The organism is Nocardioides bruguierae, from assembly GCF_023656415.1.
Classification (GTDB): domain Bacteria; phylum Actinomycetota; class Actinomycetes; order Propionibacteriales; family Nocardioidaceae; genus Nocardioides; species Nocardioides bruguierae.
In genome coordinates this window covers 1-57,135 of the sequence record NZ_JAMOIL010000015.1, presented here as the reverse complement: position 1 = coordinate 57,135, position 57,135 = coordinate 1, and the positions used below count along the sequence as shown (strand labels likewise).

At 73.6% G+C, this 57,135-nt stretch carries 55 protein-coding genes (1 of these 55 only partly in view); 22 read left to right on the top strand and 33 right to left on the bottom strand.

Features of this window, described 5'->3' with window-relative positions; all coding sequences use genetic code 11:
* Positions 1–950, bottom strand: the beginning of a protein-coding gene (locus tag M8330_RS12930; RefSeq protein WP_250827669.1) for a sensor histidine kinase. Its footprint begins 1,315 nt before the window's first position; only the first 950 of its 2,265 coding nucleotides appear in the window; it begins with the start codon at positions 948–950; its stop codon lies beyond the left edge, outside the window.
* Positions 951–1,188: 238 nt separating this feature from the next.
* Positions 1,189–1,503, bottom strand: a complete 315-nt coding sequence (locus M8330_RS12925; RefSeq protein WP_250053613.1) for a chorismate mutase — start codon at positions 1,501–1,503, stop codon at positions 1,189–1,191.
* A 154-nt stretch (positions 1,504–1,657) separates the two neighbouring features.
* Between M8330_RS12925 and M8330_RS12920 the strand changes: the two genes are divergently transcribed.
* Positions 1,658–1,822, top strand: coding sequence for a DUF8730 family Cys-rich protein (locus M8330_RS12920; protein ID WP_250053611.1), 165 nt, complete (start codon positions 1,658–1,660; stop codon positions 1,820–1,822).
* 63 nt (positions 1,823–1,885) lie between these two features.
* Here the strand turns inward: M8330_RS12920 and M8330_RS12915 are convergent, their stop codons facing one another.
* A complete protein-coding gene (locus M8330_RS12915; protein ID WP_250053609.1) occupies positions 1,886–2,398 on the bottom strand; it encodes a hypothetical protein in 513 nt (170 codons plus the stop codon).
* Between the two features lie 179 nt (positions 2,399–2,577).
* Between M8330_RS12915 and M8330_RS12910 the strand changes: the two genes are divergently transcribed.
* Together M8330_RS12910 and M8330_RS12905 are read left to right on the top strand one after the other, a co-directional pair.
* Complete coding sequence (locus tag M8330_RS12910; RefSeq protein ID WP_250827668.1) at positions 2,578–3,381, top strand: siderophore-interacting protein; 804 nt, start codon at positions 2,578–2,580, stop codon at positions 3,379–3,381.
* A gap of 129 nt (positions 3,382–3,510) precedes the next feature.
* Positions 3,511–3,693 carry a hypothetical protein gene (locus M8330_RS12905; protein ID WP_250827667.1) on the top strand — a complete coding sequence of 61 codons (183 nt, stop codon included), beginning with the start codon at positions 3,511–3,513 and terminating at the stop codon, positions 3,691–3,693.
* A gap of 6 nt (positions 3,694–3,699) precedes the next feature.
* Here the strand turns inward: M8330_RS12905 and M8330_RS12900 are convergent, their stop codons facing one another.
* Complete coding sequence (locus M8330_RS12900; protein ID WP_250827666.1) at positions 3,700–4,731, bottom strand: ATP-dependent 6-phosphofructokinase; 1,032 nt, start codon at positions 4,729–4,731, stop codon at positions 3,700–3,702.
* A 176-nt stretch (positions 4,732–4,907) separates the two neighbouring features.
* Here M8330_RS12900 and M8330_RS12895 point away from each other — a divergent pair, with 176 nt between their 5' ends.
* Positions 4,908–5,390 (top strand): MarR family winged helix-turn-helix transcriptional regulator, encoded by a 483-nt coding sequence (locus M8330_RS12895; RefSeq protein ID WP_250827665.1) that lies wholly within the window; start codon positions 4,908–4,910, stop codon positions 5,388–5,390.
* 42 nt (positions 5,391–5,432) lie between these two features.
* On the opposite strand, the gene M8330_RS12890 is transcribed toward M8330_RS12895, so the two are convergent.
* From M8330_RS12890 to M8330_RS12880, 3 genes are all read right to left on the bottom strand, one after another.
* Positions 5,433–6,890, bottom strand: a complete 1,458-nt coding sequence (locus M8330_RS12890; protein WP_250827664.1) for an MFS transporter — start codon at positions 6,888–6,890, stop codon at positions 5,433–5,435.
* A 271-nt stretch (positions 6,891–7,161) separates the two neighbouring features.
* A complete protein-coding gene (locus tag M8330_RS12885) occupies positions 7,162–8,331 on the bottom strand; it encodes a cysteine--tRNA ligase (protein ID WP_250827663.1) in 1,170 nt (389 codons plus the stop codon).
* 71 nt (positions 8,332–8,402) lie between these two features.
* Positions 8,403–8,663 (bottom strand): type B 50S ribosomal protein L31, encoded by a 261-nt coding sequence (locus M8330_RS12880; protein WP_250827662.1) that lies wholly within the window; start codon positions 8,661–8,663, stop codon positions 8,403–8,405.
* A gap of 237 nt (positions 8,664–8,900) precedes the next feature.
* Here M8330_RS12880 and M8330_RS22480 point away from each other — a divergent pair, with 237 nt between their 5' ends.
* On the top strand, positions 8,901–9,899 hold the full coding sequence (locus M8330_RS22480) for a GTP-binding protein (RefSeq protein ID WP_250827661.1): 999 nt from the start codon (positions 8,901–8,903) through the stop codon (positions 9,897–9,899).
* Between the two features lie 50 nt (positions 9,900–9,949).
* Positions 9,950–10,744, top strand: a complete 795-nt coding sequence (locus tag M8330_RS12870; protein ID WP_250827660.1) for a thioesterase family protein — start codon at positions 9,950–9,952, stop codon at positions 10,742–10,744.
* 39 nt (positions 10,745–10,783) lie between these two features.
* Here the strand turns inward: M8330_RS12870 and M8330_RS12865 are convergent, their stop codons facing one another.
* From M8330_RS12865 to M8330_RS12855, 3 genes are read right to left on the bottom strand one after another with little or no spacing between them, the layout of a single operon-like run.
* A complete protein-coding gene (locus M8330_RS12865; protein ID WP_250827659.1) occupies positions 10,784–11,122 on the bottom strand; it encodes a DMT family transporter in 339 nt (112 codons plus the stop codon).
* A complete protein-coding gene (locus M8330_RS12860; RefSeq protein ID WP_250827658.1) occupies positions 11,119–11,502 on the bottom strand; it encodes a DMT family transporter in 384 nt (127 codons plus the stop codon). The genes M8330_RS12865 and M8330_RS12860 overlap by 4 nt, the downstream gene beginning before the upstream one ends.
* 35 nt (positions 11,503–11,537) lie before the next feature.
* Complete coding sequence (locus tag M8330_RS12855; RefSeq protein WP_250827657.1) at positions 11,538–12,683, bottom strand: PucR family transcriptional regulator; 1,146 nt, start codon at positions 12,681–12,683, stop codon at positions 11,538–11,540.
* 156 nt (positions 12,684–12,839) lie between these two features.
* Here M8330_RS12855 and M8330_RS12850 point away from each other — a divergent pair, with 156 nt between their 5' ends.
* Entirely contained in the window at positions 12,840–13,784 is a 945-nt protein-coding gene (locus M8330_RS12850; RefSeq protein WP_250827656.1) for a proline dehydrogenase family protein, read from the top strand.
* A gap of 45 nt (positions 13,785–13,829) precedes the next feature.
* Here M8330_RS12850 and M8330_RS12845 read toward each other — a convergent pair whose 3' ends face one another.
* A complete protein-coding gene (locus tag M8330_RS12845) occupies positions 13,830–14,993 on the bottom strand; it encodes an SGNH/GDSL hydrolase family protein (protein ID WP_250827655.1) in 1,164 nt (387 codons plus the stop codon).
* On the bottom strand, positions 14,990–15,601 hold the full coding sequence (locus M8330_RS12840; RefSeq protein ID WP_250827654.1) for a TetR/AcrR family transcriptional regulator: 612 nt from the start codon (positions 15,599–15,601) through the stop codon (positions 14,990–14,992). Before M8330_RS12840 ends, M8330_RS12845 begins: the two co-directional genes overlap by 4 nt.
* A gap of 187 nt (positions 15,602–15,788) precedes the next feature.
* Between M8330_RS12840 and M8330_RS12835 the strand changes: the two genes are divergently transcribed.
* Both M8330_RS12835 and M8330_RS12830 read left to right on the top strand, forming a co-directional pair.
* Positions 15,789–17,024 (top strand): MFS transporter, encoded by a 1,236-nt coding sequence (locus M8330_RS12835; protein ID WP_250827653.1) that lies wholly within the window; start codon positions 15,789–15,791, stop codon positions 17,022–17,024.
* 80 nt (positions 17,025–17,104) lie between these two features.
* Positions 17,105–18,340, top strand: coding sequence for an MFS transporter (locus tag M8330_RS12830; RefSeq protein ID WP_250827652.1), 1,236 nt, complete (start codon positions 17,105–17,107; stop codon positions 18,338–18,340).
* A gap of 138 nt (positions 18,341–18,478) precedes the next feature.
* Here the strand turns inward: M8330_RS12830 and M8330_RS12825 are convergent, their stop codons facing one another.
* Complete coding sequence (locus M8330_RS12825; RefSeq protein WP_250827651.1) at positions 18,479–19,561, bottom strand: LLM class flavin-dependent oxidoreductase; 1,083 nt, start codon at positions 19,559–19,561, stop codon at positions 18,479–18,481.
* 351 nt (positions 19,562–19,912) lie between these two features.
* On the opposite strand from M8330_RS12825, the gene M8330_RS12820 reads away from it, so the two are divergent.
* The gene (locus M8330_RS12820) at positions 19,913–20,296 is read left to right on the top strand and encodes a VOC family protein (RefSeq protein ID WP_250053582.1); all 384 of its coding nucleotides are present in this window, start codon (positions 19,913–19,915) and stop codon (positions 20,294–20,296) included.
* Positions 20,297–20,298: 2 nt separating this feature from the next.
* Positions 20,299–21,441, top strand: a complete 1,143-nt coding sequence (locus tag M8330_RS12815; protein ID WP_250827650.1) for an FUSC family protein — start codon at positions 20,299–20,301, stop codon at positions 21,439–21,441.
* On the opposite strand, the gene M8330_RS12810 is transcribed toward M8330_RS12815, so the two are convergent.
* Entirely contained in the window at positions 21,435–22,382 is a 948-nt protein-coding gene (locus M8330_RS12810; RefSeq protein ID WP_250827649.1) for a LysR family transcriptional regulator, read from the bottom strand. The two genes, M8330_RS12815 and M8330_RS12810, sit on opposite strands and share 7 nt — an antisense overlap.
* Before the next feature lie 149 nt (positions 22,383–22,531).
* On the opposite strand from M8330_RS12810, the gene M8330_RS12805 reads away from it, so the two are divergent.
* Positions 22,532–22,894: a CBU_0592 family membrane protein gene (locus tag M8330_RS12805; protein WP_250827648.1), complete on the top strand. Its 363-nt coding sequence runs from the start codon at positions 22,532–22,534 to the stop codon at positions 22,892–22,894.
* 48 nt (positions 22,895–22,942) lie between these two features.
* Here the strand turns inward: M8330_RS12805 and M8330_RS12800 are convergent, their stop codons facing one another.
* Complete coding sequence (locus tag M8330_RS12800; protein ID WP_250827647.1) at positions 22,943–23,800, bottom strand: SDR family NAD(P)-dependent oxidoreductase; 858 nt, start codon at positions 23,798–23,800, stop codon at positions 22,943–22,945.
* Positions 23,801–23,994: 194 nt separating this feature from the next.
* Here M8330_RS12800 and M8330_RS12795 point away from each other — a divergent pair, with 194 nt between their 5' ends.
* From M8330_RS12795 to trxA, 4 genes are all read left to right on the top strand, one after another.
* Positions 23,995–25,002, top strand: coding sequence for an SDR family oxidoreductase (locus tag M8330_RS12795; protein WP_250827646.1), 1,008 nt, complete (start codon positions 23,995–23,997; stop codon positions 25,000–25,002).
* A gap of 1 nt (position 25,003) precedes the next feature.
* Complete coding sequence (locus M8330_RS22475) at positions 25,004–26,893, top strand: glycoside hydrolase family 15 protein (protein WP_250827645.1); 1,890 nt, start codon at positions 25,004–25,006, stop codon at positions 26,891–26,893.
* A complete protein-coding gene (locus M8330_RS12785) occupies positions 26,890–27,375 on the top strand; it encodes a hypothetical protein (RefSeq protein WP_250827644.1) in 486 nt (161 codons plus the stop codon). Before M8330_RS22475 ends, M8330_RS12785 begins: the two co-directional genes overlap by 4 nt.
* Positions 27,376–27,709: 334 nt before the next feature.
* Complete coding sequence (trxA, locus tag M8330_RS12780) at positions 27,710–28,081, top strand: thioredoxin (protein WP_250053566.1); 372 nt, start codon at positions 27,710–27,712, stop codon at positions 28,079–28,081.
* Between the two features lie 84 nt (positions 28,082–28,165).
* On the opposite strand, the gene M8330_RS12775 is transcribed toward trxA, so the two are convergent.
* Both M8330_RS12775 and M8330_RS12770 read right to left on the bottom strand, forming a co-directional pair.
* Positions 28,166–29,431, bottom strand: coding sequence for a uracil-xanthine permease family protein (locus M8330_RS12775; RefSeq protein WP_250827643.1), 1,266 nt, complete (start codon positions 29,429–29,431; stop codon positions 28,166–28,168).
* 284 nt (positions 29,432–29,715) lie between these two features.
* On the bottom strand, positions 29,716–30,447 hold the full coding sequence (locus tag M8330_RS12770) for an SDR family oxidoreductase (protein ID WP_250827642.1): 732 nt from the start codon (positions 30,445–30,447) through the stop codon (positions 29,716–29,718).
* A 130-nt stretch (positions 30,448–30,577) separates the two neighbouring features.
* Here M8330_RS12770 and M8330_RS12765 point away from each other — a divergent pair, with 130 nt between their 5' ends.
* The 3 genes from M8330_RS12765 (at position 30,578) to M8330_RS12755 (ending at position 33,963) form a co-directional block, all read left to right on the top strand.
* Positions 30,578–31,465: a LysR family transcriptional regulator gene (locus M8330_RS12765; protein ID WP_250827641.1), complete on the top strand. Its 888-nt coding sequence runs from the start codon at positions 30,578–30,580 to the stop codon at positions 31,463–31,465.
* 102 nt (positions 31,466–31,567) lie between these two features.
* A complete protein-coding gene (locus tag M8330_RS12760) occupies positions 31,568–32,995 on the top strand; it encodes a nucleobase:cation symporter-2 family protein (RefSeq protein ID WP_250827640.1) in 1,428 nt (475 codons plus the stop codon).
* Positions 32,992–33,963: a hypothetical protein gene (locus M8330_RS12755; RefSeq protein WP_250827639.1), complete on the top strand. Its 972-nt coding sequence runs from the start codon at positions 32,992–32,994 to the stop codon at positions 33,961–33,963. The genes M8330_RS12760 and M8330_RS12755 overlap by 4 nt, the downstream gene beginning before the upstream one ends.
* Positions 33,964–34,000: 37 nt before the next feature.
* On the opposite strand, the gene M8330_RS12750 is transcribed toward M8330_RS12755, so the two are convergent.
* From M8330_RS12750 to M8330_RS12735, 4 genes are all read right to left on the bottom strand, one after another.
* Positions 34,001–34,813 carry an ABC transporter ATP-binding protein gene (locus tag M8330_RS12750; protein ID WP_250827638.1) on the bottom strand — a complete coding sequence of 271 codons (813 nt, stop codon included), beginning with the start codon at positions 34,811–34,813 and terminating at the stop codon, positions 34,001–34,003.
* Positions 34,814–34,835: 22 nt separating this feature from the next.
* Complete coding sequence (locus tag M8330_RS12745; protein ID WP_250827637.1) at positions 34,836–35,894, bottom strand: FecCD family ABC transporter permease; 1,059 nt, start codon at positions 35,892–35,894, stop codon at positions 34,836–34,838.
* Complete coding sequence (locus M8330_RS12740; protein WP_250827636.1) at positions 35,891–36,904, bottom strand: FecCD family ABC transporter permease; 1,014 nt, start codon at positions 36,902–36,904, stop codon at positions 35,891–35,893. Before M8330_RS12740 ends, M8330_RS12745 begins: the two co-directional genes overlap by 4 nt.
* Positions 36,905–36,979: 75 nt before the next feature.
* Positions 36,980–38,023 carry an iron-siderophore ABC transporter substrate-binding protein gene (locus M8330_RS12735; RefSeq protein ID WP_250827635.1) on the bottom strand — a complete coding sequence of 348 codons (1,044 nt, stop codon included), beginning with the start codon at positions 38,021–38,023 and terminating at the stop codon, positions 36,980–36,982.
* Positions 38,024–38,450: 427 nt separating this feature from the next.
* Between M8330_RS12735 and M8330_RS12730 the strand changes: the two genes are divergently transcribed.
* On the top strand, positions 38,451–38,648 hold the full coding sequence (locus tag M8330_RS12730; RefSeq protein ID WP_250053755.1) for a hypothetical protein: 198 nt from the start codon (positions 38,451–38,453) through the stop codon (positions 38,646–38,648).
* A gap of 81 nt (positions 38,649–38,729) precedes the next feature.
* Here the strand turns inward: M8330_RS12730 and M8330_RS12725 are convergent, their stop codons facing one another.
* Positions 38,730–39,737 carry a DUF2332 domain-containing protein gene (locus M8330_RS12725; protein WP_250827634.1) on the bottom strand — a complete coding sequence of 336 codons (1,008 nt, stop codon included), beginning with the start codon at positions 39,735–39,737 and terminating at the stop codon, positions 38,730–38,732.
* 119 nt (positions 39,738–39,856) lie between these two features.
* Between M8330_RS12725 and M8330_RS22470 the strand changes: the two genes are divergently transcribed.
* A complete protein-coding gene (locus M8330_RS22470) occupies positions 39,857–41,629 on the top strand; it encodes a phospholipase D family protein (protein WP_308196286.1) in 1,773 nt (590 codons plus the stop codon).
* A 32-nt stretch (positions 41,630–41,661) separates the two neighbouring features.
* On the opposite strand, the gene M8330_RS12715 is transcribed toward M8330_RS22470, so the two are convergent.
* Entirely contained in the window at positions 41,662–42,636 is a 975-nt protein-coding gene (locus M8330_RS12715; RefSeq protein ID WP_250827633.1) for a ketopantoate reductase family protein, read from the bottom strand.
* A 160-nt stretch (positions 42,637–42,796) separates the two neighbouring features.
* On the opposite strand from M8330_RS12715, the gene M8330_RS12710 reads away from it, so the two are divergent.
* Positions 42,797–44,395, top strand: a complete 1,599-nt coding sequence (locus M8330_RS12710) for a UTRA domain-containing protein (protein ID WP_250827632.1) — start codon at positions 42,797–42,799, stop codon at positions 44,393–44,395.
* A 46-nt stretch (positions 44,396–44,441) separates the two neighbouring features.
* Here M8330_RS12710 and M8330_RS12705 read toward each other — a convergent pair whose 3' ends face one another.
* From M8330_RS12705 to M8330_RS12655, 10 genes are all read right to left on the bottom strand, one after another.
* The gene (locus M8330_RS12705; RefSeq protein ID WP_250827631.1) at positions 44,442–45,353 is read right to left on the bottom strand and encodes an AEC family transporter; all 912 of its coding nucleotides are present in this window, start codon (positions 45,351–45,353) and stop codon (positions 44,442–44,444) included.
* Positions 45,346–46,827, bottom strand: a complete 1,482-nt coding sequence (locus M8330_RS12700) for an MFS transporter (protein WP_250827630.1) — start codon at positions 46,825–46,827, stop codon at positions 45,346–45,348. The genes M8330_RS12705 and M8330_RS12700 overlap by 8 nt, the downstream gene beginning before the upstream one ends.
* Positions 46,815–48,251 carry an MFS transporter gene (locus tag M8330_RS12695; protein WP_250827629.1) on the bottom strand — a complete coding sequence of 479 codons (1,437 nt, stop codon included), beginning with the start codon at positions 48,249–48,251 and terminating at the stop codon, positions 46,815–46,817. Before M8330_RS12695 ends, M8330_RS12700 begins: the two co-directional genes overlap by 13 nt.
* Positions 48,248–49,729: an MFS transporter gene (locus M8330_RS12690; RefSeq protein ID WP_250827628.1), complete on the bottom strand. Its 1,482-nt coding sequence runs from the start codon at positions 49,727–49,729 to the stop codon at positions 48,248–48,250. Before M8330_RS12690 ends, M8330_RS12695 begins: the two co-directional genes overlap by 4 nt.
* A gap of 169 nt (positions 49,730–49,898) precedes the next feature.
* A complete protein-coding gene (locus tag M8330_RS12685) occupies positions 49,899–51,611 on the bottom strand; it encodes an ABC transporter substrate-binding protein (protein WP_308196285.1) in 1,713 nt (570 codons plus the stop codon).
* Positions 51,612–51,680: 69 nt separating this feature from the next.
* On the bottom strand, positions 51,681–52,520 hold the full coding sequence (locus tag M8330_RS12675; protein ID WP_250827627.1) for an ABC transporter permease: 840 nt from the start codon (positions 52,518–52,520) through the stop codon (positions 51,681–51,683).
* Positions 52,520–53,563: an ABC transporter permease gene (locus M8330_RS12670; RefSeq protein ID WP_250827626.1), complete on the bottom strand. Its 1,044-nt coding sequence runs from the start codon at positions 53,561–53,563 to the stop codon at positions 52,520–52,522. Before M8330_RS12670 ends, M8330_RS12675 begins: the two co-directional genes overlap by 1 nt.
* Positions 53,560–55,041 (bottom strand): MFS transporter, encoded by a 1,482-nt coding sequence (locus M8330_RS12665; protein ID WP_250827625.1) that lies wholly within the window; start codon positions 55,039–55,041, stop codon positions 53,560–53,562. The genes M8330_RS12670 and M8330_RS12665 overlap by 4 nt, the downstream gene beginning before the upstream one ends.
* 89 nt (positions 55,042–55,130) lie before the next feature.
* A complete protein-coding gene (locus M8330_RS12660) occupies positions 55,131–55,991 on the bottom strand; it encodes an ABC transporter ATP-binding protein (protein ID WP_250827624.1) in 861 nt (286 codons plus the stop codon).
* Positions 55,988–56,884, bottom strand: a complete 897-nt coding sequence (locus M8330_RS12655; protein ID WP_250827623.1) for an ABC transporter ATP-binding protein — start codon at positions 56,882–56,884, stop codon at positions 55,988–55,990. The genes M8330_RS12660 and M8330_RS12655 overlap by 4 nt, the downstream gene beginning before the upstream one ends.
* Positions 56,885–57,135: the final 251 nt, after the last annotated feature.

The following is a 57,135-nucleotide window of genomic DNA, read 5'->3' as shown; positions in this document are numbered from 1 at the left end:
ATCACCAGGCCGCCGAAGCCGATCATCCAGGTGGACGCCACGAAGGGGCTGAAGCGGGCGGCGATCCAGATGCCGATCGGGATGATGAGGAAGGCCAGCGAGTCCTGCACGAGCGCCCCGACCCAGACCACGACCGAGAGCAGGCTGAGCCCGACCACGGTGGCCAGGTCACGTCGCTGCACGGCACCGAACTCGGTGCGCCAGGTGCGTCCCTGCCGGCGCAGGTCGCCGACCAGGACAGCGGGGAAGACCACGAAGGCCGCCGCCGTCAGCTGCCGTCCGAACCACACCGCCACGTCGTCCGCACCCACGCCGTTCGGCCCGAGGGCCGCCACGACGCCCGCGGCCAGCGCGCCGGCGCCGGAGGCGAGGGCGAGCGCGCCGAACGTGCGCAGGAACGGCCCCCGGGCCAGCAGCTCGCCCTCGGCGGTGTCCGGCGTGAGCCGCCACCGCTCGAGCAGCCAGGTGCCCAGGACGCCCGACACCACGCCGCTGACCACGCCGCGGACCACGAGCTGCGGGTCCGGGTCGAGCAGCAGCACCGGCACCACGGAGAGGACCACCATGGCCAGGACGGCGAGCAGGCGCCCGCGCCTCCCGGTGACGATGAGCAGGAAGAGGATCGCGGCGCCGGCGTTGGGCCAGACCCCGTCGGTCGGCGCGTGCTGGCGCCCGGTGGAGACCCCGGCCACGACCAGCAGCGTGAAGAGCAGCGCACCCGTGAGGACGCTGGCCAGGCGCAGACGCGGCCCGAACCCCTCCCACGGGGAGCCGAGGGCGGAGCCGGACGACGGCCCGGGGCGACCGTCCGGGTGCGTCGCCCCAGGGTTCGGGGCCCCCGGCCCCGGCTGCGGCGGCAGCCCGCGGGGCGGCACCCCGCGGGAGGGATCTCCCGGACGGTCGGTCGCGGAGCGCGTGCCGGCGAGGCCGGGGCGGTCGGCGATGTCCATCTGCGGGGGCCTCCTCGCCCGCGCCGGCCCTGGGCAGGGCGGAGCGGGGATTGCACGGAGCGGGGGGAAGGGTCGGGAACCGACGGGGGTGGGGGTCCCAGTGTGACGCACGTCGTGCCCCTGGAGCACCCTCCACGGGACGGTCGGCCCGGCACCCGGGTTCCGACAGGGACGATCGTCCGCCGCGGGCCGGACCTGAGCGGCCCGGAACCCGCGCAGCGCGCAGGGTCCGGCGGGCTCAGGCCTGGGCGTCGTCCCGCGCGTGCAGGTGGTGGTGGATGACCTCGTCGATGATGAGCGCGAGGAACTTCTCGGCGAACTCCGGGTCGAGACCCGACTCGGTGGCCAGGTCGCGCAGCCGGGTGATCTGCACGGCCTCGCGGGCAGGGTCGGCCGGCGGGAGGTCCATCCGCGCCTTGAGGGCGCCCACGGCGCGGGTGCAGCGGAACCGCTCGGCGAGCAGGTGCACGAGGGCGGCGTCGAGGTTGTCGATGCTGGCGCGCAGGGCCAGCAGCTCGGGCGGTGCGGTGGCGCCGGTGCTCTCGCTGCTCACGGGCGGTTCCTTTCCTCGGCGGGGTGCCACGGACAGGCTAGTGGTGCGGACCGCCCGGGCCCGGCCACGGTCAGGGCTTGGAACTGACCCCCCAGGGGGTTATTGTTTGTCCGGACAAAGCATTCCACCCCCGATCTCCCGAGGAGACCTCCCCATGTGCCGAGCAGTCACCTGCAAGAAGTGCGGCAAGACCACCTGGGCCGGCTGCGGCCAGCACGTCGACATGGTCATGGCCGGCGTCGCCAAGTCCGACCGCTGCCAGGGCCACGAGAACGAGCCCGCCTCCGGCGGCCTCATGGGCAAGCTCTTCGGCCGCTGAGCCGGACGCACGAGAAAGCCCCCGTCCCGACCCGGGACGGGGGCTTTCTCGTGCAGAGGGGCGTCAGCCCTGGGAGTGCGCGCTGGTGCTGTCCCCGCCGTTGCGGGTGTCCAGCGACAGGACGTAGCCGATGACGATCAGGACGCCGGAGACGATCTCGTTCGCCCGGGTCACGGTGCTGTCGTGCGGCAGGAGCGCGCCGAGCAGGATGTAGGCGACACCGACCGCGACGCCGATACCCACGGCCACGGCCGACGGGCCGATCTGGCGCAGCCACAACGCCGGGAAGAGCACCAGCGTCACCAGCGCCGCGGACCACAGGGCGTTGTAGTGGCCGGTCTCGCCGGCGTCGTACAGCGTGTAGGAGGCGAACAGCAGCCACGTGCCGACCGCCAGGACGAGGTGCACGCCGAAGAAGGAGACGCCCGGGGCCACGTAGCTGCGCTGCAGCTTGGCCAGGTACTCCTCGCGGTCGGCGTCGCTCATCAGCACGGTGCCCATGGAGTCCTTGCGGACGATCTCGCCGTGCTGCTGGTGCGCGACCTCGCGGTGCGCGGGGGTGGTCTCGTCGCTCATCCCTGGTTCCTCTCCGCCCGCGAGGGGCCGTACGTCTCCAGGCACCATCTTGCCGTGCGCGGGGCTCGGGCGCACAGGTGGGGTCCGTGGGTCGAGCACGTAGGTTGGACGACGGCCCGCCGCCGGGCCCTCCCGCGCCACGGGCCGGGAGACACCCCGAGCACTCCGCAGGAGGAGCCGTGCACGCCGAGGTGCTGCGCACAGAGCGCCTGACCCCGTCGATGGTCCGCGTCGTCGTCGGTGGCGACGGGCTCGCCGACTTCTGGCCGGACGCGGGCGACGCCCCGTCCACCGACGCCTACGTGAACCTGGCCTTCGCCCCGCCCGGCGCCGACTACGGGCCGGTCTTCGACCCGGCCGAGGTCCGCGAGAGCCACCCGCGCGAGCAGCAGCCCGCGCGCCGCCGCTACACGGTGCGCTCGTGGGACCCGACGACCCGCGAGCTGGTCCTCGACTTCGTCGTGCACGGGGACGACGGCGTGGCCGGCCCCTGGGCGCAGCACGCCGCACCCGGCGACGTCCTGGTGCTCCAGGGCCCCGGCTCCGGCTACCGGCCCGACCCGGGCGCCGACGTCCACCTGCTCGTCGGCGACGAGTCCGCCGTCCCGGCGATCGCGGCCTCCCTCGAGGTCCTCCCCACGGGCGCCCGGGCCCTCGTCCGCCTCGTCTGCGACGGACCCGACCACGAGGTGCCGCTGCCCTCCTCCGCCGACGTCGACCTGGTGTGGGTCCACCGGACCGCCGAGGACCCCGCCCCGCTGCCCGCCGCCGTCGAGGCGCTGAGCCGGCCGACCGGCCGCGTGCAGGCGTTCGTGCACGGCGAGGCCGAGGAGGTGCGCGCGATCCGCCGGCACCTGCTCGGCACCTGGGGCCTCGAGCGCGCCGACATGTCCTGCTCCCCGTACTGGCGGCGCACCTACACCGACGAGGCCTGGCGCGCGGTGAAGCGCGAGTTCGTGCAGGCGATGGACGCCGACCTGTAGATCCCGTGAAGAACCCCGTGCGGGGTTCGCGCGCACCCCGACTCCTGCCGATCGACCCACCGGCAGGTCGACGAGGACCTGCCGGCGTCCGGCTCGGCGGTCGCCTCCGGCGAGGTGCGAGGAGCGGTCGTGACGACTGCGCGGAGCGTGCGCTGGGGCTACCGGGTGACGGTGGTCCTGGTGACGGCAGGACTGCTGGTGATCGGCCCCATCCGGATCGACCCGGAGAAGGCCGCCCAACGAGCCGAGGAGCGAGCCGAGGAGCGAGCCGAGCAGGTCAGCGGGATGGGTCTGCTGGCCGGCGTCCGCTGAGGGCCGTCAGCGCCCGAACAGCGACTTGGCCTCGTCCCAGCGGTGCTGCGGCACGTGCTTGAGCCCGATGAGGGCGTCGGCGAGCGGGACGCGCTCGATCTCGGTGCCGCGCGCCGCGACCAGGTGGCCCCAGCCCTCGGCGTGCGCGAGGTCGGTGGCGGCCATGCCGAAGCGGGTGGCGAGCACGCGGTCGTAGCCGGTGGGCGCACCGCCGCGCTGGACGTGGCCGAGGATCGCGGCCCGGGTCTCGATGCCCGTGCGCTCCTCGATCTGGTGGACGAGGTAGTCGCCGATCCCGCCCAGACGGGGCCGGCCGTCGGCCTCGAGGCCCTTCTCGGAGAGCACGTCCTCGTGGCCCTCGGGGATGAAGCCCTCGGCCACCACGACGAGCGGGCTGCGCCCGGACTCGTGCACCTGACGGACCCAGGAGCACAGCTCGCCCATGGAGACCCGCTGCTCGGGGATGAGGATGGCGTGGGCGCCCGCGGCGACGCCGGAGTGCAGGGCGATCCAGCCGACGTGGCGGCCCATGACCTCGGCGACCATGCAGCGGTGGTGGGACTCGCCGGTGGTGCGCAGCCGGTCCATCGCGTCGGTGGCGATCGCGACGGCGGTGTCGAAGCCGAAGGTGTAGTCCGTGCCCATCAGGTCGTTGTCGATCGTCTTCGGCACCCCGATGACTGGCAGGCCGGCGTCGGCCAGGCGCTTGGCTCCGGCCAGCGAGCCCTCGCCTCCGATGACGGCCAGGGCGTCGACGCCGAACTCCTTCAGGCGCTGCGCCACCACCTCGACGCCGCCGCCGTCGCCCTCGATGGGGTTCGTGCGGGACGTGCCCAGGATGGTGCCGCCCTGCCGGGAGAGGCCCCGGACGACGGTGCGGGGCAGCTCCATGACGTCCGCGTCGAGGACGCCGCGCCACCCGTTCCGGAAGCCGACGAACTCGTCGTCGTAGGTCTTGACGCCGCGCAGCACAGCACCGCGGATGACCGCGTTGAGGCCCGGGCAGTCGCCGCCGCTGGTGAGGAGACCGATCTTCACGTCGCCCACCCTCTCACTCCCGGCCAGACCGCGGGCAGTGACCGGGGCCACGTGCCCGCACCGTGGGACCGATCGGCCCGGCGCCCCTTCGACCGGCTCTCCGAACGGCGCCTCGGACCTGCCCTTCCGACCGGCCGGGACGCCGCCCGTTCCGCGCGCGGACTATCGTCGGAACCGTGTCTGGCTCCCCCCGCACCGACGCGCCGCCCGCCACCGCCGAGACGGCCCCCGGCGACCCGCACGAGGACGCGACGCTGCGCGCGCTCGGCCTGGAGGTGCTGCGGATCAACCGCCGCGGCCTGGTGAACCCGACCGGCACCCGGCTGGACGGCTCGGCCTACAAGATCCTGATGGCGCTGCGCCACCACGGCCCGCTCTCGGTGGGCGGGCTGGGCGAGCACCTGCACCTGGACGCCTCGACCACGAGCCGCCAGGTCAAGGCTGCGGTGGGCGCGGGCCTGGTCGAGCGGACGCTGGGCGAGGACGGGGCACACCTGGTGCGCCCGACCCCGGCCGGCACCACGGCCTACGAGAAGGACTCGGCGGTGCGCGCGGTGCACTGGCGGGCCGTCGTCCGCGAGCTGGGGCCCGAGCGCGCGCGACGCCTCGCCGAGGACCTCGCGGCCCTCAACGAGGCGATCGACGCGACGCAGGCCTGAGCGGCCCGCCCGGCAGGAGCGGGCCGGCACGGCTCGGCAGGCTCAGCCCGCGACCAGCTCGTCCTGCGCCTCGGCGGCCTGCACGGCGTCGGGACGCGTGGGGCGGCGCGGCACGCCGAGCACCAGCAGCACGCCGACGACCGCGGCGGCGGCACCGATGAGGAAGCACGCCGTGAAGGCGCCCTCGCTGGGCAGCGCGACGCCGGGGGCGAGCTCGGTGGTGTTGCTGGCGAGCACGGTGCCCATAACCGCGGCGGCCAGCGTGGTGCCGACCGAGCGGGTGAGCGCGTTGAGGCCCACGGCGGCACCGGCCTCGCGGGGCTCGGTGTTGTCCATGATGATCGTGGGCATCGCGGCGTAGCCGATGCCGACGCCGGAGGAGCAGATCAGCGCGGCGATCATCAGCTGCCAGGGGGCGCCGGTGAGCAGGGTGGCCACGAGGTAGCCGACGGAGAGGACGCCGGCGCCGATGGCGAGCGTGGTGCGCGCACCGACGGTGCCCATGAGCCGGCTCGAGACCGGTGCGAAGACCAGCATCATCAGGCCGCCGGGGGCCATCCACAGGCCGGCCGCGAGGATGGACTGACCCAGGCCGTAGCCGGTCGCCTCGGGCAGCTGGAGCAGCTGGGGCACGACGATCGACTGCGCCATCATGCCGAAGCCGATCGCGATGGCGGCCAGGTTCGTGAGCAGGACGGGGCGGCGCGCCGTGGCCCGCAGGTCGACGAGCGGGTCGTGGTGCCGCAGCTCCCAGGCGCCCCAGCCGACGAGGACGACGACGCCGCCGATCATCGCGCCGAGCGTGCGCGCGTCGCCCCAGCCCCAGTCGGTGGCCTGGGAGACGCCGACGAGGAAGGCGACGAGGCCGATGGCGAGGAGCAGCGCGCCGACCGGGTCGAGCGCGCCCTTCTCGCCCTGGCCGTCGTGGGTGTGCGGGACGACGGCGGCCACGAGCACCAGCACGACCAGCGCGGCGACGGTGGAGACCCAGAACAGGGTGTGCCAGTCCCCGACCTCGACGATCCAGGCGGAGAGCGGCAGGCCGATGGCGCCGCCGACACCGAGGGTGGCGCTGATGGTCGCGACGGCCGTGGCGGCCATCTTCGGCGGCACGATCTCGCGGACGAGCGCGATGCCGACCGGGATGAAGCCCATCGCCGTGCCCTGCAGCGCGCGACCCACGAGCACGGGGACGAGGCTGTCGGACAGGGCCACGATCACGGAGGCGACCGCCAGGATGCCGGCGCTGGCCAGCAGCACGGGCTTCTTGCCGACGAGGTCGGCGATCCGGCCGGCCAGCACCATGGTGACGGCGGCGGCCAGAAGGGTCACCGTGACCACCCACGCCGTGTCCGCGGCGTCGGCGTCGAGCAACCGGGGCAGCTCGGACTGGATCGGGATGACCAGCGTCTGGGTCAGCGCGGTCATGAGGCCGCCGAGGGCCAGGGCGGCCACGGCCAGCCCGGGACGGGCGGCGCGGGTGGGCGCGGGGTCGTTCATGCGGGGGGTCTCCTCAAGTCTGCGTCGTGCAATTGGTTGCCACTAGCACCTATATGCACGACACAACTGTACGGAGCGCCGCCGCATTCCGCGACGTGTCCCGAGTCACCCCTGAGGTGCAGCCGCCGGGGACGCATACCGCGTCCGCGCGCGCCCTCGATCTGCAGCGACGAGACGCGCGCGCGGGCCGTGAGCCTGCGAACGCTCGCGTCGAGTCGAGGAGTGACGAGCGAGGGTTACGAGCGCGCGGACATGCGACCGGAGGGAGCCATCAAGCAGACCGCTCCGTCACCCGCAGCACGTCCAGGAGGTACCGGGCGGCGTCGCCACCCTCGGCGAGCGCGACGTCGACGGCCGCGGGCACGTCCAGGTCGGCGAGCAGGGCAGCGAGCACGCGGTCGCGGCCGCTGCCGGCGTCCGCGCGCTCGGCGGGCGAGCCGGCCGCGGCGTAGAGCTTGTCCAGCGTCGTGGCGGCCGCCTCGAAGACGGCATCCTCGCACTCCCAGGGCTCGTGCCGGTCGCGGTGCAGCAGGCCGAGGCGGACGACGGGGCCGGGGAACCGGGTCAGCAGGTCGGCGACGAGCTCGAGGTTGCCCAGCGACTTCGACATCTTCACCCCGTCCTGCCGGACCTCGCCGACGTGCAGCGTGGCGCGGGCGAACGGGGTGACGTCGGTGGCCGCCTCGACCATGGCGGCCTGGTAGGCGTGGTGCGGGGACGCGAGGTCGGAGCCGCCGACCAGCACGTCGACGGAGGAGCCGAAGGTGGCCACGGCCATCGCGGCGCACTCCGCGTGCCAGCCGGGACGGCCCCAGCCCCACGGGCTCGGGAACGCGGGGTCACCCTCGGCCGAGGGGCGCCACACCGGCACGTCGAACTCGGACTCGCGACCGGGCACGTCGTGCTGGTCGCCGTAGGCGCGCGACAGCTCGCGCGCCTCGTCCACCTCGAGGCCGGCGCGCCCGGGGACCTCCGTGCCGCGGAAGTAGACGTAGCCCTCGCTCTCGTAGGCGGCGCCGTTGGTGAGCAGGGCGGCCGCGAGCCGGATGACGGAGGCGACGTGGGCGCGGGCCTTGGGCTCGTGCTTGGGGCGGGCGACGGCGAGGGCCTCCATGTCGCGGCCGAACTGGAACTGCTGCACCGAGGCCAGCTCGTCGTAGGGCTGGCCCGTGCGGGCGGCGGCGGCGGTGAGGACGTCGTCGACGTCGGTGATGTTGCGCGAGACCTCCGCCTTGGCGCCGGAGGCCTTCGAGACCGACGCGAGCAGGTCGGCCCACACGAACGTGGCGGCGTGGCCGACGTGCGTCACCGCGTAGGGGGTGATGCCGCAGGTGTAGACGCGCAGCGGCGCGACGGCCAGGAGCGGCGCGCCGTCCAGCACCAGGGGGGCCGGGACGGCGTCGTTGACCGGGTAACGGGCGGGAGCGGTGTCGGAGGCCACGGGTCGATCTTGCCGCACGGGGGCCGCCGAGCCACGGGTCGCCCGTCACCCGGTCCTGATGGACGGGTGCGTCAGGCCTGGCCGTAGCGGCGCAGGAACTTCTCGATGCGGCCCTCGGTGTCGATGGTGCGACCGCGGCCGGTCCAGAAGGGGTGGCTGCCCGCGGAGACGTCCACGTCGACGACCGGGTAGGCCTCCCCGTCGATCTCGACGGTGGGCAGGCCCTCGCGCCCGGCGAGGGTCGAGCGGGTCAGGACGAGCTGGTCGCCCTCGGCCGCGGAGCGGTCCCGGAAGACGACGGGGCCGTAGGTGGGGTGGATGTCGCGCTGCACGGTTCCTCCTGTTGAAGTGAGAACGATTATCGTTACTGTAACCGCACCGGCTCGCGGGATGTTCCTCGAGCCAGCCCCGAGAAGTGGAGAGAACCGTGAGCGACCTGCCCGACCCGCGCCCGCTGCACAGCACCGAGTCGCCGGCGACACCGGTGGTGGTCGTCACCGGCGTCGACCCGCACGCCCAGGACGCGGCGACCGTCGGCCTGCTGTGGGACCTGCCCCAGGCCGGTGGCCGTGCGACACACCATCGACGTCGAGCGGGCCCTGCTCGAGCGGGTGGTCAGCGACGCCACCGGCGAGCTGGAGCGCGAGGTCGTCGACCTCGACCACCTGTGCGTGACGTGCGCGCTGCGCGAGGACGTGCTGCCCACCGTGCTGCGCCTGGCCGGCGAGGGTCGGTGGGACTCCGTGCTCCTGCAGCTGCCGTCCTCGGCCCTCGCGGACCCGCTGTGCGACGCGCTGGCCCGCGACGCGGTGCTGCGGCGGACGCTGCGGGTGCACGCGGTCCTCGCCGCCACCGACGGGCGGACGACGGCCGACGACCTGCTCGGGGACGACCTGCTGCGCGAGCGCGGCTGGGGCACCTCGCCGGGCGACCACCGCGGGGTCGGCGAGGCGCTCGCGGCGCTGGTGGAGGCCGCCGACGTGGTCCTCGCCCCCGACGCGGCGCCGGTCGGTCGGCGGCTGCTCCGCACCCTGGCCGCCCCCGGTGCCGTCGTGCTCGGCTCGGCGGCGGACCTCGACGTCGCCGCCGTCGTCCGCGCCCCGCACCACGACCACCGGGCCCGGTTCGACTGGACCCGCGCGGACCGGCGGGTGCCGCTGCCGGTGCTCCCGCCGCAGCCGGACGCGGTGCAGGAGCGGGTCTGGCGCCTCGACCTCTCCTCCGACCGCCCCTTCCACCCCGCGCGCCTGCTCGCCGACCTCGGGCGGCTCGGGTCGGGGCGGCACCGCTCGCGCGGCTGCTTCTGGCTGCCCACCCGGACCGACGACGTCCTCGCCTGGGACGGGGCGGGCGGACAGCTCAGCATCGGCACCGTGCGCCCGTGGGGGCCGATCCGCCCGTTCACGCGGATCGTGGTCACCGGCGTGGGCGAGCGGCCCGCCCACCTGGTCGACGCGTTCGAGCACCTGCTGGTCACCGCCGAGGAGCTGGAGCTGCGCGGGCCGGCGTGGGAGACGGTCGAGGACGGCCTCGAGCCGTGGCTCGGGCCGCTGCGTCGCGCGGCCTGACCGACGCCCCGCTCCCCACCGGGGCGCGGGTGGCAGGCAGGATCGGGGTCATGACCGCCCCGACGCCCGACGCCTACTTCGTCCGCACCGCCCCGCAGGAGCTGGAGGCGACGCAGCACACGAGCGGCGCCTGGAACCCGGCGGAGCAGCACATCGCGCCGGTGCTGGGGCTGCTGGTGCACGAGGTCGTCCGCGACCTGGCGGCGCGTCGGCCGGACGACGGCCTCCAGGTGGGGCGGCTGTCCTTCGACATCACAGGCACGGTGCCGGTGGGGCACGTGGCCACGTCGGTGCGCGTGGTGCGGCCGGGCCGCACCGTCGAGCTGGTCGAGGCGACCGTGACCCACCGCAGCCGGGTCGTGGCCCAGCTGCGGGCGTGGCTGATGGCCCCGTTCGAGACGGCCTCGGTCGCTGGCACCCACGCCGAGCCGATCCCCTCCCGCGACGAGGTCGAGCCCTGGGACGCCTCCCAGGTGTGGGCGGGCGACTTCATCGCCTCCTCCCAGGTGCGGCGCCGCGAGATCGCGCCCGGCCGCGGCGTCACGTGGGTGCGCACCGGGATGCCGATCGTCGAGGGCGAGGAGACCTCGCCGGTGGCCCGGTTCGCGGGGCTGCTCGACATCGCCAACGGCATGACGCCGCGGGTGGCGCCCACCGACTGGCTGTTCCCGAACATCGACCTCTCCGCGCACCTGCTGCGTGCCCCGGTGGGCGAGTGGCTGGGCCTGGACACCCGTGTCTCCTTCGGCCCGGGCGGCCTCGGCGTGACCGCCACCGTGCTGCACGACGACAGCGGGCTGCTCGGCACCAGCACGCAGTCGCTCACGGTGCGTCCCGCGCGCTGAGCCCCTGCCGGGGCCGCCCGCTCGGTGCGCTCGGTGCGCTCAGTGCGCCCCGACCTCCACGAGCAGCACCCCGCCCACCACGAGCGCGAAGCCGACCAGCATCCGCGGGGTCAGCCGCTCGGCGAACAGCACCCGGCCGAGCAGCGCGGTGAGCACCACGCCGACCGCCGCCCACGTCCCGTAGGCGACCCCGAGCGGGAGCCCGGCGCGCAACGTGGCGGCGAGCAGCGCGAACGCGGCCGTGTAAGCGAGCGCCACCCACGTCAGCCACGCGACCCGGCCGCGGGCCGAGAGCGCGTCGTCCGCCGCCATCCGCAGGCCCACGGTGCCCGCGACCTCGCAGCCGATCGCCCCGGCGAGCAGCAGCCAGGCCGTCACGTCGGGTCCTCCGCCGCCGCGTGCGAGCCGGTCTCCACCAGCAGCACGCCGACCCCGATGAGCAGCACGCCGCCCGCGGTCAGCACCGTGAACGGCTCGCCGAAGAGCACGGTCGCCAGCACCGCCGTCAGTGCCACGCCGCCGGCGCCCCAGGCGCCGTAGGCCACGCCCAGGGGCAGCCAGGCGCGCAGCGTGAGGGCCAGCAGGGCGAACGCCGCGACGTAGCCGGCCACGACCAGGACGTACCAGCGCGGCTCGTCGATGGCCGCCTTCAGCCCCACCGACCCGGTCACCTCGCCGGCCACCGCTCCGGTGAGCAGCAGCCACGCGCGACGACGGTGCGTGCCCGCCCGACGGGCCTGCGAGTGCGGCTGGGTCATGCGGCGATCCTGTCAGGGCTGCAGCCGACTCCCGATCAGGGCTGCAGCCGACTCCCGAGGGTGAGGGCGAGGTGCAGCCGGAGCCGGGCCTGGCCGTCCTTGAGGTCGAGGCCGGTGCGCCGCTCGACCTGCGCGAGCCGGTGGTAGAGCGTCTGGCGGTGGATGCCGAGCACGTCGGCCGTGCGGGCGGCGCTGCCGGCGAGGTCGAGGTAGGTGCGGGCGGTGCGGACGAGGTCGGGCTCGTCGGCCGCGAGGAACTCTCCCAGGCGGCCCTCGAGCACGACGGCGGCCAGGTCGGCGTCGCGGGCCACGCCGAGCAGCCCCAGGACGCCGAGGTCGTCGGCTCGCTCGACCCGGCCACTGCCCCGGGCCACCCGCAGCGCGGTGCGGGCCCCGTCGTGCGAGGCCCGGAGGTCCTCGGCGCGGGGCACCACCCGACCCACGCCCACCTGCACGGTGCCGTCGGCCGGCAGCCACGGCCCGCTCACGCCGAGCGCGCGCAGCTGCTCGAGCGGGGCCTCCTGGGCCCGCACGACGGACGGTCGGGCCACGGCCACGACCAGCCCGCCGTCGTCCTCGACCCAGACGGTGCCGGGCCGCGAGGGCAGGCCGTCGATGCGCGCGGCCCAGGTGGGCTCGGGTGCCAGCAGCAGGCAGACCAGCGGCTCGTCCGTGCGCAGGCCGGAGCCGGCCAGCAGGGCGGCCGCGGCGGGCCGCGCCTCGCGGGCGTCGCCGTGCAGGAGGTCGCGGAAGGCGGCGGTGCGGCGGGCCTGGCGGCGGCCGGTGTGGGAGAGCAGCGCGCCGGCGGTCTCCGCGATGCGGGCGACCTCGGCGGCGGTCTCGCTGCCCGGCTCGGGGAGCAGGCGCTCGTGCGGGTCGAGCAGCCAGAACCAGCCGTGCAGGCGGCCGAGGTAGCGCACCGGCACGCAGACGCGCGGCGTCATGCGGCGCTCGGTGTCCCCGGGCGTGCGCAGCGGCGCCTCCGCCTCCGCCACGCCTTGGGCGAGGAACCAGGCGCGCACCTCGGCGGTCGAGCGGCGGGTGAGGATGGACGCCTGGCGCACGTCGTCGGTCTCCGCCTGGCCGGAGTAGGCGAGCAGGCCGAAGGACTCGTCCTCCAGCGTGCAGGGGCCGCCGAGCAGGTGCGAGAGCTCCTCGACGAGATCGTCCACGGCACTCATCCACGTCCCCCTCACCGGCACCCGCGCATCAGACACCTGCACCAGATCATGCCCTGATCGCGTGGCACCTGTCGCTGTCAGGGGCCTCCGATGCCGACCTACCGTGGTGTGACTGGCAACGCACCAGCCCATCCACCCGACGCCTCGGAGGCCCTCGTGCTCGGTCCCGTCCTCCTCACCGCCTCGCGCTCCGCCCGCACCCGGGCCGCCGTCGAGGGATTCGCCCCGACCCGCAAGGTCGTCGACCGCTTCGTGGCCGGCGAGACCACCGCCGAGGGCGTCGCGACCTCCCGCGAGCTCGCCGCCGCGGGCCTGGCAATCACCGTCGACCACCTCGGCGAGGACGTCACCGACCTGGCCGGCGCGCAGGCCGTCCGGGACGCCTACCTCGAGCTGATCACCGGCCTCGCGCCGCTGGCGCTGGAGGCCGAGGGCGGCCGCTCCGGTGCCGCCGAGGTCTCCGTCAAGCTCTCCGCGCTGGGCCAGGCCCTGCCGCTGGACGGTCACGACATCGCGCTGCGTCACGCCCGCGATATCACCGAGGCCGCGGCCGTCGCCGGCGTCTGGGTGAACGTCGACATGGAGGACCACACCACCATCGACTCCACCCTCGCGATCACCCACGAGCTGCGCGAGACGCACCCGTGGGTGGCCACCGTGCTCCAGGCCAACCTGCACCGCACCGAGGACGACGTCGAGGCGATGGCCAAGGCCGGCGCCCGCGTCCGCCTCGTCAAGGGCGCCTACAAGGAGCCCGCGACCGTGGCGTTCCAGGACAAGGCGGACGTCGACGCCGCCTACCGCCGTCACGTCGCCACCCTCATGGCCTCCGACGCCACCCCGATGGTCGCCACCCACGACCCGGCGATGATCGAGCTGGCCGTCGCCACCGCCGTGGCCGCCCGCCGCGAGCCGTCCTCGTGGGAGCTGCAGATGCTCTACGGCATCCGCACCGACCTCCAGCGCGAGCACGCGGCCGCCGGTCGCACCGTGCGCGTCTACATCCCCTACGGCACCGACTGGTACGGCTACTTCATGCGCCGCCTCGCCGAGCGCCCCGCCAACGTCGCCTTCTTCCTCAAGGCGCTGGCAACCTCCTGACCCGTGACAGTTGCTGCCGACTCACCGCCGAGTCGGCAGCAGCTTTCAGCCGGCGGGGGTGAGGGACGGCAGCAGGGGCGCCAGGACGGCGGCGAGCCGCTCGCCCACCAGCGCGTGCCCGGCCACCTCCAGGTGGAGCCGGTCGGGCAGCGGGTGGGCCGCCTCGTCCTCGGCCCCGAAGAGGGCGAGGCCGTCGACCAGGTGCAGGTGCGGGTCCTCGCGCCGGGCCACGACCTCGGCCATCACCTCGCGGACGACCTCGAGCGTCAGCCGCCCGGCGGCGACCTCGGCCGGGTCACCGGTGGCGGCGAACGCGACGCGTCCCTCGGCCAGCGCCGCCGGGTCGAACGCGGCCGGGCCGGGCGTGGCCTCGTGGATCGCGCAGTGCAGCGCGCTGACCAGCACCACCGGGGTGGTCGGCTGGCCGTCGCGCACGGTGTCGAGCCAGCCGTGCAGCGCCGGGCCGAGCGCGCGGCGCCGCATCAGGTCGGCGTTGACCAGGTTGATGCCCAGCTCCATCGAGACCAGCTCGGCGGGCAGGTCGCGGATCGTGCGGGCGACGAACGGGTCCAGCAGCGCGCTGCCGCCCAGGCCGAGGCTGGTCAGGTGCGCGCCGGTGCGGCGGGCGGCGTCGACCACGAACGTGCCGGTCGGGGACGCCGCGTTCGAGCCCTGGCTCAGCGAGGAGCCGTGGTGCACCCACCGCGGCACCTCGACCGGCACCGGCTCGGCGGGCGCGTCGGTGCGCACCGCCACCAGCTCGGTGGTCTCGTCGTGGGGCAGCCACAGCGTCAACGTCTTCTCGCCCGCGGGCAGGTCGGCGAACCGCAGCGTGCCGACGGGGCCGGTCTCGTGGGTGCGGGCACCGGTGGCCAGGTCGATCCGCTCCACGTCGCCCTCGGCCAGGCTCGCGCGGGCGACGATCGTGCCGGCCCCACCGGAGGCGACCTCCAGCTCGTGCACGCCGTCGGGCCGCGGCGGGGCGCCGGGGTAGACGCGCTTGGTGGGCACGGCATCCACCTCGAGCACGGTGGCGGCGGTACGCAGCACCAGGCGGACGCCGGCGGGCTGGCCCTCGGCCATGAGCAGCTGCGGGTCCGGGCACTGGCGACGCGCCCAGGCGGGCAGCCGGTGCGGGCGGACGCCGCGGTCGGTGGTCTCCAGCTCGACGTGGCCGTGCAGGAAGGGGGACGGGTCGTGCGTGATCAACGGTCTGCTCCGGGTGCGGGGTTGGCGGGGGTGGCGAGCGGCGTGGTGGGCCAGTGCCTGAGCGCTGCGTCGAGGGCCTCGATCGCCGCGCGCCAGGACTCCTCGGCGCCGGGCGTCGAGTGGTCGAAACCGCCTGAGGCCTCGAGGCTGACGAACCCGTGCAGCACGGAGCCGACGAGCCGGACGGCGTGCACGGTGGCCGCCTCGTCCAGGCCGTAGCCGCGCAGGGTGGCGGCGGTGAGCCGCGAGGTGCGGACGCCGTCACTGGCGGCGGCCTGCTGCGGGGTGAGCGGGAGGCGGGCTGCGGCGGAACGGCCGGGGTGGACGCGGGCGTGGTCGCGATAGGCGTCGGCCAGGGCGTGCAGGGCCTCGCGGCCGGCGAGCCCCGCCACCGCCTCGGCGGTGGCGTCGGCGATCTCGGTGTGCGCGAGCATCGCGACCCGCAGCCGGAGGTCGTCGGCACCCGCGACGTGGGCGTAGAGGCTCGCGACCTTCACGTCGAAGCGGCGGGCGAGGGCGGAGAGCGTCACGGCCTCGAGCCCGGCCTCGTCGGCGAGGTCCGCGGCCGCTCGGGTGAGCACCTCGGTGGTGAGTCCTGCGCGTGGCATCCCGTCTCCTCTCCTCGTCCTGACTACTGCACTATGGCATCTACCTAAAGGCTGTAGGTAATGGACGTGGCGAGCGCGACAGACGCACCTACCCCCTCGGACCAGGCGAGCCGGGCACGTGCCTCGCTAGCGTCGATGTAGTTGCCGGCACCAACCACCTCGATCCGCCGGCGGGAGGCCCACCGCGATGTCGCAGACCAGCACACGTCCGTCCCAGGCAGAGCAGGAGACCCCGCGCCGACTCGGCGCCGGGCCGGCGTTCGCCATGGCGGCGGTGCTGCTGGTGACGATGATCGGCACCACGCTGCCGACCTCGCTCTACTCCCGCTACGAGGAGCGGATCGGCTTCGGCGTCGAGATGACCGCGGTCGTCTTCGCGGTCTACGCGCTCGGTGTGATCGTGGCGCTGCTGGTGACGGGACGCTGGTCGGACACGCTCGGCCGCAAGCCGCTCATGGCCGCCGCGCTCACGGTCGGGATCGCGTCCGACGTCGTCTTCCTCTTCGCCTCCGACCACCTCGGCGTGCTGCTGGCGGGCCGCGTGGTCTCCGGCCTCTCGGCCGGCATCACGGTGGGCACGGCCAGCGTCTTCATCGTGGAGACGGCGGCGGGACGCCTCGGCTCCCGCGCCTCCGACCTCGGTGGCGGCGCGAACATGCTGGGGCTGGGCCTCGGGCCGGTCCTCGCGGCCGTGCTGGTCGCGTTCGGGCCGTGGACGTTCCAGCTCACCTACCTGGTGCACGCAGCGCTCTGCGTCGTCGGTCTGCTGGTCCTGTCGACCGCGCGGGAGACGGTGGACAAGCCCTCGCCCCGACCCGCCGGTGCGCTGTCGCCGCTGAAGCCGGCACTGCCCGCGGAGGTCCGGGCCGACTTCGTGCGGGTCTCGATCCTCGCGTTCGCCGGGTTCGCCGTCTTCGGGCTCTACACCGCCCTGATCCCGACGGTCACCGCCGACGTCCTCGGCATCTCCGCCGCCGTCCCGGTCTCGCTGATCATCCTGGTCGCCTACGCCGCCTCCCTGCTCGGCCACCAGGTCGTGCGGCCGCTCTCGGAGCGCAACGCCACGCTCGTCGCCGTCGCGCTGCTCGTGGCCGGCATGGCCTGCCTCGCCCTCTCGCTGTGGCAGGCCTCGACCGTCGCGATCGTGTTCGCGGGGCTCTTCGGCGGCGCCGGCCAGGGCGTGGCGTTCAACCGCGGCCTCGGCGTGCTGACCTCGCGGGCACCCGGCGACCAGAAGGGCGCCGTGACCTCGACGTTCTTCGTGGTCTGCTACGTCGCGATCTCCGTGCCGGTGATCCTCGCGGGCATCCTCGTGGCGCACCTGGGCGCCGAGGTCGCGGGCCTGTGGTTCGCGCTGGCCGTCGCCGTGCTGGCGGTGGTCGCCGGCGTGCTCACCCTGGCGCAGGAGCGTCGCCAGGGCTGAGCCTCGGCCCTGGGCAGAACGGGGGCAGAACGGGGCAGAATGGAGGTGCGCCTGTCGGCGCACGACCGTAGGTTCGCCCGGTGACCAGCCCGGCGAGCAGCCCCCTGAGAGTGCCGGCGTTCCGCTGGTTCTTCACCGCCGAGGTCGTCAGCGCCATCGGGTCGGCGGGGTCGGGCATCGCGCTGGCGTTCGCGGTGCTGGAGATCTCCGGCTCTCCTGCCGCCGTCGGCTGGGTGCTGGCTGCCTCCACCATCCCGATGGTCACCCTCATGCTCGTCGGCGGGGCCGTGGCCGACCGGTGGCCGCGGACCCTCGTGCTGCGGGGCACCAACGCAGTCATGTTCGCGACGCAGGGGCTGGCCGCCGTCCTGGTGCTGACCGGCGTCGCCGAGATCTGGCACCTGGTGGTGCTCGGACTGGTCAACGGCACGGCCGAGGCGCTGGGGTACCCGGCGTTCCACGGGATGATCCCGGTGCTGCTGCCGGCCGAGCGGCGCAAGGCCGGGTACCTGCTGTTCAGCCAGGCCAGCAGCGCGACCGGGATCGTGGGGCCGGCCCTGGTGGGCCTGGTGGTCGCGACCGCCGGACCGGGCTGGGCGATGGCCTTCGACGCGGCCACCTACCTGTTCGCCGCGGTCTTCCTCGGGCTGCTGCGGCTGCCCCGCTCGGAGCGCGCCGCCTCGCGCAGCAGCGTGCTGGCCGACGTCCGGGCCGGGTGGACCTACGCCCGCGAGCTCGGCTGGGTGATCCCGGTGTCGTCGTACTCGCTGGTGTTCAACGCGCTCATCGCGGGCGGCATCGGCGTGCTCGGGCCCGTCATCGCGGAGGGCACGATCGGTTCCGACGGGTGGGGCCTCGCCCGGTCGGCGCAAGCCGTGGGCGTCATCGTCTTCGCCTGGCTGCTCGGCCGCGCGTTCGCGGGGCGCTTCCTGCGGCGCCCCCTCGTCGCCTGCATCGTCGGGTTCGGCGTGCTCGGGACGCCCATCCTGGCGCTCGGCCTCGCCGGGCCGCTGCCGGTGCTGATGGCCGCGTTCCTGGTCGCCGGTGGTGGCTCCGCGCTCATCGAGGTGACCTGGGGGCTCGTGGTCGCCGAGAAGGTGCCCGAGGAGATGCTGTCGCGCATCCAGTCGATCGACGGGTTCTTCTCGTTCGTCGGCATGCCCGTCGGCCAGCTCGTCGTCGGCCCGCTGGCCGTCGCCATCGGCACCCGTGACGTCGAGCTCGGGCTCTACGTGCTCTTCCTCGGCGTGATGGTCGCCGGGCTGCTGCGGCCGGTGCTGCGGCGGGTCGAGCTGGACGAGCCCGCGCGGGTCTAGCGACTGCCGTCGACGGACCGGAACAACCTCCGGCCGCTGCCCGGTCGATCGCGTCTCCGCAGGTCAGGGGGACGCGGGCCGCGGCCTGCTGGACGTCCGGTGCGTTGTTCCGGTTCGTCGACGGGAGCCTGCAGGTGCTCAGACGAGGGGGACGACCTTCTCCGCGAACCGCTTCTGGTCGGCCACGTAGTCGGGGAAGGTGAGCGCGACCGCGTCGACGCCCGCGGCCTCGAGCGAGCGCAGGGACGCCGCGACCCGCTCGTAGGAGCCGACCAGCTGCGGGGAGAAGAAGCAGGCCCCCGCGACGACGGCCGCCCGGTCGTCGTCCGGCATGGTGACGCCCTCGAGGACGCGCTCCTGCACCCGCAGATTGCCCTTCGAGGCCTCGCCCTCGGTGTCCTTGCGGGCCGCGCCCGAGAGGTTGGCCATCGCCACGCGGTCGACGTGGTCGGCGTACCGCATGGCCTCCTCGATCGCCTCCTCGTCGGTCTCGCGGGCGATGATCCCGAGCAGGGCGGCGGGGGCGACGGCCCGGTCGAACACGGACGCGCCCTGGACGAGGCGGGCGCTCGCGTCCGCGATCACCTCGTGGTCGCCGAGGATGAACGAGACGTCGGCGAGCTCGGCGGCGGCCGCGGTGGAGGCGGGCGACTGGCCGGCCATGATCACCGGCACCGGGCTCGGCGGGATCGGCTGCACGAGGCAGTCCTCGAGGTCGAAGAACTCGCCGTGGTGCGTGAGGCGCCCCGTGGCCCACAGGCCGCGCAGCACGCGGATGTACTCGGCGACGTAGCGGTACCGGTCGGCGTAGTAGGAGTCACCGGGCCACACGCCCATCGGCGCGTACTCGTCGCGGTTCCACCCGCCCACGATGTTGAGGCCGAAGCGGCCGCCCGAGGCGTCCTGGATGGTGGCGGCCATCCGCGCGACCACGGCCGGGTTCATCGAGAGCACCCCGACCGACGCCCACAGCCCGATCCGCGACGTGTGCCCCGAGAGCGCCGACATGAGCGTCAGGGACTCGACGCTGCGGTCCATGAACCCGTCGCCGTCGACGCCGTACCCGCGGAACTTCACCATCGAGAACGCGAAGTCGAAGCCCAGCTCCTCGGCGCCCACGGTGATCTCGCGCAGCAGCTCGAACGTGGGCTCGTAGCTCGGCGAGGCGTGGGAGTAGATGTAGCCGTCGTTGGTGGTGGGCAGGAAGACGCCGTACTTCACGTCTGGCTCCTTCGGTCGCGGGGACGAGGCGGGGCGGCAGGACCTCCAGTGCAACCGCACGGCGTTCCCGACGGCTGTCGGTGGGATTGAGCGTTCGTTACGCGGGCCGCCGTGGACCAGGGGCGCGACGCCGGCAGCGCTGACCAGCCACGACGGAGGAACGGGCCGTCGGGCGACGCGATGTCCGCCGTCCAGCGGGGCGGTCCGCCGGGGCCTTTCGGTTTCGAGACAGGACTTCGTCCTTCCTCCACCATCGGCCGGCCGGCGTCGTCCTTCCTCCACCATCGGCTGCCTGCCCGAGCAGCGGGCAGCCCCTCCCCGTGGGTGGGGCGGGTGCGGCAGGCTGGCGGCATGGACGTCCTGCGCAGCAAGACCCTGCTCCGCCCGCCGGACCTGCGGCGGGCCAAGCACTTCTACGGCGAGGTGCTGGGCCTGAGCGTGATGCGCGAGTTCGGCGACCCGGCCGAGCTGTCGACGGTCTACTTCCTCGGCGGCGGGGCGCTGGAGCTGACCGGGCCGCCGGGCCCGCCGGCCACCGGCGTCACCCTGTGGCTGCAGGTGCCGGACGTCGCGGTCGAGCACGCACGCCTGGCGGTCCAGGGGGTGACCGTCACCCAGGAGCCGCAGCTGATGCCCTGGGGCCTGGTGGAGTGCTGGATCACCGACCCCGACGGGGTCGCCATCGCGCTCGTCGAGGTGCCGCCCGAGCACCCGCTGCGCCGCGACCCCCGCTGAGCGTGGCCGACGGCACGCGCCGGGTCCGGGTCGCCCCGCTGACCCGGCTGCTCGCGCCCGAGCACCGGCTCGACCTGCTCCAGGTGGTCAAGGCGGTGCTCGCCACGGTCGCCGCGTGGCTGGTCGCCACCGAGGTCCTCGGTCTCCAGTCGGCGTTCCTGGCGCCGTGGACGGCCCTGCTCACGGTGCACGCGACCGTCTACCGCTCCGTGTGGCGCGGCGCGCAGTCGGTCGCCGCCACCGGGCTGGGCATCCTGCTCTCGTTCGCCGCTGCCGTCACCCTCGGGTTCGGGGCGCTGCCGATGGGGCTGGCCGTGCTGGTCGGACTGCTCGTCGCCCGCGCGCCCGGGCTGCGCACCGAGGGCGTCACGGTGGCCACCACCGCCCTGTTCCTGCTCACCTCCGGCTCGGGCGACGAGCCCGTCCTGCTGCTGCACCGCTTCGCCGACACGCTGGTGGGCGTGCTCGTCGGCATCGTGGTCAACGTGCTGGTGGTGCCGCCCCTGGACGCGGGCACGGCCGAGCGCAGCCTCGTCCGCGTCTCCGAGGGCCTCGGTGCCCTGCTGCGCCGGATGGCCCACGACGTCACGCACGGCGCCGCCGACCTCGGGCAGGACGCGAGCCGGGAGTGGATCGCCGAGACGGCCCGCCTGGACGCCGACCTCGACCGCGCGGAGAACCAGCTGGTCACCAACCGCGAGGCGCGCTGGTACAACCCGCGGCGCAGACGCGGACCCGACCCCGACCGGCTGGAGGAGGCGCGCCGCGGCCTCGAGGAGGCCATCACACAGACCCGCGCGGCAGCCCGCGTGGTCGACCGGTCCACGGAGCAGGCCCACGAGTGGGACGAGGGGTTCCGCGAGCGCTGGACCCGGCTGCTCGACGGTCTCGGAGCCCGCCTCGCGCACGCCGAGGAGGACACGCACGTCCTCGGCTCGGACGTGGCCGACGAGGTCGCCGACCTGGTCAGCACGCTGTCGGCGTCCGACCTGCCGGACCGGCACTGGCCGGTCTACGGGGCGCTGCTGATCGCCGTCCGCGAGCTGGCGGGTGCTGTCGACGCGGCCGTCGGCGAGAGCGACGCCCGCCCGCCGGACGCCGGGCAGCGGCAGACCCAGGACCAGGAGAGCAGCGCGGCTCAGTAGTCGTCGTCGTGCTCGGCCACCACGGCACTGGCCAACGTGGCCGCCTCGATCAGGGCGGCCACGGACGGCCGGGCCGCCGAGGCCTCCAACGAGACGAGCATGACGCGGCGGCTGACCGTCTCGACCAGCTCGGCCACCTGCACGCCCTCGGGCAGCAGCCCACGACCCAGGTCGCTGACCAGCGTGACGCCGAGGCCTGCATCCACGAGCGCCAAAGCCGTGGCCTGCTCCTCGACCTCGTGCACGACGCGCGGCGTGAATCCGGCGCGGGCACACGCGGCGCGCACGGCCCGCCCGTAGTAGGTGGACTCGCTCGCGAGTATCCAGTCGCGGTCCGCCAGCTCGGCCAGGTGCACGCCGCTCAGCCCCCAGCCGGTGCCCGTGACGAGGTCGTCACGGAGGTCCCCGGCGGCCGGCAGCGCCACGGCGAGCCGGTCGGTGCCGATCTCCGCGAACGACAGCCCGGACGACCAGGACTCCGGGGCCTCGGGGTAGTCGAGCAGGAAGGACGCGTCGAGCCGACCGTGCTTGAGCTGCACGACGGCGTCCTCGGGGTCGACCTCGCGGGTGCTGATCCGGATGTGCGGGGCGCTGCGCGCGAGCTCGGTGAACAGGGTCGGCACGAGGCCCGAGGCGACCGAGGCGAACACCCCGACCGTCAGCCGCACCGCATCGGCGCGGCGGGTCCGCTCGACGGCCGACCGGGCCGCCGCCTCGGCCGCGAGCAGCCCCTCGGCGTGCTCGAGCAGCACCCTGCCGGCCTCGGTGAGACGCACCGTCCGACCCGCCTTCTCCAGGACGGCGGTGCCCAGGTCGTCCTCGAGCGCGGCGATCTGCTGGGAGACGGCGGAGGGCGTGAAGTGCAACGACCGGGCGGCCGCGGAGAGCCCGCCGTGGTGCACGACCTCCTGCAGGGTGCGCAGCCTGGCCAGGTTCAGCACGGCTCTTCCGGCACGTCGCGCAACATATAAGGAACGCTAACAGAAATCTGTCATTTTCTATCGCTGGTGCTGTTGCTTGACGAGGCTCACCATGGAGGGGACGCGGCCGATCAAGTACCGCGTCATCGTCATGTGTGGAGGTGTTTTCCGTGTCCCTGATCGACGTCGCCGGGTGGACCGGCGGGGTGATCGTCCTCGTTCCCTACGTGCTGGTCGCGTTGGGTCGGATGAGCAGCAGCAGCCACACCTACCAGTGGCTCAACGTCGTCGGTGGACTACTCCTGATGGGCACGGCCCTCAACGCGCACGCGATGCCCAACGTGGCCATCAACGTCGTCTGGATCGGCGCCGGCATCCTCACGCTCGTGGCCGCCGCCGTGCGCGGCGCCCGCGCGCACCGCGGCACCGAGCTCCAGGCCGTGCCCGCCGAGCAGCTGCCCGCGCTGCCGCCGCAGCCCAACCGGCACGAGGACGACCTCTGCGACACCCTCGTCATGGAGGCCGTCGCCTGAGACTCCCGCCGCCGACCGGATCGATCGGTCGGCGGCGGGGCACCAGCCTCAGCCGCGCAGACGCTCCTTCTCCGGGACGGGCGCGAGCACGTTGCCGGGGCCGTCGTCGGCGCGTCGCCCGAGCGCGAAGGCCCGGGCCAGCGGCCCGACCAGCAGGTCGTAGACCGGTGGCACCAGCAGGAACCCGAGGCGCGTGAGCGCGTTGGCCGGGCCCACCGAGACCCGCCGGCGCGGCCGCTCGAGGCACCGCACGGCGGCCCGCGCGACCCGGTGCGGGGAGACCACCGGCGGAGGCGCGGAACCGTGCCTGCCCAGGTACGTGCCGGCCTGCTCGTAGACCGGGGTGTCGACGCCACCGGGGACGACCAGGGACACCCGGGCCCGGGCGGCGCGGCCTCGGTTCTCCTGCTGCAGCGTCCGCACGAGCCCGTGCACGCCCCACTTGGCGGTCGCGTAGCCGCCCATGCCCGGCACCGTCACCTCGCCCAGCAGCGAGCCCACGACCACGAGCGAGCCGACCTCGCCACGGCCCGACCAGTGCCGCAGCGCCGTGCGCGCCACGTTCACCGTGCCGCCGAGCGAGACCGCGAGGGCGCGGTCGAGCACCTCGTCCGGCACGTCCTCCACGCGGCCGTAGGCGAGGACGGCGGGGCAGTGGACGACTCCCGTGAGGGCGCGCCCCCGGCCCGCCGCCCAGGCCGCCGCCCGATCGACCAGGTCGCGCACCTCGGCGGCCGACGACACGTCCGCGACCACGGGCAGCGTCGCTCCCTCACCCGCGCTGACGGCGACCGCCCGCTCCAGCGCCTCCGCGCTGCGCGAGGCCAGGACGACGTCGTGGCCGGCGGTCCGCAGCAGGCTCACCACGGCGAGACCGATCCCGCTGGAGGCCCCGGTGACCAGCACCGCTCCCCCGCCCGGGTGAGCGGAGGAGGCCGATCGCCGCCGGTCCTGGCCGGGTTCATGCGTTCTCAGTGACATCTCAGCCCCCTGGGCGGACTCCCCCGCGCATTCATGGGTAGTCAGTTGGTCGTTGCACCACTCAACTATCTGGAGCGGGCGCGGCCCAGCGGCCACGCCCCCAGTCAAGGAGGAGTCGCATGAGCACACATCGCCCGGTCGTCGTCATCACCGGAGGGACCGGCGGCATCGGCCGCGCCACGGTCCGTGAGTTCGCCGAGCACGGCTACGACGTGGCCGTCCTCGCCCGGGGCCGCGCCGGCCTCGACGCCGCCGTCGAGGAGGTGGAGCAGCGGGGCGCCCGGGGCCTGGGGCTCTCGGTCGACGTCGCCGACGGCGAGGCCGTCGAGGCGGCCGCCGACCTGGTCGAGGAGCAGCTCGGCGAGATCGACGTGTGGGTCAACGTCGCGTTCGCCGGGGCCCTCTCCTACTTCTGGGACACCACCCCGGAGGAGTACCACCGGATGACCGCCGTGACCTACGACGGCCAGGTCAACGGGGTGCGCTCCGCGCTGAAGCGGATGCGCCCGCGCGACCGCGGCGCGATCGTCAACGTCTCCTCGGCGATGGCGCACCGCGCCATCCCCCTGCAGTCCGCCTACTGCGGCGCCAAGCACGCCGTGAAGGGCTTCACCGAGTCGGTCCTGACCGAGCTCAAGGCCACCGGCAGCCACGTCACCATCGGCCTCGTGACGCTGCCGGGGGTCAACACCACCCAGTTCGCCTGGAACCTGAACAAGATGCCGCAGCACCCGATGCCGGTGCCGCCCATCGTGCAGCCCGAGGTGTGCGCGAAGCAGGTCCGGCACTCCGCGGAGACCGGCAAGCGCAACGCGTGGGTCGGGATCGCCACGGCGTACACGGTGCTGGGCAACCGGCTCGCCCCGTCCTTCGTGGACTGGTACCTGGCGCGCACGGGTGTGACGTCCCAGCAGACCGACCAGGCGCTGCCGCGCTACGGCTCCAACGTCTTCGAGCCCCGCGACGACCAGGTCGACCGCGGCGCCCGCGGCCCCTTCGACAAGGGGGCGCTCGAGCACGACCCGGTCTCGATCATCGGCCGACACCGTGGGGCCGCCATCGGCGCCACGCTGGCCACGGCCGCGGCCGTCGTCGGCTCCCTCGCCCTGCGTCGGCAGACGGCCTGACGTGCCCGGGCAGGTGGACCCGGCACCCCGGGCACCCCGGGGGGAGGCCCGGGACGACGCCGGGTTCGCCGACCTCGGCCGCTACGGCGTCCTCGGCGACGGGCGGGGCGTGGCCCTGGTCGGGCCGGACGCGTCCGTCGACTGGTGGGCCACGCCGGACCTGGACTCGCCCCCCACGTTCGCGGCACTGCTCGACCCCGAGCGGGGCGGTGCGCTGCGGATCTGTCCGGACGCCGACGTCCTGGAGACCTCCGCGCGCTACCTGCCCGGCACCAACGTCCTGGAGACGACGCTGGTCACCGCGTCGGGCACGCTGGTCGTGCTCGACGCGCTGGACTCCGGCCGCTCCGGCCCGCTCCCGTGGAGCGAGCTCGCCCGGCGCCTGACCTGCACCGACGGGGAGGTCACCGTCACGCTCGAGATCGCGCCCGGCGACGGCCTGCGGGCGTGGCAGCCGTGGGTCGAGGAGACATCGGCGGGCGTGGTCGTGCACGCCGGCCCCACGGTGGTCGGCCTGCGGGTCAGTGACGAGGCCGCGCTGCACGTGGAGCACCGGAGAGTGCTCGTGCGCCTGCACCTGGCCGCGGGCGAGCGGACGACGGTGGGTCTCGTGGCCTCCGAGGCCGACCCGGTCTTCCTCTGCGACGTCGCCTCCGTCGACGCCCGGCTCGACCACACGGTCGAGTCCTGGCGCTCGTGGGGCGACTCGGTCGTGTGGGAGGGCCCGGAGCGCGACCGCATGGTGCGCTCCGGCCTGGCGCTCAAGACGCTGTTCATGACGACCTCGGGCGCCATCGCGGCCGCCGCGACGACGTCGCTGCCCGAGCGCGTGGGCGGCGAGAAGAACTGGGACTACCGCTTCACCTGGGTCCGCGACGCCGCCATGACGATCGACGCGCTCGCGGCGCTCGGCCTGGAGGAGGAGGTGCACGCGGCCATGCGCTGGCTGCTGCACGCCATCCGTGACCACGGACCCGACGTCCAGGTGCTCTACACCTTGGACGGCGACGTGCCCACCGCGCTGGAGGAGCCGGACGTCCCCGGCTACCGCGGCTCCCGCCCGGTGCAGCGTGGCAACCGGGCCACCGGCCAGCTGCAGCTCGGCGTCTACGGGCACCTGTTCGGCGCCGTGCTGGGCTGGGTCGAGCGCGGTCACGTGCTCGACCCCCGCACCCAGCGCGAGCTCTCCGACCTCGCCGACATCTGCGCCGACCGCTGGCGCACCCCCGACGCGGGCATCTGGGAGCTGGAGGAGAACCAGCACTGGACGTCGTCGGCGATGAGTGTCTGGCACGCACTGGAGTGCGCGGCCACCCTCGCCGACCGGGGGCAGCTGCACGGCGACGGCCGCCGCTGGCACGGCGAGGCGGAAGCCGTGCGGGCGTGGGTGTGGGAGCACTGCTGGTCCGAGGTGGCCGGCGCCTGGGCCGCCCGTCCGGGCACCGACGACCTGGACGCCTCGGTGCTGCTCGGCGCCATCACCGGCTTCGACCGCAGCGAGCGGATGAGCAGCACCCTCGACGCGGTCGGGCAGCGGCTCGGCGTCGAGGGCACCGGGCTCCTCTACCGCTACACCGGTGCGGAGAAGGAGGAGGAGACCTTCCTGGCCTGCGCGTTCTGGCGGGTCCACGCCCTGGCCCTGCTGGGGCGGGCCGACGAGGCGCGCGACCTGCTGAGCTCGCTCGACCACCTCAGCGACCCCGAGGGGCCAGGCCACGGCCTGCTGGCCGAGATGGCCACGCCCGACGGCGTCCCCACCGGCAACCTGCCGCAGGCGCTCAGCCACCTCGCGCTGATCGGGGCCACCGCAGCACTGCGCGTGGTGGACGAGGGGGACCAACCGGCCGTCCCGGTCGACCCGGCCCCCACGGGCAAGGGTGGTGTCGCGTGAGCGCCCTCCTGCCTCGGGCCCTGCACACCCGGGCCGGGCGCCTCGGGCTCGCCCGCTCCGTCTGGGGCCTCGCGGCCCTCACCGTGCCCGGGCGCGTGGCCACCGTGCTGCCCGGCGCGCGCGACGACCGGTTCACCCGCGGCATCGGCCGCGTGCTCGGCGCGCGTCACCTCGCGCAGGCGGTGCTCTCGGGGCCGGACCCGACCCCCAGCGTGCAGGCGATGGGCGTGTGGGTGGACGGCGCACACGCGGCGTCCACCCTCGTCCCCGTGCTCACGGGCAGGCCCTTCGACGCGCCCGCCCACCGTCGGGCTGCGCTGGTCGACGGGGGGATCGCGGCGACCTGGGCCTACGTCGGCTGGCGCGGGCTGCCCGTGCAGACCGGCGAGCCGGCCGGCGGGTTCCGGGCGAACGCGGCGCGGGTGCTCCTGCGCCGACTGCCCGGGGGCGTCCCCCTGCTGAGGCGGGCCGGGCTCGGGTAGTGCCCCCTTCAACGACCGCCCGGGTGGGATGGGGTGGGGGATCGCGGGTAACGCAGAGGTGGCCCGGGAGCCGCCCCGCCTACGTCGGCGGGTGGCCGACCACCCCCCGCGCTCCCCCGGACCATGGTCCGACGGCGGGCGGAGCGACTCCCGGGTCCCCCTGCGGGGGCGCACGGGGAAGCATGCGACCGCGCGCTGCGTTGTGCGTGTGAACAGGCGATCGCCCGGCGACGTACCAGAGTGCGCTGACAGCCGCGTCGGCCCGTGGGGAATAACCCCCCTAGGGGTTGCGTTGGGGCTGGTGATCTTCCCCGAACCGAGAGGAGCCGCCGACATGGCGACCATCGACCTGACCAAGGACGACTTCGAGAAGACCGTGACCGACAACCAGATGGTCCTGGTGGACTTCTGGGCGTCCTGGTGCGGTCCGTGCCGCCAGTTCGCGCCCGTGTACGAGCAGGCCTCGGAGACCCACGACGACATCGTCTTCGGCAAGCTCGACACCGAGGCCGAGCAGGAGATCGCGGCCGCCGCGCAGATCACCTCGATCCCCACGCTGATGGCGTTCAAGGCCGGCCACCTGGTCTTCGCCCAGCCCGGCGCCCTGCCGGCCCAGGCCCTCGAGCAGGTCATCACCGCGGTGAAGGACCTCTCCGTGGAGGAGATCGAGAAGGCCGTCGCGGAGCAGCAGGCCCAGCAGTCCTGACGCCACGAGACCCCCGCGCCCTCACGGGCAGCGGGGGTCTCGCACGTCCGGAGGCCTCCCTCCCGGACCTGGCTCAGCAGCGCGTCAGCCGCGCAGCCGCTCCACCGCGCTCATGCCGTGGTAGACGACGAGCGCGGCGACCGAACCCAGGGCGATGCCGGTGACCGTGACGACGTCGCTGCCCGGCGCGAGGTCGAGCGTGAGGTCGCCGATGCCGATCACCAGCGCGACGGCTGCGGTGAACTGGTTGACCGGGCGGTTGAGGTCGACCCGGTTGTCGACCCAGATCTTGATGCCGACGACGCCGATGAGGCCGTACAGCGCCACGGTGACACCGCCGAGGACGCCGGCCGGGATCGTGTTCACCAGCGCGCCGAACTTGGGCGAGAGGCTGAGCAGCACCGCGACGATCGCGGCCACCCAGTAGGCGGCCGTCGAGTAGACCCGCGTCGCGGCCATCACGCCGATGTTCTCGCCGTAGGTCGTGGTGCCCGAGCCGCCGCCGGCGCCGGCGAGCGTCGTGGCGACGCCGTCGGCCAGCAGCGCGCGGCCGGTGCGGGCGTTGACCTCCTCGTCGCCGGTCAGGTGCGCCACGGTGCGCACGTGGCCGACGTTCTCGGCGACCAGCACCAGGACGACGGGCAGGAACGCGGGCAGGACGGTCCATGAGACCGTCGGGGTGGCGAAGTCGGGGACCCCGAGCCAGGCCGCGTCGCGCACCGGGGCGAAGTCGACGACGCCGGCGATCGCGGCCACCACGTACCCGACGACCACGCCGAGCAGCACCGAGAGCCGGGCGGCCATGCCCTTCAGGCCGACGGCGATCAGCAGCACCGCCGCCAGGGTCACGAGCGCCACCCAGGGGCTGACCTCGACGTTGGTGGTCGCCGCGCCCGCCAGGTTGAGGCCGATGAGCGCCACGATCGAGCCGGTGACGACCGGCGGCATCAGCGCGTCGATCCAGCCCGCGCCGGTGAGCAGCACGACGCCGCCGACCAACGCCAGGAGCAGGCCGGTGGCGAGGATGCCGAACAGTGCGCTACCCGTCGTCCCCGCGGCCGTGGCGGCCGTGATCGGGGCGATGAAGGCGAAGGACGAGCCGAGGTAGCTGGGCACCCGGTTGCCCGTGATGACGAGGAACAGCATCGTGCCGACGCCGCTGAAGAACAGCGTGGCGGTCGGCGGGAAGCCGGTGATGATCGGGACGAGGAACGTCGCCCCGAACATCGCGACGACGTGCTGAGCCCCCAGCCCGATCGTCCGCGGCCACGTCAGCCGCTCCGTGGGGCGCACGACCGCCCCGTCCGCGACGGTCTTGCCGTCACCGTGCAGGTCCCATCCGAGGCTCATGCGCGGCATCCTCCCGGACGCGTGCCCACCTCAACCAGTCCCGGGGCGGCCAGGCCCCCGGTGGTCGAGGTGCGAGGCCGACCACGGCCTCTCCGGTGGTCGAGGTGCGAGGCCGTCCACGGCCCCTCCGGTGGTCGAGGTGCGAGGCCGTCCACGGCCGAGCCACGAGACCTCCGCACCCGAGCAACGGCGCGCGCCACGGACGGGTGCGGGGATCTCGAGGCTCCTCGCCGGCGCTCGTCACACCTCGATCACCGAGACGGGGCAGCGATCACCGGCGTGGGTCAGGGGCGGTCGTTGGACTGCTCGTAGGCGAACTTGCCGCCACCGTCGACGTGCAGCACCGAGCCGGTCATGAAGCCGTTGGTCAGCGCGAGCAGGACGGCGGCGACGACGTCGTCCACCTGACCCACGCGGCCGACGGGGTTGGTCCTGGCGGTGTTCTCGAACATGGCGGCCTTGTCGTCGGCCGGCATGGAGTCCCAGACGCCGGAGTCGATGATGCCGGGCGAGACCGCGTTGAAGCGCAGCGGCGCGAGCTCGACGGCCAGCGACTCCACCAGGGAGGCCACGGCGGCGTTGGTGGTCCCCATGACCGCCAGACCGGCGGCGGGCTTCCAGGCGACGACGCCGGAGAACAGGACGAACGAGCCGCCCTCGCGCAGCCGCGGGGCGAGGTGCTTGGCCAGCAGGACGGGGCCGACGATCTTGGCGTCGAAGGCGGCGCGGATCGCGTCCTGCTCGAGCTCGCCCACGGGTCCGTTGGCGTGGTTGGCGGCCAGCGAGACGACGTGGTCGAGCTCGCCGAGCTGCTCGCCGGCGGCCACGATGCTGGCCTCGTCCTCGAGGTCGAGGCGGATGCTGTCGGGGCCGGGCTCGACCTTGCGGCCGGCGACGACGGCGCGGCCGCCCTGGGCACGGACGGCGTCGGCGACACCGGCGCCGATGCCGCTGCTTCCGCCGACGATCAGCACGGTCTGGCCGGCCAGCGGGGTGGGTGCGAGCGGGTTGGTCATGTCAGGTCTCCTCCGGGTGACGACTGCGGTGTCCACCTGGCACAACCCGCGGCACGCTGGCGAACCTTCCCGTCGCCGGATCGATTGTTCGGTGCCGTGCCATGCACACACCGAATGGCAGAGTGGGGCCGTGCCCACGCTCCGTGCCCTCAAGTGCCTGCTCGCGGTGGTGGACGCCGGCAGCGTCACCGGCGCCGCCCGCGCGCTGCACGCCTCCCAGCCGGCGGTCTCGCACCAGCTCGCCGCGCTCGAGTCGGAGGTCGGCGTCCCGCTGCTCGAGCGCCTGCCTCGCGGGGTGCGCCCCACCGCGGCCGGCCGCCGACTGGTGGAGCGCGCCCGCGTCGCCGTCACCGCCGCGGACGAGGCGGTGCTGGCCGCCCGCGACGAGCGACTCTCCGACCTGCGGGTGGGCTGCGCCGAGAGCTTCACCGCGTCGCTGCTCGCCCCGGCCCTGGCGGACTGGTGGGCCCACTGGCCACCGGGCGACGCCGCGGCCCCCGGGTTCGCGCTGACAGAGGGCTCCAGCGCCGACGACCTGGCCGCCGCCGTCCGCCGCGGGGACCTGGACGTGGCCGTCTGCCCGCGCCCGAGCACCTGGCCGGGCGTCGCGGACGTGGTGGGCCACGAGGAGCTGGTGGTGGTCTGCTGGCCCGGTCACCGCTTCGCCGGGCAGGTATCCGTCGACCCGGCCGACCTGGACGGGGAGGACGCCGTGGGCCTCGTGGCCGGCAGCGCGTTCGACGCCTGGGTGAGCGGCCGGCTGGCCGAGGCCGGTGCCCGGGCGCGGGTCCGGCTGCGGACGCGGCAGATCGGCGCCCTGGCACCGCTGGCACTCGCGGGCCTCGGCGTCGCGGTCGTGCCGACGACGGCGATCCCGGCCGGGTTCGCCGGCCCGGTGCGTCCCTTCACCCGCCCGCTCCAGCGGGACGTGGTCGCCCTGCGCCGCACCACCGGCGACCCGCTGTCCGAGCGGTTCGTCGAGGTGCTCGTGGCCCGGGGCGTCCCGCGCAGGCCCTGATCCCCGCACCCAGCCGGCCCCGCCCCCGACCGGCCGACCGGCGACGCAGGCTTCTCACCTCGTCGTGACAACCCTGCAACAGCCGTCGACTTCGATCTGGGGATGAGCACGAGCGAGCAGGCCACCGCGGACACCGCCGAGCCGTCCGAGCCGCAGCCGGACGCGACCGGGGTCGTCTACCGGCTCGAGGACCGACCCCCGCTGCCCACCACCCTGCTGGCGGCGCTCCAGCACCTGCTGGCGATCTTCGTCGGCATCGTGACGCCCACGCTGGTGCTCTCCGGTCCGCTGGGGCTCGAGCCCGAGGACACCAACTACCTGATCTCGATGGCACTGATCGTCTCCGGCGTCGCCACGTTCATCCAGGTGCGCCGCATCGGGCCGGTCGGCTCGGGGCTGCTGTCGATCCAGGGCACCAGCTTCGCGTTCCTGGGGCCGATGATCGCCGCGGGCACCGCCGTCGGCGGCGGCACCGCGGCGCTGGCGATGATCTACGGCATCACGCTGGCCGGGTCGTTCATCGAGATGGCGCTGAGCCGGGTCATGCACCTGCTGCGCAAGATCCTCACCCCGGTCGTCACCGGCACGGTGGTCTGCCTCATCGGGCTCTCCCTCATCGACACCGGCATCACCGACATGGCGGGCGGCGCGGCCACGATCGGCACCGACGACTTCGCCAGCGGCAAGAACCTCGCGGTGGCCGGCGTCGTCCTGGTCACCGTGATCGCGCTCAACCGCAGCCGCAACACCTACGTGCGGATGGGCGCAATCGTCATCGGCCTGGTCGTCGGCTACGCGGTGGCGGCGCTGCTCGGCATGGTGACGGCGCCCAGCCTGTCGGGTCTGCCGGTCGTGAACGTGCCGGTCCCGTTCGCCTACGGCCTGGACTTCTCCTGGTCGCTCTTCCTGCCGGTCGCCTTCATCTTCCTCATCACCGCGATCGAGACCACCGGTGACCTCACCGCCACCTCGATGGTCTCGGGCGAGCCGGTGAAGGGCGAGACCTACGTGCGCCGGATCAAGGGCGGCGTGCTCGGCGACGGCGTGAACTCGGCGCTCGCGGCGGTCTTCAACAGCTTCCCGAACACCACGTTCAGCCAGAACAACGGCGTCATCCAGCTCACCGGCGTCGCCAGCCGCTGGATCGGCATGTTCGTGGCCGGGATGCTCGTGCTGGTCGGTCTGTTCCCCGTCGTCCCGGCGCTGGTGACCTCGATGCCGCGGCCGGTGCTGGGCGGCGCCACGATCATCATGTTCGGCACCGTGGCAGCGGCCGGCATCAAGATCATCGCCAGCAGCGAGAACAAGCTCGACCGCCGCGACGTGCTCATCCTGGCCGTCTCGTTCGCGCTCGGCCTCGGCGTGGAGCTGGTGCCGGACGTGCTCAGCCACCTGCCCGCCACCGCGCAGTCGGTCTTCGGCTCGCCCATCACCACCGGCGGCCTCACCGCGATCGTGCTGAACCTGGTGCTCCCGCGGGAGAAGGCGAGCTACGAGGAGGCCGCGGAGGGCGAGACCATGGAGGCGTGACCTCCCCCTCCGCACCGCGCCGCCTGCACCCGCTGACCGACCCGGCCGACGCCGCGACGCTCGAGGGCGCGCTGGCCGCGGTCTCCCCCGGCGACCCGCTCGCCTGGATGTACCTGCACTGGCGCCGCGCGGAGGCCACCGGCGCACTGCCCTGCGCCTGGTTCGTCACCGAGGACGAGGCGGGGCGGCCGACCGGTCTCGGGCTGGCGGTCTGCAAGCCGGTGGCCGTGGGCGGGTACGGCTCGGGCCTGGTCTCGGTGGTGCCCGAGCAGCGGCGCCGCGGCGTGGCCACCGCGCTGCGCACCGCGCTGGAGGAGGCCGCGGCCGGGCTGCTGCCGGGCCTGGTCTACGAGTACCGCGAGGACGAGGCGCCCGCCGAGGCCGCCCGGCTCGCCTGGGGGCTGACCGTGAGCGAGCGGCACCACGAGTCGGTGCTGGCCCTCGACGAGGCGACGGTGCAGCGGCTGGCCGCCGTCCGCGTGCCGGAGGGGGTCGCGCTCGAGCCCGTCGACGACCTGGACGCGCTCGGCGAGGCCGCCTGGCGGACGCTGCACGCGCGGTTCGCCGCGATGTTCGCCGACGCCCCCGACGTGGCCGACGGCGACGCGAACGTGCCGTACGAGGTCTTCCGCGGGCTCGTCACGCAGCCGTGGATGCTGCTCCTGGCCCGCGACGCCACCGGTGACCTGCTCGGGCTGACGATGGTCACCGAGCGCCCGGGCGAGGACGAGGCCGCCAACACCTTCTTCACCGGCACCGAGCGGCACGCCCGCGGCCGGGGCGTGGCCACGGCGGTCAAGGCGCACCAGGCGGTGCGGATGGCGCAGGCCGGCATCACCCGGCTCTACACGCAGAACATGGTGGGCAACGAGCCGATCCTGGCCGCGAACCGCCGGCTAGGCTTCGTCCACGCCGTCACGACCTGCGACGTGCCCGTCGCGCTGCCGGGCGGGCGCCCCCGCGCCTGAGGGCGCCCCGGCTGGGGTGGGGGCGGGACCTCGGCGCTCAGGCCGTGGCCGCCACGACCCGGTGCCGGCCGACCGGCAGCACCAGGGGCCGCCCGGAGACCGGGTCGGGCACGACCTGGGACTCCAGGCCGAAGACGTCGCGCACGACGTCGGGGGTCAGCACCTCGTCGGGGTCGCCGGCCGCGTGCAGCCGGCCCTGCCGGACCGCGACGAGGTGGTCGGAGTACCTCGCCGCGAGGTTGAGGTCGTGCAGCACCATGACGACGGTCGTGCCGCGCTCGCGGTTGAGGTCGGTGAGCAGGTCGAGCACCTCGACCTGGTGGGCGACGTCGAGGAACGTGGTCGGCTCGTCGAGCAGCAGCAGGTCCGTCTGCTGGGCCAGGGCCATCGCGATCCAGGCCCGCTGCCGCTGCCCGCCCGAGAGCTCGTCGACGGGCCGGTCGACGAGGTCGAGGGTGCCGGTGACGCGCAGCGCCTCCTCGACGGCCGCGTCGTCCGCGGCGCTCCAGCGGGCCACGAGCCGCTGGTGCGGGTGCCGGCCGCGGGCCACGAGGTCGCCGACGGCGATGCCCTCGGGCGCGATCGGCGACTGCGGCAGCAGGCCCAGGGTCCGCGCCACCTCGCGGGTGTTCATCCGGTGCACGTCGCGGCCGTCGAGCACCACCTGCCCGCTCTGCGGCTTCAGCAGCCGCGCCATGGCCCGCAGCAGCGTGGACTTGCCGCAGGCGTTGGCGCCGACGATGCAGGTCACCTGACCGGCCGGCACGGCCAGCGAGAGGTCCGTGACGACGGTGCGGTCGCCGTAGCCCAGCGTCAGCGCCTCGGCGGCGAGGGTGTGGTCAGTGGTCACGATGCCTCCTTCGGGCGCGACATCAGAGGGAGCCGCCCGCCCGGTTGGTCCGGACGAGCAGGTAGACGAGGTAGGGCGCCCCGAGGACGCCGGTGATCACGCCGACGGGGTAGCGGGTGCCGAACGCGTACTGGCCGAGCAGGTCGGCGGCGAGCACGAGCACGGCACCGACCAGGCCGGCCGGCAGCAGCAGGGAGCCGCCGGGCCCGACGACCCGGGCGGCGATCGGCCCCGCCAGGAAGGCCACGAAGGCGATCGGCCCGGAGGCGGCGGTGGCGAACGCGACGAGCCCGACGCCGGCGACGATGCACAGCAGCCGGGTCCGCTCGACCCGCACGCCGAGCGCGGCGGCCGAGTCGTCGCCCTGCTGGAGCAGCTCGAGGTTGCCCGACTGCGAGGCCAGCAGCGGGCCCAGCACGGCGATCGCGACGAGCAGCGGCAGCACCCGGCCCCAGTCGGCGTTGTTGAGGCTGCCGGTCAGCCACCGCATCGCCACCTGCAGGTCCCACTGTGCTGCCCGGACGATGACGTAGGAGACGACGCTGTCGAGCATCGCCGCCACGCCGATGCCCATCAGGATCAGCCGGGTGCCGACCACGCCGTCCTTCCAGGCCAGCAGGTAGATGGCCAGGGCGGTGACCAGGGCGGCCGCGATCGCCAGCACGGACGTGGCGGTCTGCCCGACCTCGAGCACCACCAGGCAGATCACGGCCGCGGCCGACGCGCCGGAGCTGATGCCTATGACGTCGGGCGAGGCCAGCGGGTTGCGCAGCATCGTCTGGAAGGTGACGCCGCCCAGGCCGAGGGCGAGACCGCTGAGCAGGGCCAGCGAGGCCCGCGGCAGGCGCAGCTCGCCGACGGTGAACGACGCGCCCGGCACGGTCTCGCCGAGCAGGACGCGCAGCACCTCGCCCGGGGAGTAGAAGGTCTGGCCGAGCATCAGGGAGACGGCCAGCAGGACCAGCGCGAGCAGCGCGAGCCCGCCGGTGACGAGGCGTCGGCGGCGGGTGCGGCGGCGCCGGCCGAGTGCGACGGCGCCGGGCCGGGGTGCGGTGGGCACGGGGGCGGTCGTGACGCTCACAGGGCACGCACCTTCTGCCGGCGGACGATCCAGAGGAAGAACGGGGCGCCGAGCAGGGCGGTCACGATGCCGACGTCCACCTCCTCGGGGCGGGCGACGAGGCGGCCGACGACGTCCGCCGCGACCAGCAGCACCGCGCCCACGAGCGCCGAGAACGGCAGCTGCCAGCGGTGGTCGACGCCGACCAGCAGCCGGCACACGTGCGGCACCGCGAGGCCCACGAAGCCGATCGGGCCGGCGACGGCCGTGGCTGCGCCGGCCAGCACCACGGCGCCGGTGGCGGCGAGGAGGCGGGTGCGGCCCACGTGCGCGCCGAGGCCGGCCGCCACGTCGTCGCCCAGGGCGAGCGAGTTCAGGCCGCGGGCGGAGGCGAGGCTGAGCAGCACCCCGAGGGCGAGGAACGGCAGCACCTGGAGCGTCTTGTCGGTCTCCGCGCCCCCGACGCCGCCGATCTGCCAGAACCGGAAGGAGTCCATCACGTCGATCCGCGGCAGCAGCACCGCGCTGATCAGCGACGAGAGGGCCGCGGACGTGGCGGCGCCGGCCAGGGCGAGCTTGAGGGGCGTCGCCCCGCCGCGTCCGAGCGAGCCGACGAGGTAGACGAAGGTGGCGGCCAGCGCCGCGCCCGCGATGGCCACCCAGATGTAGCCGACCGGGCTGCTCAGCCCGAAGAACGCGATGCCGCAGACGACGGCCAGGGAGGAGCCGGTGGTGACACCGAGGATGCCGGGGTCGGCCAACGGGTTGCGGGTCACGCCCTGCATCACCGCGCCGGAGAGGCCGAGCGCGGCGCCCACCAGGATCGCGAGCACCGTGCGCGGCACCCGCTTGCTCACCGCGGCCTGGGCGATGGTGTCGGTGGAGCCCGAGAGCCCCGCGGCGATGTCGGAGACGCTCACCGCGCGCACGCCGAACGCGACCGAGGCCGCGCACGCCAGGGCGAGCAGCCCGAGCGTGGCGAGCACCCACCCCAGGCGGACGGGGGTGGGTCGGGTGCGCGCACGCGGCACCCCGCCCCGTCCGACCGTGCCCGTGGTGGGCGTGGGGGACGAGGCGGGGGCCGGGGCGGGACGCGGGGGCGTGGCTCAGCCCTCCAGCGGGGCCGCGAGGGCGTCGAGGTAGTCGTCGATGCCCCACGAGATCGACAGCGGCGTCGGGTTGGCCGCGGCGGCCAGCGGGGTGCCGTCCTCGAGCACGGCGACCCGACCCTCGGCGACGGCCGGGATCTGGGAGAGCAGGGCGTCGTCCTGCATGGCGGCCAGCAGGGCGCCGTCGGCGTCGCCGTAGGTGACGATCAGGTCGACGTCGGAGAGCTCGTCGGCCCGCTCGGCGCTCACGGTCGTGTAGAACTCGTCGGTGCCCTCGGACTCGGAGGCGACCACGTCGGGGGTCTCCATGCCGTGGGCGGTCAGGAACGCCGGGCGGGTGTCGAGCGAGGTGTAGAACCCGATGGTGCTCAGGTCGTTGGGGTCGATGTAGGCGAACATCACCTTCTTGCCGAGCAGCACGTCGTGGGCGGAGAACGAGTCGTCCACCTCGGTGTCGAGCTGCTCGACGAGGGCCTCGCCCTCGTCGGCCATGCCCATGGCGGTGGCGTTCATGGTGATCATGTCGTCGACCGAGGTGCCCCAGGCGTTCTCGGGGTAGGCGACGACCGGGGCGATCTTGCTGAGGGTGTCGAAGTCGTCCTGCGTGAGGCCCGAGTAGGAGGCCAGGATGACGTCTGGCTGGGTGTCGGCGACGGCCTCGAAGTCGATGCCCTCGGTCTCGTCGAAGAGGACGGGTGCCTCGGCGCCGTCCGCCTCGAGCTCCTCGACGGTGGGCTCGACCCACGGGAGGATGCCGTCCCCGTCGTCGTCGCCGTAGCTGGCGGCGGCCATGCCGACCGGCATCACGCCGAGGGCCAGCGGGACCTCGTGGTTCATCCACGCGACCGTGGCGATCCGCTCGGGCTTGCTCTCGATCGTGACCTCGCCGAAGGCGGTGTCGATCGTGACCGGGAAGGCGCTGCTGCTCGCGCTGCTCGCGGCCGTGCCCTCCTCGCTGCTGGACTCCTCGCCGCAGCCGGCGAGGGCGACGGTGAGGACGGCGGCCGCCGTGACGGGCAGCATGCGGCGCGTGAGGCGCATCGGGGTCTCCATTCGAGGACGGCGCTCGCGCGCCACGAGGTTAGGCAGACCTAATGTAGGCATGCCTTACCTCAGTGGCGCAACCCGGGGGGTCCTCCGCGCTCGGCATGAAGATCCTGTGCAGGCGTGGCTCAGTGCACGGGAGTACCTGCTCACCGGCCGTACGGACCACCAGGTGACGGGTCGTCCCGCTCGCGTAAAACCCTCGGGAATGCGGGGCGAATTCGTCCATACCGGCACGGAACCGCAGGTCGGACGAGCATCCTTGCCGGGAGTTCCCCGCAGGTCGACGCCCCCAGCGACGGTCTGCACCCCTCACGGCCACCTCCCCCAGAGGTGACGTGCCGGGGGACCCAGACCCCGTGGACCACCCTCCCCCAGAGGGCCCGCGGGGACCCTCACACCCATCACGGACGGATGCCCCAACATGCTCCATGAACTCTGGGAAGACCCCTGCGCGCCCGCAGATGCCCGCTACGCCGTGTGCCCGGCCGGACCCGAGGGCGACGCCCTCCGCGCCGGCCTCTCGCACCAGGCCCGCCGCCGCGTCACCGTGCACGCGGTGAACCAGCTGGAGGCCATGCTCCAGATGTACGACCACCTGCGCAGCGCGCCGGCCTGCTGAAGCCGCGCCACACCGGCGCGACATCCGCACCACATTCGCGCCACACCCGGGCAGAGCAGCCCGCTGAGCCGACTGGGCGGCTCAGCGGAGTGCCTCCGTCCACCGCAGGGTGCGGCCGTGCCCGTGCGTCTGCGCGAGCATCCGCCCGTCCAGGCCGAGCACGAACGTCGAGTGCCCCTCCGGGATCGGCGGCCCGCTGCGGGTGACCGACGGCAGCACGTTCTTGCCCTCGTTGGTGATCCACCGGCACGAGCCCTGCGCCACCAGGCCGCGCACCAGCGCGTCGTAGCGGTCGCGGTCCGCCGGCGACAGGTAGGCGATCACGGCACTGTGCAGGACGACCGGGGTCCCGTGCTCCGAGGCTTCCTCGACGAGCGCGGGCAGCGTCTCGACCAGGTCGCCGGTGCGCAGGTCGGGCGGGTCGCTGCGGGCGATCGCGATCGCCTCGCGCAGCCGCGTGCGGCGCTCGTCGTGCTCGGGCCAGACCAGCGTCTCCAGCCACGCCATGGCGTCGGTGTCGGTGACGTCGAGCGGGTGCAGGTCGACCCCGCCGCGCCACGCGACCTCGGGCAGCCTGCTCGGCAGCGGCGGTGCCTCGTCCCCCTTCACCGCGCACGGCAGGCGGGGCTCCTCGCCCAGCAGCACCCGCTGGCCGTCGGGCAGGGCGTAGTCGTAGCCCCACCGGTCGGGGTAGAGGCACAGCCCGGCCGACGCGCCGACCTCGAGCAGCGCCAGCGGTCGCTCGCTCTCCTCGGCCACGCGTGCCAGGGCCGGGAGCAGCGTCGCGAGGCGTCCGACCTCGTTGGTCTGGGTGGCGCGCTCGAGGATCGTCGCCATGATGCTGCCGTCGTCACCCAGGAGCGCCTCGCGCAGACCTGCGTACGGGCCGGGTGCCGGCACGCCGTGCCACCGGGCGGCGGCGAGGACGAGGTTGGGCTGCTGCTTGATGCCGGGCAGGGCCGCGACCCAGGCGCTGACCTCGGGGTCGGCCGCGACACCCTCGGCCCAGTCGGCCATCGTCGCGGAGTCGGCGCGGGCGTAGGACGCGAAGTCCGCGTAGGACTCCGCCACGGCGGCGTAGGGCTCCATGCCCGCGACGCTAGCGGGTCGGGCGCGGCCACGGCGGGGCCAGGCAGCGACCCCCGTCACGCCGGCCCGCTCACCCCTGGGGGCGAGAAGGGGAACCCCCGGGGGTGAAGGATGGGCCGGTGATCGTCGACTGGATGCTGACACCGCAGGAGCGGGAGAACCCGCAGGCCACCATCGACGACCACCGCTCCGACGGCACCGCCTGGTCGCAGGGCAACACCGTCCGTCCGCTCGTCCACGGCAAGCACTACATGGCCGAGCTGCACGCGCGGATCTCCGCGATGGGCGAGGGCGACCGCTTCTACTTCACCGACTGGCGCGGCGACCCCGACGAGCAGCTCACCGACGACCCCGACAGCACGCTGACCAACGTCCTCGTCGCGGCACTCGAGCGGGGCGTGGACGTGCGCGGCCTGCTGTGGCGCTCGCACTGGTCGCGGCTCGGCTACTCCGCCGAGGGCCACCTCCAGCTGGGCGTCGCGATCGGCGAGGCAGGCGGCGAGTGCCTGCGCGACATGCGGGTTCGCGCCCGCGGCAGCCACCACCAGAAGCTCGTCGTGCTGCGGCACCGCGACGACCCCACGCGCGACGTCGCCTACGTCGGTGGCATCGACCTGTGCCACAGCCGCCGCGACGACGAGGCGCACGCCGGTGACGAGCAGCCGGAGACCCGGCTCGCCACGGCCTACGGCTCCACCCCCGGCTGGCACGACGTGCAGGCGGCCGTCACCGGGCCCGCGGTGCACGACGTCGAGACCACGTTCCGCGAGCGCTGGCAGGACTCGCTGCCCCTCACCATCAACCCCGGCCGCTGGCTGAGCAGCAAGGTGCAGGGCGAGAGCCTCGAGCCGCGTCCCCTCGGCGAGCAGTGGCCGGCCCCTCCCGCGCCGGACGGTGCGCACGACGTCGTCCAGGTGCTGCGCACCTACCCGCACCTGGCCCCCCGCGGCTTCGACTTCGCCCCCACCGGCGAGCGGTCGGTGATGAACGGCAACCTCAAGGCGCTCGGCAACGCCGAGAAGCTCGTCTACGTCGAGGACCAGTACCTGTGGTCCGAGGAGGTCGGCGACCACTACGCACAGGCGCTGCGCGCCAACCCCGAGCTGCGCTGCGTCTTCGTGCTGCCGCTGGTGCCGGACGAGGAGGACCCGCTGCACCGGGTGCCCCAGCTCTACGGCCGCAGCCTCGCGATGAGCAGGATCATGGACGCCGGCGGCGACCGCGTCGCCGTGTTCGGGCTCAGCAACGAGGCCGGGCTGCCCGTCTACGTGCACGCCAAGACCTGCGTGGTCGACGGCCGCTGGGCCAGCGTCGGCTCCGACAACCTCAACCGCCGCTCCTGGACGCACGACTCCGAGGTCGCCGTCGCGGTGCTCGACTCGCGCGGCAGCCTCGACGACCCGGCGCCGGCCGACTCCTTCCCCCGGGTCCTCCTGCGCACCCTCGTGGCCGAGCACCTGGGCTGCGAGGCCGAGGCGGTGCCGAGCGACCCGCACGAGCTGTTCGACGCGATGGTCGCGTGTGCCGACGCCCTCGACGAGTGGTTCGCCGGCGGGGCTGACCCGGAGCCCGAGCCGGAGTCTGGCGTGCGTGGGCGCGTCGTGCGCCGCGTCGTCGGCTCCCGCCCGCACGTGCGGGAGCAGCTGGCCGCCAAGGTGCCTGCCCGGCTCGCCGACTCCTGGCGCGCGACGTCGTGGAAGGACGACGCCCGGGCCCGTGCGGACGCGGAGGCCACCGGGATCGTGGGCCGCGCCGGGGTCTCGGGCACCCGTCCCCCCGGCCGGCTGCGCCGGCTCGCGCCCCCGCAGCTGAACCGGGCCCAGATGCTCTGGGCGCCGATGCTCTACGAGAAGGCGTTCGACCCGGACGGGCGGCCGCCGGCGGGAGCGTGACCCCCGCCGGCGCCACCGTGTCGGACCCTCCGTCAGACGGCGCCGCTCACCGAGGCCAGGAACGGCGCCGCGTCCACGCTTCCGGGAGCGAGACGCTCACGCGCCAGCCGCGAGGTGGTCTGCTGCACGTGCTCGTTGACCGGGGTGGGCACTCCGTGCAACCGACCGAGCATGACGATCTCCCCCGAGAGGTAGTCGATCTCCACGTTGCCGACGCCTCGCGAGATGCTCTGCCAGGTGGAGCTGCCGGCGGCCGCCGACTTGCGGTGGCCCCGCCGCGCGATGTGGTCACCACGGCGGTCGAGGTCGTCCTGGGCGCTGACGAGCTGGATGCCGGCCGCAGCGAGCACCGACTCGCCCTCCAGGCGGGCGAGCCGGGTGAGCTCGACCGCGGACTCGTCGTCGACGAAGCTGGCGCCCACGCCGTTGCCGAGGTTGGCGATCAGCTTGCGGTACTTCCACGCCATCACCTGCTCGCGGGCCGAGGCCACGAAGCCGGCGGCCTCGAGATCTCCGGCCATCGCGACGGCGAGCTCGTCCGAGCCGCCGGGGTAGCGGCCCACCTCGAGCACCCCCGGGGCCGTGGCGGAGTCCTGGACGACCACGCCCGGCTCCAGGTGGCTGGCCGGGGGCACGAGACAGATCGAGTAGACGCGCGGGAAGACCCGGAGGATGGTCGCCTCGTTCGCGACGCCGTTCTGGACGGCCACGACCGGGGTCGAGGGCGGCGCGTGCCGCTGGAGGTCCTCGAGCGCGGCCGCCGTCTGCTGCGACTTCACGCACAGCATCACGACCGTGTCCTCGGTCCACTCCACCTCACCGGCGTTCGCCGCGGTGTCGACGTCCAGCGTCAACGGTCCCGCCTCGGTGTCCAGCACGAGACCGCGTTCACGGATGGCCTCCAGGTGGGCACCTCGGGCGACGAGGGTGACGCGGCTCCCGGCGCGATGGAGGTTGCCCCCGATGACGCCGCCGACCGCTCCTGCTCCATAGATGACGTAGTGCACGGCCACGAAGGTAGGAGACCGAGGTTGCCCCGCCATTGCGCCGGCAGAAATGTGTCTGAGACACGACCGCCCCGGATGCGCAACAACTGTTGTACGGCCCTGAAACAGGGCCGGAGGACCCTGGTGCAGCACCGTCCGTAACCTTCCCCCGGAGGCTGGAATGCCGAACCCGCACCTCGCCAGCGAAGCCGACCGTCGCGCCGCCCACCGGCGCGCGGCCCGCACGCGCGTCCCACCCGGCGCCGACCCGCGGGTCCCCTCCGTGGTCATGGCGCACGGCGCCCTGGTCGCCAGCCTCCGCCACGGCGCGATCAAGACGGACGACCGGTTGGACGAGGACACCCTCATCCCCCTCCTCTCCGCCAGTCGCAACAGCGTCCGTGGAGCGTTGAAGATGCTCGCCGAGGCTGGTCTGGTCTCCCGCTTCCCGCGGCGCGGCACCGCCGTGGTCGCCGAGCTGCTCGACGTCCCATTGAACCTGGGCGTGGGCTGGGGCGACGCCGTCCCCGGCGAGCACCAGATCCACCCCGTGGAGGCTCGCTGGGTCCCCTCGTCCCCCGTCACGCGACGCATGCTCGCCACCGCGGCCGACCGCGTTCACCTCTCCCGCTGCGTCGACTCGATGAACGGCTGCCCGGCGATGCTGTACAGCCGCTACACCCTGGCCGAGGGCATCGACCGCCCCCTCGTCCCCGGCCCGGCCGACGGGGACTTCTCCGCCCTGTTCGAGCGCACCTACGGCCAGCCCCTCGCCGGGATCGACTGCTGGGTCGGTGCCACGTCCGCCACGGCCGAGGCCGCGCAGCTCCTGCACGTCCCGGTCGGCACGCCGCTGCTGGTGAAGTCGCGGGTCCTGAAGGACGCCGGGGGCACTCCCCGCGAGTACTCCGTCAGCCACTACGTGGCCTCCCGCGTGAACATGTCCGCCCACGTGGCGGCGAGCCCGGTCCCGGGACGGTCGCTGCCGCCGATCGGGCTGGACGCGAGCGACGCGCCGGCGGACGCCACGCACGCGCGTCACGCCCCGGACCTGCGGCCCCGGACCTCCGTGCTCGACCTGGTCGAGGAGATCCGCGCCTGCGTCCGCGACGGGCAGCTGCCCGTCGGCTCCGTCATCGTCCCGGCCTGCGTCGCGAGCCAGTTCGGGGCGGACGAGGAGTGCACCAGGCGGGCGCTCGGCCGACTGCACCGCGAGGGCCTGCTCGAGCGCGACCCCGAGGGCGTCATCCGGGTCGTCGAGTCGGTGTTCGCCTTCGAGCTCGGCTCAGGACGCCCCTACCGCGACGACGAGCAGCACCGCTACCAGAGCGAGGTCGCCAGCTCGACCCGTGTGGTCACGCCGCCCTTCCTCGAGGACGTGGTGCCCGCCCGGGAGGGTCGGATCAACCGCGACGAGCACGTCTTCCGCCGGGACGGCCAGCCGCTCATGCTCTTCATCCGGTACACCGACGGCCACCAGCGCACGCCCCGTCCGCTGACCTGCGAGACCCGTGAGGCCGACTACGGTCGGTTGTTCTTCGCCTCGTACGGAACCCTGGTCGGGAGCATCGACTCGTGGGTGCACGCCGTCACCGCGGACGCCCAGATCTCCAAGCGGCTGCGCGTCCCCGAGGGCTCGACCGTGATGCTGCTGGAGCGTGTCATGCGCGACGTGGACGGGACGGTCCGCGAGCTGACCCACAGCTACATCGCGGGCGGCCGCGTGTCCCTGGGCGTCAGCCAGGTCGTCTCGGACGCGGTCGAGGGCTCGGCCGCCTGACCCGGCACGACCCCCCGACCGTGCCCGGCGAGGCAGGGACCCGCCCTCAGCTCAGCAACCAGGCGATGAGGGCGATGGCCGGGACGCTCAGGAGGGTGCTGACGAAGATGACGTCGCGGGCCATCACCTGCCCCGTGCCGTAGCGCGTGGCGATGACGAACGTGTTCTGGGCCGTCGGCAGCGCCGAGAGCACCACGACGGCCAGCAGCTCCGCCCCGTCGAGCCCGAGCAGGTAGTGCCCGGTGAGGTAGGTGACCAACGGCTGCAGCAGGAGCTTCATCCCGACCCGTCCCCAGAGCACCGACGGCGCGACGCCACGCCCGGGCAGGGGCCCGAGGCGCAGCGAGACGCCGTAGGCGAGGAGCATGCACGGCACGGCGAGGTTGCCGATCAGGTCCACGGGGTCGCCCAGCCAACCGGGCAGGCTCCAGCCCAGGACGACCATCGCGATGCCCACGAAGGCGCCGATCGTGATCGGGTTGCGCACGGGCCGGAGCAGGACCTCGCTCACGCGCAGACGTCGCTCGGACCGGGCCGCGTCGAGGAGCGTGAGGATCGCGGGCTGGAGCAGGATCAGCTGGAACAGCATCGTCGGGGCGACCAGCACCGCGCTCCCGAGGACGTAGGTGGCGATCGGTAGGCCCAGGTTGCCCGTGTTGCCGTAGGTGGCGGCCATGACCCCCACGACGCCCTCACCCATCGTCTCCTTCCGTCGCCAGGAGACCAGGACGGACCCGACGATGGTGGCCACCACCCCGGCGGCGACCGCGATCATCCCGGCGGAGAAGACCGTCGAGACGTCGTTGCCCTGCAGGGTCACCACCAGCAGAGCCGGCGTGGCGACCAGGAACGACACGGTGGAGAGGACCTTCTGGCCGTGCAGGTCGAGCACCCCCAGGTGCGCCAGCAGCGCGCCCAGCGCGATCACGACGCCGACCGTGCCGAAGCCCTCAAGCACCGACTGCACTGCTCACCGTCCGTTCCTGCTCGGCCTGCGCCTCGACGCCGCTGCCGCGCTCGGCGCGTGCGGTGAGGACGGCGGCGGCCAGCCCGCACCCGGCGAGCACGCTCGCGGCGACGACGAGGCCGACCCGCAGGCTGCCGGGGCTGCCCGTGCTGAGGTCACCGCCGCCCACGACCCACGTGACCGCTGCGACGACGGTGGCCGTGGCGATCGCGTTGGAGCCGTTCATGATCGTGGCCCGCAGGCCCTGGGCGATGCCTCGGCGGTCGGCGGGCACCCCGATCAGCAGGCGGGCGGCCAGGGTGGCCTGGTAGGTGCCCTGGAAGAAGCCGCTCACGACCAGCGCGACGGTCAGCCACGCCAGCGGAGCGTCCGTGGCGATCACCACCACGACCGCGGTCGACCCGGTCGCCACGCCGAACGCACCGACGACGTTGGCCACGGCTGGTGTCGTCCAGCGCTGGACGACACCAGCCACGAGGCTGCCCGCCAGCATCGCGGTCCCCATCGGCAACAGGTGCAGGCCGGCCTCCGCAGCGCTGGAGCCGTGCAGCAGCTGGAGGTAGAGAGTGGTCAGGACGACCACACCGGTCTGGGGCACCGCGCCGCAGAACGCGGCGAGGTAGATGCGTCCGCGGGTGCCGGCGACCACGGCAGGGTCCACGAGCGGATGGTCCGAACGACGCTCGGCGGTGGCGAACGCCCACAGCGACACCACGGCCACCGCGGCACTGGCCGCCGGCACGACCAGGGGCACGTCCTCCCCGATCATCTGGACGGCGAGGATGAGCGCCGCGATTCCGACGATCGAGGTCACGGTGCCCGGCACGTCCAGCCGGAACCGCCGCAGGCCTGGAGCGTGCACGTTCTTCAGCGCGTCCCAGCCGACGACCACGGCGCCGACCCCCAGCGCCGCGCCCATGACGAAGATCGACCGCCAGCCGAAGTGGTCGACGAGCAGGCCGCCGACGATCGGGCCGAGCAGGGTGCCGAGCCCGGCCACGGCCATGAAGATCCCGAGCGCCATGGGCAGGCGCGACGGCGGAAAGACGTCCGAGATCACCGCGGAGGACGTCGACGTCGAGCACGCGGAGGCCAGTCCCTGGACGGCCCGCAGCAGCACCAGCACGACCGGCTCGGTGACGAAGAAGCAGAGCACCGAGGCGAGGGTGAAGGTCAGGATGCCCCCGAAGTAGAACCAGCGGCGGCCCCACTCGTCGCTCAGCCTGGAGAACAGGATCGTCGTCGAGGCGTTCGTCAGCAGGAAGCCGATGAGCATCCACGACGCCGTGGTGACACCGCCCTCCAGCTCGCGCGCGACGGCGGGGATGGCGACGCTCAGGGCCGAGAACGTCCCGAAGATCATGAAGTTGTTGAGCGCGCAGGTGGTCAGGATGCCGAGCTCGGCGCGCACGGTGGAGGAGGGCCGCCGCGTCACGCGGTCGACCCCCTGGGTCAGCTGGGACATGGCTCCTCGAGGGGTGCGGTGCGGGCGGTGGCCGCGGCCCAGGCCCCCAGGACCCCCACGACCCCGAGCAGCAGCCCGATGGTCGCGAAGGCAGGGGTGGCGCCGGTGGCGTCGCCGCGGGTGATGACGTTCTGGCCGGCGACCAGGAGCAGGGTCCCGATGACCACTGCGGTGGACAGGGCGTTGCCTCCGTTGATGAGGGTCGCTCGAACGCCGTTGGCGATCCCGCGGCGGTGGGGCTCGACCCCTTCCATGAGGCGCCCGGACAGGGCGGTCTGGTAGATGCCGTGGCCGAGCCCGGCGACCACGAGGAGCGGGACCAGTGCCGCCCGCGGCAGGTCGGCCGCGATCACGCCGGCGGCGAGCAGAGCGGCCACGCCGATGGACAGCCCGCCCCAGACGGTCAGGCTTCGGGCCGTCGTCCACCGCTGGAGCAGGGCGGCCAGCGGAGCACCGACCAGCATGGTGATGCCCATCGGCAGCAGGACGGCCCCGGCAGCCGCGGCGCTGTAGCCCTCGCTGACCTGGAGAAACAGCGGGATCAGCACCAGCAGGCCGTTGAGGCCGCACGCGGTGCCGAACGCCGAGACGTAGAGGCCTGCGCGGCGGCCCGTCACCACGTCGAGGTCGACCATGGGTCGCTGCGCGCGACGCTCGACGAGCACGAACAGCCCGCCGGCGATCAGGAACACCGTCAGCCCGGTCAGGGCCACCACGGGGCCGCCGTCCTCCTCCCCCAGGCGCTGGACGCCACCGACGAGCGCCACGATCGCGACCACCGACAGCACCGACCCCGGCACGTCGAAGGTGAACCGGCTGCGGGGCGGGGCGTGCACGTGGCGCAGCGCGCCCCAGCCGGTGAGCAGGGCGGCGAGCGCGAACACGGTGGAGGCCCAGAACAGGGCGCGCCAGCCCAGGTGGTCGACCGCCCAGCCGCCCAGGAGCGGACCGAAGACCGCCGAGGCGCCGGCGAACGACATGAAGACCCCCATGGCGGCGGGCCGGCTGGCCTCGGAGAACACGTCGGCGATGACCGCTGTCGAGGTGGCCATGGACGCGGCCGCCGCGACGCCCTGGAGGACTCGCATGGCGATCAGCAGGCCGTCGGAGCTAGTCACGGCGCACACCAGCGAGGTCACGGCGTACACCACGACCCCGCCGACGTAGAACCAGCGACGGCCCAGCTGGTCGCTGAGCCGGGCCAGGATCATGGTCGTCGATGACATGGCCAGCAGGAACGCGAGCAGGACCCAGCTCGCGGCGCGGGTGCCGCCGGCCATCTCACGGCTCATGGCGGGCACGGCGACGTTGAAGGCCGCGAACGTCCCGTACGCCATGAAGTTGGCCAGGACGCAGGTCGTCAGCACTCGGGCTCCCGCGCCGCTGACCACCCGGAGGTCGGGGGCGAGGGCCAGGCTGGTCACGCGGACCCCGCGGGCCGCGCCGCGGTGGCGTCCTGGGTCCGGTCGGGCAAGCGGTCGGCGGCGGGTTCCGTGACGGGGACGTGGCGCCGCAGCCAGGGGCCTCCGCGGGAGACGGCGCAGCCCGTGGCCACCACCGCGGCCACCACCGCCGCGCCGTAGGCCAGTGCGAAGGCGCGGATCACGGCGGGGTCAGCGCTCTGCACGGCGTAGGTGGCCAGGCCGGAGGTGGCGACGATGATGAGCATGACGGACGTGGAGGTCGCCTGCGCCGTGTTGTAGAGCATTGAGCGGACGGCGTTGGCCACCGTGCGTCGGTTGGCGGGGACTCCCCACATGACCGCTGCGGTGTTGGGCCCGGTGAACAGGCCCACGCCGAGCCCCACGAGGACCAGGCAGGTGACCGTCGTCCCGAGCGGGGCGTTGCCGACCGTGGCTGTGAGACCGACGCCGCCGAGCGCCATCAGCGTCCCGCCCGCTGTCGAGACCGTGCGCCAGGTGAGGACCTGGGCGAGCCGGCCTGCCAGCGGGCTGGCCACCACCATGGCCACCGCCATGGCCGTGGCGACGAGACCGGCCTCCGCGGCGCTGCGGCCCTCGACGACCTGCTGGTGCAGCACGACGAGCACGGTGAACCCGGCGCGGGCGAAGGAGTTGAAGAAGGCAGCCGCGTAGGCGATCGCACGACGGCGGTCCCTCAGCAGCTCGACGTCGACCAACGGCGACGAGACGCGCCGCTCGACGGTGACGAACAGGACGAGGAGGGCGACGCCGGCGGTGATCGCGACGAGGAAGGCCGGGTCGAGAGCACCGCCGACCCCGAACCGGTTGAGCCCGTAGAGCAGCAGCGCGAGCGTGACGACCGACAGCACGGCACCGGGCAGGTCGAACCGCTCCCGTGGGCCCGTCGAGGTGGTGCGCGGGATGATCCGGTGGCCGAGGACCACGGCGACGACCCCGAAGGGGATGTTGACCAGGAAGACCGACTGCCACCCGAACGCGGAGACCAGCAGGCCGCCGACGGCGGGGCCGATCGTGTTGCCCACCGAGGCCGCGGTGAGGTTGTAGCTGAGCGCGATCGCGAGACGCTCGGGCGGGAAGGCGTCCGCCACGATGGCAGTGGTGTTGGAGACGATGGTCGCCGCCGCCACGCCCTGGACGACGCGCACGGCGATGAAGAACCCGGCCGAGGGCGCCAGGGCCGCCAGGAGGCTGGCCAGCATGAAGGCCACGAGCCCGGTGAGGTAGACCTTGCGACGCCCGACGAGGTCCGAGATGCGACCGAACACCAGGATCGACGCGGTGTTGGCCAGCATGAACGCGACGAGGAACCAGTCGGCGAGCCCGGCCTCGGCGCCGAACTCCGCGGAGAGCTCCGGCAGGGCGACGTTCACCGAGGTGTTGTTCACCAGCAGGAGCAGGAGCCCGAAGCTGGTCACCCACAAGACGGCCATCGGCGACTTCGCGGGCACTGCGTCCACACATCCTTCTTCACGTGGGGGCCGCCGTCGAGGGGCGGCGGGTGGTGCGTGGCCCTGCTCGGTGGGAGCGGGCGGAGGGCGCCGCGGGTCCCGGGCGGAACGGGACCCGCGGACGCCGAGGGGCGGGGAGGCTTCTCGGGAGGCCTCCCCGCACCCGGGGACGTCGGCGTCAGCTGATGCTGAAGTTGCCGAAGTCGTTCTGGTTCTCCGAGCGGTAGGCCCACCCGGTGATCGAGTTGGAGAACACCTGGGTCGGCTGGATCGCGCAGATGAAGATCTCGGCGGCGGCCGTGACCATGATCGTCTGGGCAGCGTTCCAGTGCTCGCCTGCCTCGTCGCTGAGCTGGTCGGGCAGCGCTCGGGCCGCGTCGACCTCGTCCCAGAACTGGTCGTTGAGCTCGTCGCTCCAGCGCGAGGGGCTCGAGGGGTCGTCGCCCGGCTTGAAGAAGGTGATGCAGGAGTACTCCGGCGTCTGCACCTGAGCGCGGTTGCGGTAGAGGATCGCCTGCTTCGTCGCACCCGAGCGGGCGGTGCCGAACTCGGCGGCCGAGAGCTGCTCGACCTCGACGTTGAAGCCGGCGTCAGCGGCGTAGGACTGGATCAGGATGCACAGGTTGACCAGGTCCTGCGTCGCCGTGGACACGGTGAGGGTGAAGTCGAGCGAGTCCATGCCCGCCTCGGCGAGGAGGGACTTCGCCTTGTCGACGTCGTAGACCATGTCCGGGATGCCGTCGGTGGTGTAGCCCTTGGTCGAGGGGTTGATGTTGCCCTTCTTCAGCACGGCTCGACCGGCGTAGACCTCCTCGATGATCTGCTCGTAGGGGATCGCGTTCATGAAGGCCTGGCGGACCTTGAGGTCGTTGAACGGAGCCTTGTTCGTGACGAGCGTCAGGTCGACGTACTCGATCGGGTCGCCGACCACCGGCACGGTCAGGCTGGAGTCCTCGGCGAGGGTCGCCTGGTCGTTGGGCAGGATGTCCTCGGAGAGGATCACGTCGCCGGACTTCATCAGGCTGGCGCGGGTTCCCGCGTCGGTGACGACGCGGAGCGTGACCTTCTTGACCTCCGGCTCGCCGTAGGCGTAGTTCGGGTTCGCGACCAGCACCATCTCCTGGTCGGCGGTCTGCGACTCCATGTAGTAGGGGCCGAGGCCCCAGCCGCCGTTCTGGGCGGACCAGGTCATGGCGTACGGGTCGTCCTTGGTGGCGTTCGCGTCCAGGATGGTCTTGGAGTAGATGTGGCCCTGGAGGTTCGCGAGCAGACCCAGGAACGTGAGGCCGAAGCCGGCGCTCGGGATCTCGATCTGGACGGTCATGTCGTCGACCTTGGTGACGGCGTCCGGGCCCTTGAAGTCGCCCCACGAGGCGGTCGAGTAGCTCTCGGAGGCCCACTTGCGCTCGAAGGAGTACACGACGTCGTCGGCGGTGATCGCGTTGCCCTCGACGTCCGTGTAGCCGTCACGCATGTGGAACGTGTAGGTGAGGCCGTCCTCGGAGACGTCGTAGGAGTCCGCGACGTAGCCGACGTAGGTGTTGAAGTCCTGGACGACGCAGCCCTCGGTCTCGTCGTCGATGTAGGGGTTGCGCACGAGGCCGGCCTGCAGGTTCGCGTTGAGCTCGAAGGCCTGCAGCGAGATGCCGTTGCCGTCCAGGACGCCGTTGAGGGACGCGGCGAGCGCGGAGACGGCGACGACGATCTCGGAGGTGTCCCCGGAGCCGCCGCTGGAGCCGGAGGTGCTGGACGCGGTGGACTGGTCGGCACAGGCGGACAGGGCGGCGACGGCGGCGACGCCCAACGAGCCGAGCAGGAAGCTCCGGCGCTGGAGCTGCGGGATGTCGCTACGGGCGGGAGCCTGGCCCTGGGGCGAGAGGCGGTTCTTCACGGTTCCTCCGGTGAGAGTGGGTCGAGCAGCAGCAAGGAGCGGTGGTGCGGCACTGCACCAGGGGTTGGCTCAGCGCGCGGCGGGTCCGCGGCTGAGTCGGGTGAGCAGGCCTGCGACAGCAGCAGCCGCGATCACCGCGAGCATGAGGGCCAGGGCCGGGAACAGGACCGGCCACCAGCTGCCGAGCATCACGCCCGAGACGCCGGAGGAGATCATGTTGCCCCACTCCGGCGTGGGCGGGTTGAGGCCGACGCCGAGGAAGCCCAGCGAGGCCAGCACGATGACGGAGAAGCCGAACACCGTCGAGCAGTTCTCGATGGCGGGTCGCATCGAGTTGGGGAGCACGTGGCGGAACGTCACCTGCATCGGTCGGAGCCCGGCCATCAGGCCGGCCTCCACGTAGGCGTCGTTGCGGACCTTGAGCACCTCGGCACGGGTCAGGCGCGCCTGGACCGGGCTCATGATCAGCGCCAGCGCGATGCTGAGGCTCGTCAGCGTCGCCCCCATCAGGCCCACGATCACCACGCCGATGACCAGGGGAGGCACGGCGTCGGTGAGGTCGAGGAAGCGCGTGATGCCACGGCCGGCCATGCCCGCGAGCCCGCGGCGCGACTCGAACGTCCCGATGACGATGCCGAGGACGACTCCGGCGACCGTCGCGACCACGGTCACGACGAGCGCCAGGGCGATGTCGATCTGGGCGCCCGCCATCACGCGGGAGAACACGTCCATGCCGGTGGCGTCGGTGCCGAACCAGTGCTCCGTGCTCGGGGACTGGAGGGCGCCCGTCACGACCCGCTCGGGGTCGTAGGGCGCCAGCATGCCGCCGAAGATCACGAAGAAGAGGAGCGCGAAGGCGCCTACCAGCGAGAGGACGGGGACCTGCTTGAGAAATGTCAGCACACGCATCAGGCGTCCACCCTCACTCCGGGCCGCCGACGGGGGTCGAGCAGCATGTTGGCGATGTCGACCAGGAAGAAGCCGACCAGGCAGAGGCCTGCGATGACGATGAGGAAGCCCTGGAGGCCGGGGAAGTCGAGCGTCCGCACGGAGTCGAGCGCGAACTGTCCGACGCCGCCGAAGCCGAACAGCTGCTCGATGACGATCACGCCGCCGAGCAGGGCACCGAACTTGTTGCCCAGGGTGACGATCGAGGAGGCCGCCGAGCGTCGCAGGATGCTGCGGAAGACGGAGCGTCGGGTCGCGCCGGAGGCGATCTTGAACAGGGTGGGCGGCTCCGAGACCTGCTCCTCGATGCCCAGGCTCAGCTGGCGCCAGATGCCGGAGGCGTGGATGAAGACCAGGACGGCGACGGGCAGGACGTAGTGGGCGGCCATCTGTGCCGTCAGGTCGAACCGGCCGACCAGCACGGTGTCGAGCAGCGGGAGACCCGTCACGAGCGGCTCCGAGGTGCCCGGCGTGAGGCGGCCGATCGGTGCCGGCGCGATCGGGATGAGCACGAAGAACACGACGATCGAGAGGATCGCCACCGCGAAGTCCGGCAGGGCGCCGGTGAGGTTGCGGTAGCCGTCCAGCACCCGACGCACGACGCGGTTGTCCGTCTGGAGCCAGACGAAGGCGAGGACCAGCGAGACCAGGACGGAACCGCCGAGGCCGAGGAAGATCAGCTCGAGCGTGGCGGGGAGCCGGTCCATGATCTCGGTCCACACGGGCCGCGAGGTGCTGGTCGAGGTGCCGAGGTCGCCCTGGAACAGGTTGACCACGAAGTCCCAGCCCTGCGACCAGATGGAGCCGTTGAGGCCCATGGCCTCGGCCATCCGGTCGTAGTCCTCCTGGCTGAAGCCGTTGGAGGTGTCGATCCTGGCCAGGACCGGGTCGCCGGGCACGAGGCGCACCATGGCGAAGGCTGCGATGGAGAAGATCAGGAGGTGGAGCGGGAGGACGAGGGTCCGGTTGATCCACCACCGGTTGCGGGAGAGGTACGCCTTCATGCGCGTGCTCCGTCCGGGTCGATGATCGGGTCGACGACGGCGTCGTTGGGTGCGTCGAGGGGAGAGGGGGTGGAGGAAGGTGCGGGAGCACCGGCGGCGGGACGCTGGACGAGCCAGGCACCACCGCGGGCCAGAGAGGTGAGCGTCGCGGCGACCGCGCTGAGGACCAGCAGGAGGCACGCGACCCGGAAGCCGGCGACGACGGTGTCGTCGGTGGCCACGACGTCGTAGGTGTCGTGACCGGCGGCGGACAGGCCGACGGTCACGAGGACGAGGGCCACCGCCGTGCCCATGGTCTGGGCGCTGTTGAACATCACCGAGCGGACGCCGTTGGCGATGCCGCGGCGCCAGGCCGGCAGCTCGGCCATGATGGCCGCCGTGTTCGGGGCCGTGAAGACGCCGTTGCCGGCGCCGACCAGCACGAGCCCGCCGTAGAACAGCACGCCCGGTGCGTCGCCGCCGACGGCGACAGCGAGAGCCACGTAGCCGAGGGCGCTCATCGCGCAGCCGGCCGAGGAGACCGAGCGCGGGGCGAACGTCCGGGCCAGCCACCCTGCCAGGGGGCTGGTGACCACGATCGCGCCGGCGAGCACCGCGACGGCGATGCCGGCGTCCACGGCCGAGGTGCCCCGGACGATCTGCTGGTAGAGGACGACCAGGAGCATCGCCCCGGACTGGGGGAAGGACATGAGGAACGCGGTGGCGTAGGCCAGGGCGCGGGAGCGGTCCGTCATGACTGCGACGTCGACCAGCGGGCTGGGGACCCGGCGGACGTGGGCGACGAAGACCGCGAGCAGCACCGCGCCGAGGGCCAGCAGGCCCAGGGCCGAGAGTGCCGAACCCGCGCCGGAGAAGCGCTTGAGGGCCAGGATCAGGACGACCAGCGCCACCGCTGCGAGCACGGCGCCGCGCACGTCCAGCCGCTCGCCCGCCTGCGGCGTGCGAGCGTCGCGCCGCAGCACTGCCAGCGCCAGCCCGACCGCCACGAGACCGAACGGCACGTTGACGACGAAGATGCTGCGCCAGCCGAACAGCTCCAGGAGCCAGCCACCGACGACCGGGCCCAGGATCATGGCGGCCGAGGCCATCATGATGTTGACGCTCAGGCCCAGCGCCAGGCGGTCGCTCTCGAAGGCGTCCGAGATGATCGCGTTGGCGTTGGGGATGATCGCCGCGGCCGCGAGGCCCTGGAGGACCCGCAGCACGACGAGCACCCAGATGTTGCCGCTCAGGGCGGCCAGCAGGCTGGCCACGATCATCACGACCAGCCCACCGATGTAGAGGTGGCGGCGACCGTGCAGGTCGCCCAGGCGGGAGAAGACGAGGACGCCGGCGGTCAGCGAGAGCATGTACCCCAGCAGCACCCAGTCGGCGAGCACCGTGGTGACGCCCATCTCCGAGGAGATGGCAGGCAGGGCGACGCTGACCGAGGAGCTGTTGAGGAACATCAGCAGGCTGCCGAGCGTGGTCACGGTCACGACGAGCCACGGGTGCGGATGCGGCCCGTCCACCAGGGGGGTCGGCCGTCCCGCGGAGGGGACGGACCGACCGGCCGTCGAGTGCTGGATCATGCGACCGAGTCCGCCTTGATCTCGGCCGGACCGCGCCGGTAGGCGTCGAGCAGCGACCGCGTGTAGGGGTGCTGCGGGTTCTCGATGACGTCCTTGGTCGGGCCGTGCTCGACGACCTCGCCGTACTTCATCACCAGCAGGGTGCTGGAGATGAAGGCCGTGGCCGGCAGGCCGTGGGAGACGAAGCCGAGGCCGACCGAGTGCGTCTCGCAGTACTCGCGGATCATGTTGAGCACGGCGCCCTGCACGGAGACGTCGAGAGCGGAGACCACCTCGTCGCACATCAGGATGCGTGGGCGGACCACGAGCGAGCGTGCCAGGGCGAAGCGCTGGCGCTGACCGCCGGAGATCTGGCCGGGGTAGCGGTCCAGGAACCCGGGGTCGAGCTGGAGCAGGGTGAGCACCTCGCGGATCTCCGCCTCCGCCTCCTCCCCCTTCACCCCGCGCAGCACGCGCAGGGGCGTGGCGACGGAGTCGCGCAACGTCCGGCGGGGGTCGAAGCTGGAGAAGGTGTCCTGCGCGACGTACTGGACGGTCGCGCGAAAGCGCCGCATGCCGGACGGTGTGGACATGAGCTGGGAGATGCGGGTGCCGTCGATCAGGACCTCGCCGGCGGTCGGGGTGTCGAGCCCGACGAGCAGGCGCGAGAGAGTCGACTTGCCGGAGCCCGACTCACCGACGATGCCGAGCGCGGTGCTCGTGTCGATCTGCAGGTCCAGCGGTTGCACGGCCACGTGCCGTGAGGGGCCGCGGCCGAAGACACGGGTCAGCTTCTCGGCCTGCAGGGTCACCACCGGGGGCTTCCGGGGCTCCTGGGGATCGGGCACGATCTCGACTCCAGACGTGGGGGTGCTCATGCGGACATCGCCGCCTTGGACTCGCCCTCGCCGCGCCGGAAGCCGGCGGTCATCGTCTCGTCGAGCGTGGGCAGTCGATCGAGGTTGTAGGCGTCGAGGGTCGGCACGCAGCGGGTCAGCGCGAGGGTGTAGGGGTGCTGCGCCTCCTCCTCGATGCGGCCGGCGTTGCACACGTCCACGACCTCGCCGTGGTACATGACGACGACCTTGTCGACGTAGAGCCGCACCAGGTCGATGTCGTGGGTGACGATCAGGAGGCTGGCGCCCGTGCGCTCGGTCATCGAGCGCAGCAGGTCCATCACGTCGCGCGAGACCGAGGCGTCCAGGGCGCTGGTGGGCTCGTCGGCCAGGAGCAGCTTGGGCTCCGAGCACAGTGCGAGGGCGAGCATCACGCGCTGACGCATGCCTCCGGAGAGCTCGTAGGGACGCAGCTTGAGGATGCGGTCCGTGTCGTGCAGACCGACACTGACCAGCCACTCGGCGGCCACGGCGCGGGCCTTCTTCCTGCTGATGCGCGAGAGGCCGCGCAGGACGTCGACGAACTGGCTGCCGATGGTGGCGACCGGGTCGAGCGAGGTCATGGCGTTCTGGAAGACCATCGAGGTGCCGGGCGTGCGGTAGGGCACCGGGGCGATCTTGCCGCGCTCGATCGTGCGGCCGTCGAAGACGAACTCGCCGAACTCGCACGAGGCGCCGGCAGCGGTCAGGAGGCCGGCGACCGCCAGCGCGAGCGTGGTCTTGCCAGAGCCTGACTCCCCGACGATCGCGACGTGCTCACCGGGGGCGATGTCGAAGGACGCACCCTTGACGGCGGGCACCTTGGCCCCCGCCTTCCCTGCGTAGTAGACGTACCCGTCCTTGATGCTGAGAAGCTGGTCCGAAGTTGTGCTCATGGCAGCAGTTCCCTCGTTCTCTCTCGTGTCTGGCCCGCCACGCCGCGGGGGTGGATCGGCCGGGTTCGTCCCCCACCGGTCCGTTGCGTTGAAACTAGGAAGCGCGTGTCACGACGGCCGCAGGCCGCGGTGACAGTTCTCTTACGCCACCTCGTGCGAATCGCCGTCCGGGCGTCGGGCCGCCCCCGGGGGGCGGGCGGCCCCCCGGTCCCGGCCCCCGGCGGGGCGGAAGGGGGGGGGGGTGGGCGGGA

Excerpts from the sequence above, each read along its gene's own strand:
- M8330_RS12920 (WP_250053611.1), top strand. The coding sequence starts at position 1,658 with ATGTGCCGAGCAGTCACCTGCAAGAAGTGCGGCAAGACCACCTGGGCC.
- M8330_RS12915 (WP_250053609.1), bottom strand. The coding sequence starts at position 2,398 with ATGAGCGACGAGACCACCCCCGCGCACCGCGAGGTCGCGCACCAGCAG.
- M8330_RS12890 (WP_250827664.1), bottom strand. The coding sequence starts at position 6,890 with ATGAACGACCCCGCGCCCACCCGCGCCGCCCGTCCCGGGCTGGCCGTG.
- M8330_RS12870 (WP_250827660.1), top strand. The coding sequence starts at position 9,950 with ATGACCGCCCCGACGCCCGACGCCTACTTCGTCCGCACCGCCCCGCAG.
- M8330_RS12860 (WP_250827658.1), bottom strand. The coding sequence starts at position 11,502 with ATGACCCAGCCGCACTCGCAGGCCCGTCGGGCGGGCACGCACCGTCGT.
- M8330_RS12855 (WP_250827657.1), bottom strand. The coding sequence starts at position 12,683 with ATGAGTGCCGTGGACGATCTCGTCGAGGAGCTCTCGCACCTGCTCGGC.
- M8330_RS12840 (WP_250827654.1), bottom strand. The coding sequence starts at position 15,601 with ATGCCACGCGCAGGACTCACCACCGAGGTGCTCACCCGAGCGGCCGCG.
- M8330_RS12835 (WP_250827653.1), top strand. The coding sequence starts at position 15,789 with ATGTCGCAGACCAGCACACGTCCGTCCCAGGCAGAGCAGGAGACCCCG.
- M8330_RS12820 (WP_250053582.1), top strand. The coding sequence starts at position 19,913 with ATGGACGTCCTGCGCAGCAAGACCCTGCTCCGCCCGCCGGACCTGCGG.
- M8330_RS12795 (WP_250827646.1), top strand. The coding sequence starts at position 23,995 with ATGAGCACACATCGCCCGGTCGTCGTCATCACCGGAGGGACCGGCGGC.
- trxA (WP_250053566.1), top strand. The coding sequence starts at position 27,710 with ATGGCGACCATCGACCTGACCAAGGACGACTTCGAGAAGACCGTGACC.
- M8330_RS12775 (WP_250827643.1), bottom strand. The coding sequence starts at position 29,431 with ATGAGCCTCGGATGGGACCTGCACGGTGACGGCAAGACCGTCGCGGAC.
- M8330_RS12770 (WP_250827642.1), bottom strand. The coding sequence starts at position 30,447 with ATGACCAACCCGCTCGCACCCACCCCGCTGGCCGGCCAGACCGTGCTG.
- M8330_RS12760 (WP_250827640.1), top strand. The coding sequence starts at position 31,568 with ATGAGCACGAGCGAGCAGGCCACCGCGGACACCGCCGAGCCGTCCGAG.
- M8330_RS12735 (WP_250827635.1), bottom strand. The coding sequence starts at position 38,023 with ATGCGCCTCACGCGCCGCATGCTGCCCGTCACGGCGGCCGCCGTCCTC.
- M8330_RS12730 (WP_250053755.1), top strand. The coding sequence starts at position 38,451 with ATGCTCCATGAACTCTGGGAAGACCCCTGCGCGCCCGCAGATGCCCGC.
- M8330_RS12725 (WP_250827634.1), bottom strand. The coding sequence starts at position 39,737 with ATGGAGCCCTACGCCGCCGTGGCGGAGTCCTACGCGGACTTCGCGTCC.
- M8330_RS12710 (WP_250827632.1), top strand. The coding sequence starts at position 42,797 with ATGCCGAACCCGCACCTCGCCAGCGAAGCCGACCGTCGCGCCGCCCAC.
- M8330_RS12700 (WP_250827630.1), bottom strand. The coding sequence starts at position 46,827 with ATGTCCCAGCTGACCCAGGGGGTCGACCGCGTGACGCGGCGGCCCTCC.
- M8330_RS12675 (WP_250827627.1), bottom strand. The coding sequence starts at position 52,520 with ATGCGTGTGCTGACATTTCTCAAGCAGGTCCCCGTCCTCTCGCTGGTA.
- M8330_RS12670 (WP_250827626.1), bottom strand. The coding sequence starts at position 53,563 with ATGAAGGCGTACCTCTCCCGCAACCGGTGGTGGATCAACCGGACCCTC.
- M8330_RS12660 (WP_250827624.1), bottom strand. The coding sequence starts at position 55,991 with ATGAGCACCCCCACGTCTGGAGTCGAGATCGTGCCCGATCCCCAGGAG.
- M8330_RS12655 (WP_250827623.1), bottom strand. The coding sequence starts at position 56,884 with ATGAGCACAACTTCGGACCAGCTTCTCAGCATCAAGGACGGGTACGTC.